General features: G+C 51.5%; 54 protein-coding genes and 1 rRNA gene (1 of these 55 running past the window's edge). 18 read left to right on the top strand and 37 right to left on the bottom strand.

Annotation, left to right across the window (positions count from 1 at the left end):
• Positions 1–2,176 carry the 3' portion of a bifunctional lysylphosphatidylglycerol flippase/synthetase MprF gene (gene mprF, locus EVJ20_RS09400; protein ID WP_236636360.1) on the top strand. 323 nt of this gene lie to the left of the window's left edge, so 2,176 of the gene's 2,499 nt are visible here — the last part of the coding sequence; the start codon falls outside the window, past its left edge; its stop codon occupies positions 2,174–2,176.
• A 47-nt stretch (positions 2,177–2,223) separates the two neighbouring features.
• Here mprF and EVJ20_RS09395 read toward each other — a convergent pair whose 3' ends face one another.
• The 4 genes from EVJ20_RS09395 to EVJ20_RS09380 form a co-directional block, all read right to left on the bottom strand.
• Positions 2,224–4,614 carry a carbohydrate binding domain-containing protein gene (locus EVJ20_RS09395; protein ID WP_201740021.1) on the bottom strand — a complete coding sequence of 797 codons (2,391 nt, stop codon included), beginning with the start codon at positions 4,612–4,614 and terminating at the stop codon, positions 2,224–2,226.
• A gap of 207 nt (positions 4,615–4,821) precedes the next feature.
• The gene (locus EVJ20_RS09390; protein WP_131466066.1) at positions 4,822–5,394 is read right to left on the bottom strand and encodes a DUF1349 domain-containing protein; all 573 of its coding nucleotides are present in this window, start codon (positions 5,392–5,394) and stop codon (positions 4,822–4,824) included.
• Complete coding sequence (locus tag EVJ20_RS09385) at positions 5,366–5,908, bottom strand: NUDIX hydrolase (RefSeq protein ID WP_131508010.1); 543 nt, start codon at positions 5,906–5,908, stop codon at positions 5,366–5,368. Before EVJ20_RS09385 ends, EVJ20_RS09390 begins: the two co-directional genes overlap by 29 nt.
• Positions 5,909–5,921: 13 nt before the next feature.
• Positions 5,922–6,413: an LURP-one-related/scramblase family protein gene (locus EVJ20_RS09380; protein ID WP_070327992.1), complete on the bottom strand. Its 492-nt coding sequence runs from the start codon at positions 6,411–6,413 to the stop codon at positions 5,922–5,924.
• Positions 6,414–6,542: 129 nt separating this feature from the next.
• Between EVJ20_RS09380 and mntA the strand changes: the two genes are divergently transcribed.
• The 3 genes from mntA (at position 6,543) to EVJ20_RS15295 (ending at position 7,799) form a co-directional block, all read left to right on the top strand.
• Positions 6,543–6,950: a type VII toxin-antitoxin system MntA family adenylyltransferase antitoxin gene (gene mntA, locus EVJ20_RS09375; RefSeq protein ID WP_070327991.1), complete on the top strand. Its 408-nt coding sequence runs from the start codon at positions 6,543–6,545 to the stop codon at positions 6,948–6,950.
• Positions 6,943–7,350 (top strand): type VII toxin-antitoxin system HepT family RNase toxin, encoded by a 408-nt coding sequence (hepT, locus tag EVJ20_RS09370; protein ID WP_070327990.1) that lies wholly within the window; start codon positions 6,943–6,945, stop codon positions 7,348–7,350. The genes mntA and hepT overlap by 8 nt, the downstream gene beginning before the upstream one ends.
• A 233-nt stretch (positions 7,351–7,583) precedes the next feature.
• Entirely contained in the window at positions 7,584–7,799 is a 216-nt protein-coding gene (locus tag EVJ20_RS15295) for a hypothetical protein (RefSeq protein WP_236633790.1), read from the top strand.
• A gap of 36 nt (positions 7,800–7,835) precedes the next feature.
• Here the strand turns inward: EVJ20_RS15295 and EVJ20_RS09360 are convergent, their stop codons facing one another.
• Complete coding sequence (locus EVJ20_RS09360) at positions 7,836–10,613, bottom strand: glycoside hydrolase family 3 C-terminal domain-containing protein (RefSeq protein ID WP_131508008.1); 2,778 nt, start codon at positions 10,611–10,613, stop codon at positions 7,836–7,838.
• Entirely contained in the window at positions 10,610–11,692 is a 1,083-nt protein-coding gene (locus EVJ20_RS09355) for an alpha/beta hydrolase (protein ID WP_201740020.1), read from the bottom strand. The genes EVJ20_RS09360 and EVJ20_RS09355 overlap by 4 nt, the downstream gene beginning before the upstream one ends.
• A gap of 290 nt (positions 11,693–11,982) precedes the next feature.
• On the opposite strand from EVJ20_RS09355, the gene EVJ20_RS09350 reads away from it, so the two are divergent.
• On the top strand, positions 11,983–13,428 hold the full coding sequence (locus tag EVJ20_RS09350) for a DEAD/DEAH box helicase (protein ID WP_131466058.1): 1,446 nt from the start codon (positions 11,983–11,985) through the stop codon (positions 13,426–13,428).
• A 408-nt stretch (positions 13,429–13,836) separates the two neighbouring features.
• Here EVJ20_RS09350 and EVJ20_RS09345 read toward each other — a convergent pair whose 3' ends face one another.
• Positions 13,837–15,030, bottom strand: a complete 1,194-nt coding sequence (locus tag EVJ20_RS09345) for a DUF4317 domain-containing protein (protein WP_131457794.1) — start codon at positions 15,028–15,030, stop codon at positions 13,837–13,839.
• Between the two features lie 255 nt (positions 15,031–15,285).
• On the opposite strand from EVJ20_RS09345, the gene EVJ20_RS09340 reads away from it, so the two are divergent.
• Complete coding sequence (locus EVJ20_RS09340) at positions 15,286–15,918, top strand: HNH endonuclease family protein (RefSeq protein WP_016509106.1); 633 nt, start codon at positions 15,286–15,288, stop codon at positions 15,916–15,918.
• An 18-nt stretch (positions 15,919–15,936) separates the two neighbouring features.
• Entirely contained in the window at positions 15,937–16,179 is a 243-nt protein-coding gene (locus EVJ20_RS09335) for a hypothetical protein (protein WP_131466052.1), read from the top strand.
• Positions 16,180–16,212: 33 nt separating this feature from the next.
• Here EVJ20_RS09335 and EVJ20_RS09330 read toward each other — a convergent pair whose 3' ends face one another.
• Positions 16,213–16,683 (bottom strand): peptide-methionine (S)-S-oxide reductase, encoded by a 471-nt coding sequence (locus tag EVJ20_RS09330; RefSeq protein WP_131466105.1) that lies wholly within the window; start codon positions 16,681–16,683, stop codon positions 16,213–16,215.
• Between the two features lie 50 nt (positions 16,684–16,733).
• Positions 16,734–17,678 carry an aldo/keto reductase gene (locus EVJ20_RS09325; protein WP_236636356.1) on the bottom strand — a complete coding sequence of 315 codons (945 nt, stop codon included), beginning with the start codon at positions 17,676–17,678 and terminating at the stop codon, positions 16,734–16,736.
• Positions 17,679–17,888: 210 nt separating this feature from the next.
• Here EVJ20_RS09325 and EVJ20_RS09320 point away from each other — a divergent pair, with 210 nt between their 5' ends.
• Positions 17,889–18,980 (top strand): RNA-guided endonuclease TnpB family protein, encoded by a 1,092-nt coding sequence (locus tag EVJ20_RS09320; RefSeq protein WP_131466050.1) that lies wholly within the window; start codon positions 17,889–17,891, stop codon positions 18,978–18,980.
• Positions 18,981–19,240: 260 nt separating this feature from the next.
• Here the strand turns inward: EVJ20_RS09320 and EVJ20_RS09315 are convergent, their stop codons facing one another.
• From EVJ20_RS09315 to EVJ20_RS09225, 19 genes are all read right to left on the bottom strand, one after another.
• Positions 19,241–20,098: a DMT family transporter gene (locus tag EVJ20_RS09315; RefSeq protein WP_131508006.1), complete on the bottom strand. Its 858-nt coding sequence runs from the start codon at positions 20,096–20,098 to the stop codon at positions 19,241–19,243.
• A 104-nt stretch (positions 20,099–20,202) separates the two neighbouring features.
• Positions 20,203–20,682 (bottom strand): 23S rRNA (pseudouridine(1915)-N(3))-methyltransferase RlmH, encoded by a 480-nt coding sequence (gene rlmH / locus EVJ20_RS09310; RefSeq protein ID WP_016509065.1) that lies wholly within the window; start codon positions 20,680–20,682, stop codon positions 20,203–20,205.
• Positions 20,683–20,765: 83 nt separating this feature from the next.
• Positions 20,766–20,927: a CxxH/CxxC protein gene (locus tag EVJ20_RS09305; RefSeq protein WP_070329353.1), complete on the bottom strand. Its 162-nt coding sequence runs from the start codon at positions 20,925–20,927 to the stop codon at positions 20,766–20,768.
• Positions 20,928–20,964: 37 nt separating this feature from the next.
• Positions 20,965–22,233, bottom strand: coding sequence for a S1C family serine protease (locus tag EVJ20_RS09300; protein WP_070329352.1), 1,269 nt, complete (start codon positions 22,231–22,233; stop codon positions 20,965–20,967).
• A 49-nt stretch (positions 22,234–22,282) separates the two neighbouring features.
• Positions 22,283–23,074 (bottom strand): MBL fold metallo-hydrolase, encoded by a 792-nt coding sequence (locus tag EVJ20_RS09295; RefSeq protein WP_070329351.1) that lies wholly within the window; start codon positions 23,072–23,074, stop codon positions 22,283–22,285.
• Positions 23,075–23,087: 13 nt separating this feature from the next.
• Positions 23,088–23,912 (bottom strand): two-component system regulatory protein YycI, encoded by an 825-nt coding sequence (locus EVJ20_RS09290; protein ID WP_070329350.1) that lies wholly within the window; start codon positions 23,910–23,912, stop codon positions 23,088–23,090.
• Positions 23,899–25,284 carry a two-component system activity regulator YycH gene (gene yycH, locus EVJ20_RS09285; RefSeq protein WP_131466048.1) on the bottom strand — a complete coding sequence of 462 codons (1,386 nt, stop codon included), beginning with the start codon at positions 25,282–25,284 and terminating at the stop codon, positions 23,899–23,901. Before yycH ends, EVJ20_RS09290 begins: the two co-directional genes overlap by 14 nt.
• The gene (gene walK, locus EVJ20_RS09280; protein WP_131508004.1) at positions 25,284–27,125 is read right to left on the bottom strand and encodes a cell wall metabolism sensor histidine kinase WalK; all 1,842 of its coding nucleotides are present in this window, start codon (positions 27,123–27,125) and stop codon (positions 25,284–25,286) included. Before walK ends, yycH begins: the two co-directional genes overlap by 1 nt.
• Positions 27,126–27,128: 3 nt before the next feature.
• Entirely contained in the window at positions 27,129–27,839 is a 711-nt protein-coding gene (gene yycF / locus EVJ20_RS09275) for a response regulator YycF (RefSeq protein ID WP_070329347.1), read from the bottom strand.
• A 118-nt stretch (positions 27,840–27,957) separates the two neighbouring features.
• On the bottom strand, positions 27,958–29,247 hold the full coding sequence (locus tag EVJ20_RS09270; RefSeq protein ID WP_070329346.1) for an adenylosuccinate synthase: 1,290 nt from the start codon (positions 29,245–29,247) through the stop codon (positions 27,958–27,960).
• A 173-nt stretch (positions 29,248–29,420) separates the two neighbouring features.
• Entirely contained in the window at positions 29,421–30,773 is a 1,353-nt protein-coding gene (gene dnaB / locus EVJ20_RS09265; protein ID WP_070329345.1) for a replicative DNA helicase, read from the bottom strand.
• A gap of 17 nt (positions 30,774–30,790) precedes the next feature.
• Entirely contained in the window at positions 30,791–31,234 is a 444-nt protein-coding gene (gene rplI, locus EVJ20_RS09260; RefSeq protein WP_070329344.1) for a 50S ribosomal protein L9, read from the bottom strand.
• Positions 31,231–33,222 (bottom strand): DHH family phosphoesterase, encoded by a 1,992-nt coding sequence (locus EVJ20_RS09255; protein ID WP_070329343.1) that lies wholly within the window; start codon positions 33,220–33,222, stop codon positions 31,231–31,233. The genes rplI and EVJ20_RS09255 overlap by 4 nt, the downstream gene beginning before the upstream one ends.
• A gap of 150 nt (positions 33,223–33,372) precedes the next feature.
• On the bottom strand, positions 33,373–33,603 hold the full coding sequence (gene rpsR / locus EVJ20_RS09250; RefSeq protein WP_015880232.1) for a 30S ribosomal protein S18: 231 nt from the start codon (positions 33,601–33,603) through the stop codon (positions 33,373–33,375).
• A gap of 41 nt (positions 33,604–33,644) precedes the next feature.
• Positions 33,645–34,172: a single-stranded DNA-binding protein gene (gene ssb / locus EVJ20_RS09245; RefSeq protein ID WP_070329342.1), complete on the bottom strand. Its 528-nt coding sequence runs from the start codon at positions 34,170–34,172 to the stop codon at positions 33,645–33,647.
• Between the two features lie 37 nt (positions 34,173–34,209).
• Positions 34,210–34,497: a 30S ribosomal protein S6 gene (gene rpsF, locus EVJ20_RS09240; protein ID WP_016509090.1), complete on the bottom strand. Its 288-nt coding sequence runs from the start codon at positions 34,495–34,497 to the stop codon at positions 34,210–34,212.
• Between the two features lie 130 nt (positions 34,498–34,627).
• Complete coding sequence (gene ychF / locus EVJ20_RS09235) at positions 34,628–35,728, bottom strand: redox-regulated ATPase YchF (protein WP_131466044.1); 1,101 nt, start codon at positions 35,726–35,728, stop codon at positions 34,628–34,630.
• A gap of 153 nt (positions 35,729–35,881) precedes the next feature.
• Positions 35,882–36,085, bottom strand: a complete 204-nt coding sequence (locus EVJ20_RS09230) for a DUF951 domain-containing protein (RefSeq protein WP_016509068.1) — start codon at positions 36,083–36,085, stop codon at positions 35,882–35,884.
• Complete coding sequence (locus EVJ20_RS09225) at positions 36,075–37,013, bottom strand: mechanosensitive ion channel family protein (RefSeq protein WP_131466042.1); 939 nt, start codon at positions 37,011–37,013, stop codon at positions 36,075–36,077. The genes EVJ20_RS09230 and EVJ20_RS09225 overlap by 11 nt, the downstream gene beginning before the upstream one ends.
• A gap of 170 nt (positions 37,014–37,183) precedes the next feature.
• On the opposite strand from EVJ20_RS09225, the gene yyaC reads away from it, so the two are divergent.
• The gene (gene yyaC, locus EVJ20_RS09220; protein ID WP_070329339.1) at positions 37,184–37,810 is read left to right on the top strand and encodes a spore protease YyaC; all 627 of its coding nucleotides are present in this window, start codon (positions 37,184–37,186) and stop codon (positions 37,808–37,810) included.
• On the opposite strand, the gene EVJ20_RS09215 is transcribed toward yyaC, so the two are convergent.
• The 5 genes from EVJ20_RS09215 to mnmE form a co-directional block, all read right to left on the bottom strand.
• Positions 37,783–38,565 carry a ParB/RepB/Spo0J family partition protein gene (locus tag EVJ20_RS09215; RefSeq protein WP_131490462.1) on the bottom strand — a complete coding sequence of 261 codons (783 nt, stop codon included), beginning with the start codon at positions 38,563–38,565 and terminating at the stop codon, positions 37,783–37,785. The two genes, yyaC and EVJ20_RS09215, sit on opposite strands and share 28 nt — an antisense overlap.
• 42 nt (positions 38,566–38,607) lie before the next feature.
• Entirely contained in the window at positions 38,608–39,486 is an 879-nt protein-coding gene (gene noc, locus EVJ20_RS09210) for a nucleoid occlusion protein (protein WP_070329337.1), read from the bottom strand.
• A gap of 79 nt (positions 39,487–39,565) precedes the next feature.
• Positions 39,566–40,282 carry a 16S rRNA (guanine(527)-N(7))-methyltransferase RsmG gene (gene rsmG, locus EVJ20_RS09205; protein ID WP_071398682.1) on the bottom strand — a complete coding sequence of 239 codons (717 nt, stop codon included), beginning with the start codon at positions 40,280–40,282 and terminating at the stop codon, positions 39,566–39,568.
• Between the two features lie 4 nt (positions 40,283–40,286).
• The gene (gene mnmG, locus EVJ20_RS09200; RefSeq protein WP_131508002.1) at positions 40,287–42,173 is read right to left on the bottom strand and encodes a tRNA uridine-5-carboxymethylaminomethyl(34) synthesis enzyme MnmG; all 1,887 of its coding nucleotides are present in this window, start codon (positions 42,171–42,173) and stop codon (positions 40,287–40,289) included.
• A 15-nt stretch (positions 42,174–42,188) separates the two neighbouring features.
• Positions 42,189–43,568: a tRNA uridine-5-carboxymethylaminomethyl(34) synthesis GTPase MnmE gene (gene mnmE, locus EVJ20_RS09195; RefSeq protein ID WP_070329335.1), complete on the bottom strand. Its 1,380-nt coding sequence runs from the start codon at positions 43,566–43,568 to the stop codon at positions 42,189–42,191.
• A gap of 170 nt (positions 43,569–43,738) precedes the next feature.
• Between mnmE and EVJ20_RS09190 the strand changes: the two genes are divergently transcribed.
• Positions 43,739–44,491, top strand: coding sequence for a nucleotidyltransferase domain-containing protein (locus EVJ20_RS09190; RefSeq protein ID WP_131508000.1), 753 nt, complete (start codon positions 43,739–43,741; stop codon positions 44,489–44,491).
• Positions 44,492–44,509: 18 nt separating this feature from the next.
• Here the strand turns inward: EVJ20_RS09190 and EVJ20_RS09185 are convergent, their stop codons facing one another.
• The 4 genes from EVJ20_RS09185 to rpmH form a co-directional block, all read right to left on the bottom strand.
• A complete protein-coding gene (locus EVJ20_RS09185) occupies positions 44,510–45,052 on the bottom strand; it encodes an HdeD family acid-resistance protein (RefSeq protein WP_131457820.1) in 543 nt (180 codons plus the stop codon).
• Between the two features lie 119 nt (positions 45,053–45,171).
• Positions 45,172–46,032, bottom strand: a complete 861-nt coding sequence (gene yidC, locus EVJ20_RS09180; RefSeq protein ID WP_070329332.1) for a membrane protein insertase YidC — start codon at positions 46,030–46,032, stop codon at positions 45,172–45,174.
• 103 nt (positions 46,033–46,135) lie between these two features.
• A complete protein-coding gene (rnpA, locus tag EVJ20_RS09175; protein ID WP_070329331.1) occupies positions 46,136–46,489 on the bottom strand; it encodes a ribonuclease P protein component in 354 nt (117 codons plus the stop codon).
• 157 nt (positions 46,490–46,646) lie between these two features.
• Complete coding sequence (gene rpmH / locus EVJ20_RS09170; protein WP_083274156.1) at positions 46,647–46,781, bottom strand: 50S ribosomal protein L34; 135 nt, start codon at positions 46,779–46,781, stop codon at positions 46,647–46,649.
• Between the two features lie 778 nt (positions 46,782–47,559).
• Here rpmH and dnaA point away from each other — a divergent pair.
• The 8 genes from dnaA to EVJ20_RS09130 form a co-directional block, all read left to right on the top strand.
• The gene (gene dnaA, locus EVJ20_RS09165; RefSeq protein WP_070329330.1) at positions 47,560–48,933 is read left to right on the top strand and encodes a chromosomal replication initiator protein DnaA; all 1,374 of its coding nucleotides are present in this window, start codon (positions 47,560–47,562) and stop codon (positions 48,931–48,933) included.
• A 197-nt stretch (positions 48,934–49,130) separates the two neighbouring features.
• A complete protein-coding gene (gene dnaN / locus EVJ20_RS09160) occupies positions 49,131–50,270 on the top strand; it encodes a DNA polymerase III subunit beta (RefSeq protein WP_070329329.1) in 1,140 nt (379 codons plus the stop codon).
• A gap of 134 nt (positions 50,271–50,404) precedes the next feature.
• Positions 50,405–50,620 carry a S4 domain-containing protein YaaA gene (yaaA, locus tag EVJ20_RS09155; RefSeq protein WP_070329328.1) on the top strand — a complete coding sequence of 72 codons (216 nt, stop codon included), beginning with the start codon at positions 50,405–50,407 and terminating at the stop codon, positions 50,618–50,620.
• A 1-nt stretch (position 50,621) separates the two neighbouring features.
• A complete protein-coding gene (recF, locus tag EVJ20_RS09150; RefSeq protein WP_070329327.1) occupies positions 50,622–51,740 on the top strand; it encodes a DNA replication/repair protein RecF in 1,119 nt (372 codons plus the stop codon).
• Between the two features lie 54 nt (positions 51,741–51,794).
• Positions 51,795–53,723 carry a DNA topoisomerase (ATP-hydrolyzing) subunit B gene (gyrB, locus tag EVJ20_RS09145; RefSeq protein WP_071398677.1) on the top strand — a complete coding sequence of 643 codons (1,929 nt, stop codon included), beginning with the start codon at positions 51,795–51,797 and terminating at the stop codon, positions 53,721–53,723.
• A gap of 22 nt (positions 53,724–53,745) precedes the next feature.
• Entirely contained in the window at positions 53,746–56,331 is a 2,586-nt protein-coding gene (gyrA, locus tag EVJ20_RS09140; RefSeq protein WP_131466036.1) for a DNA gyrase subunit A, read from the top strand.
• Positions 56,332–56,392: 61 nt separating this feature from the next.
• Positions 56,393–57,382 carry an HD-GYP domain-containing protein gene (locus tag EVJ20_RS09135; protein WP_131466034.1) on the top strand — a complete coding sequence of 330 codons (990 nt, stop codon included), beginning with the start codon at positions 56,393–56,395 and terminating at the stop codon, positions 57,380–57,382.
• Between the two features lie 225 nt (positions 57,383–57,607).
• Positions 57,608–57,671, top strand: a 16S ribosomal RNA gene (locus tag EVJ20_RS09130); the annotation flags it as partial.

The following is a 57,671-nucleotide window of genomic DNA, read 5'->3' as shown; positions in this document are numbered from 1 at the left end:
CAGGACCTCGCTGTATCGTCCGTACACGGATACATTGCGACTGCTCCGGGCTATCGGTTGGATGACACCGACGCTGATCAGCGGACTGTCTCTACTGTCGATCGGGGTCCTCTCCGGCCTATTTCCGGCCACAATGCTGATATCAACGAAGCAGTGGATTTGGCCCATATTGCTGGCAACGCTAGCCGTCTTGCCACTTTACATCTATATGACCCGCAAACGATCGAACTTGAGCTGGTCGACGTTACTCGGCTACATCGCCACATCATTCGCGGAATGGGTGACAGCAGGACTCGTCGCCTTGTACGCCTTGTATCTCCTCGGCGGGGACGCCCCGGTTGCTAGTATGCTGGGCGTATTCATCGTCGCCACAATCGTTGGGGTCGTTTCACTCGTCCCAGGCGGAGCCGGCTCATTTGATCTATTGTATTTGGTCGGGATGACGCAGCTCGGCATCAACCAAGAGATTGTGTTGTCGTCCTTGATCGTCTATCGGTTCGTCTACTTCATCGTCCCGTTCATGATTGGTTTGTTTTTAGCCGCGATCGCCTTCGGGGACCAGGTCGTCAAACAAATCGAATACAAACCGATCATCGGCTCATCGTATGAAATCGGGACGGTCGTCTGGCGCACCGTGTTGCGGACACTCGCCAAGACCGGTCGGATCGCCGGCAGTCTGATCGCTTTGATGACGAGTCTCGTCCTCTGGTTTCAAACGCTGCTCCCGAGTGTGGCCCCGCTTTATGTGACAGCCCCTTGGATGCAATGGGTCGGGACGCTTTGTCTGTTCGTTGCCGGACTCCTGACGTTAGTGAGCACCTACGGCATGTATATCCGCACGAAACGGGTGCTGTGGATCACGGCTGTGTCGTTCTTCTTCGCGACGCTTGGTATATTCGCACGCGGGTTCAATTTGTTTGAAGCGTTGGTCGTGGTCGGATTTGCCTTGTTCGTTTGGCTGACCCGAAACCAGCACACGCGGTATCGCTCGATCCTGACCATCAGCCGCTTCTTCCGAAACGTGTTGTATGTCAGTCTATATGTCGGGACACATGCGATTTTGCTCCAGTCATTCAGTCAAAGCGACACGATTTTCTTTGAACCGGATCAAGCCGCCCTGTTAAGCGTGAGCGCTGTCATGATATCAGGCCTGCTATTGAGTGTCCTGTTTGTCTTGTTTAACCGTCTGAAACGTCCCCGTCTTGGTGAGGCGTTCGAACCGGTGCGCTTTGAACGGTTCCAGACGACGCATGCGACATCACACACGTTTGATTTGGCTTACATGAATGACAAGCGCGTCTATTATGGCCCTGATGACAACGCCTGCCTGCTGTTCGCGTTATCTGGTAATCACGCAATCGTTTTAGGAGACATACAAGGTGAGACGAGTGCCGCCTCCGAGCTGTTGATTCAGTTCATTGAGGCGACCGACCATCTCGGCTATGTCCCGTTGTTCTATCAAGCCACACCGAACTGGATGCCGCGCCTGCATGACGCTGGCTTCACGTTTTTCAAGCTTGGCGAAGAGGCGACGATCAATGTCGATACGTTCTCACTGACAGGTAAAAAGCGCGCGAACATGCGCTCCCTAAACAACCAGTTCATAAAAAAAGGCTTTACCGTGGACGTGATCACGCGACCGAACGAGGCGATCATCACCTCGTTAAAAGATATTTCCGAAGAATGGATCGGTAATCGCAGTGAGAAAGGCTTCTCGCTCGGATTTTTCAACGAGCAGTCCCTATCACATTATCCGACGGCGCTGCTGAAGGACGTCGATGGGCAAATTGTCGCCTTCATCACGCTGCTGCGCGGGCATGGTACCGTATCGATTGACTTAATGCGCTCGTGTTGTGACGCCCCGCCCGGCTCAATCGAAGTACTGATTCTTCACGTAATCGAGTGGGCGCGGGAGAATGAATATGCCGATGTCGGGCTCGGAGTCGCCCCACTCGCATCGGTCGGTGAGCATACGTTCGCTTACTGGCCCGAGCGGATCGCGGCGGACATCTTCGAGAACATCAGCTACATTTATCCGTTCAGTGGGTTAAGGCAATTTAAGAACAAGTTCAAACCGACGTGGGAAGGCCGCTACTTGGCGTTCCGGCAACGACGGACGCTCCTGCCTTCCTTGTTGCGCACGGCCCGGCTGATCAGTCGAAAAAACGTTCAATGACACGCGAAAGGAGCGCCTCGAAAATGTCGAGACGCTCCTTGTTTACATTATTTCGTTGTCACACTGACATTATCAATCGTCACATCGTGCGCACCGAGCGGTGAACCGTCCGTGCGTCCGAGCAAGAATTTCAATCCTGTCATATCGGTTTGACCCATCGTGAGCTCAAACTCATACGTTTTCGTCTCAGGTCCGACTTGAACGATTTGGCTCAAGTAACGCGTATACGCCGCGTTCTCGACCGTCACTTCCATGTTGCGCGCGACTGTCGAAGAAGCATCGAAACGGACGACGTACGTCTGTCCCTGGTGCAGTTCAAGACCGCCTTGCTCAAGCAAGACGCTCCAAGGTTCCTGTCCTTCTTGCCCGATCGAGATTTGAGCGGCTTCGTTCACCGCTTCAACCGCGGCTTGCGCATCGAAGTGCACGTAAGAGCCCCAATGTGTCAACCCGTCCGTGAACGATCCGTTCTTCAGCGGAGACGGGTCGATCGCGATCGGTGTCACATCGAACAGTTTGACGTCGTCAAGCTCAATTGAGCCTTTCGCCGAACCGAGTACGAACTGGAGCTGGCTCAACAGGTCCGTCGCTTGTCCCATCGTGAACGGGATCTCGATCGTTTCAAACTCGCGCGTCAACGCGACGTCTTGAAGCGGGAGATACGCGTTGCCGTCCGCTCCATTCAAACCGACTTGAAGTGCTTTGATGCGTTCCGCTCTCGCTTTAAAGCGCAACACGTAGTCATGACCTTCCGTCAGTTGAATCCCGTTTTGGACGAGCGTTGCCGGTTCGCCCTTTTTCGGGTTCGTCACGAACTTGAAGTGACGCAACTTCTCGTCAACTGTAGCCGTCCCTTTCGTTGCGCCCGGGTCGAACTGCCAGTATGTCAAGCGGTCCATCGCGCCTTGGTCAAACGTTCCGTTGTAGACCAAGTTCCCGTCGCCGAGCGCTGGTTTCGTCGCGTTCGGGTCAAGTGCTGCACGTTCGGCTTGTTCGACACGGACGTTCCCGATTTGAACGCCTGACGTGCTAAGTCCCATGTTGAACTCGAGACGCGCCGCGAGATCCGTGTCTTCCGTCATATCAAACGTCATCGAATATGTCTGTACGTCTGTCGTCAAATCGAATGAACCTTCATCCGAGTATTTCGCGTAACCGCGGTCTGGTCCGCCGCCGATTTTCACGGCGATCGAGCGGGCCGAATCGGCGCTCGCATCGAACGTCACTTTATAGTGTCCGCCTTTACCGAGCGAGACGTTTTGAATCAATTGGTGCGAATACGGCTGACTGCCGGCTTGAGTGATTGATACATCAGCAAAGCGTGAGCCTGCTTGTTCGATGACATCAACCGTCCCGACGCCGCCAAAGTCTGGCAAGGCCACATAGTTCCAGTACGTCGGGTTGAGCGCTTGCGAACCGTTCGTCACGGTCGTGATCGGCTCCGTGTAATCTTGGTCGTAGACGAGGTTTCCGTCTTCAGACGGTTGTTTCGCTCCGTCCGGCAATACGATTTCTTCGTCCGTATAGACTGGTTCGACTGCTTCACGGTAATCGCGGTTTTTCAAATCGAAGACACGAACGTAATCGACTTCCATCTCGGCCGGGAACGGTGTCGTCGCATCGACATCCCCGTCAAACCAACCGCCGACGGCCAAGTTCATCACGAGGTAGAAGTTTTGGTCAAACGGCGCTGGGTAGCTGTACTTCGTCGCCTGGTTCAACCCTTTCGAGTACCAGTCGTTTTGCGTCTGATAGAGCTCTCCATCAACGTACCAGCGCAACTCGCCAGGCTCCCACTCGACGGCATATGTATGCCATTGATTGATGCCGTCACCTTCTTCAAAGTGATAATCTTTGCCTGTATATTTGTTGTTCGGCCAGTTCTCGCCATAGTGAATCGTCCCAGCGACTTTGTCAGGCTGGCTGCCCCATGATTCCATGATGTCGATTTCGCCAGACGATGCCCAGGCACCGTACCGGTCTTGTTCCGGCAACATCCAAAACGCCGGCCACAAGCCTTTCCCTGTCGGTAGTTTTGCCCGCATCTCATAGCGACCGTATGTTTTACTGAACTTGCCTTTCGTCGTCAGCTTCGCCGAAGTAAAGTCATACGTCCCGAGTTCATCCATCGTTTGTTCCCGTTTGGCGCGGATGACGAGCTTGCCGTCTTTTACGAAAGCGTTTTCGTTTTTGTCCGTATAAAATTGCTTCTCATTGTTTCCCCAACCCGGTGCGACCGGATTACCGTCGTTATCTTTCAACCAGTTCCCCGTATCGAAATTCCATTTTGCCTGGTCGATCTCTTTCTTGCTGAACTCATCCGCCCAGACGAGCTTCCATTTCGTATTGTCTTTTTTCTCTGGCTTTTCGGCAGATGCGCCTTGTGCGGCTGACAAGACAAGTCCGGTACCGAGAGCAAGTGCTACCCATTTCTTCATCAAAATCCCTCCTTTGACATAAATGAAGGCAGACACACGAAAACCGTCCCTGCCTCAACTCTAAAGCTACGCACCAAATTGAAAGCGTTTTCCGAAAGCGCTTTCGTTAGTTCTATTATATTTTTTTCGTCTACCTAGATTCAACCATTTTCTTGAAGTGAAATGAAAATGAAAATGAAATAAAGAAAAAAAGAATCAACCTATGAATTAGGTCAATTCTTCGATGACTGTCCAATCTGAAATCGTGACTTTGAATCCAAGCGCCTCCGTATCCGGACTACAGGCGTACGGTCCGACGCGTAACGTCGACACGTCATGGAGATGGGCGATTCTTAGTTGTTCACGCCTGCCGTCCCCATATTCGAAGAACACCTCGACATCACCGTCTGTGTAGACGAGCTCGAACGTCAATGGTCCGTTCACTTCTTCGTTCGAAAAGTCCCGCGTCGACCAATCCGAGTAACCAAAGGACGTGACGACGGCCCCAAGGTGTGACGGTCCATCCGGGATATACTCGACCGACGTCTTGAGCCAATGGTCGTCATTCGCATACAACAAAATGCCGGCCTGGTCGTATGTATGGCTCGGCTTCATCTCAATCGTTGCCTGGCACGTGAAGCGCTTGGCCGATATGTCCTTCACCAAGGCGTGCGCCGTCATCCGGTTGAACCCATAATGGGTGTTCCGCCAAAAGTCGGTGTCGGCTTCTGTTTGGAAGGTGAGTCTCTCCTGTACGTCTGTTGCTCTCGGCTCATTGATCCACGTGTACTGCTGCCACATGATTGATCCCTCCCCATTGGCCTCGCATCGCGAACAGAAGTGGAATCATCGGTTCGTGATACGGAATAAATTCTCCTGACCGAATCATGTCGAGGATGGTCGTCTCGTCCGCCCACTGCACCGCCTGGACTTCTGATTCCTGGAGCGTCAAGCTATCGAGATCGACTTCCGTTTCGACGAGATAGATATCATCAAATCCTTCGTCGAAGTTGACCGTCAAATGCGGACGCGTGTTTGATAAGTCGAGTTTCAATCCAATCTCTTCTTCGAGTTCGCGCATCGCCGCCTGTTGACTCGTATCGCCAACCGTGGCACTGCCGCCGACCGTGATGTCCCACATGTTCGACCAGCCGTCTTTGAACGGTTGGCGCTGTTGAATCAACATCTGTCCTTGCTTGTTAAAGATACAGACGTGGATGACAAGATGGTAATCGCCATTCTCGAGACGATTGCCCCGCTGCCACGTCCGCCCTGTCTTTTCTCGGTCAACGTTATAGACGTCCCAAAACTCCATCGTTCCATCCCCTTTATGTGGCCGCACTCGCTGCCGCTTGATCTGATTTCACACAATCGATGGCGACGACGATCGAGATGAGCATGTGCTCCATCGTCTCATCGATCACTTGAATCTCATACGTGTCGCCCCATGACAACCATTTTTTCTGGACGCTGCCGATGACTTGCCCGTTCTGTGTCACCTCGAAGTCCATATCCCACCAGTCGCCATCGATTTCAATCCCTGCTGCGTCAATCGTATAACGCGGTTTGAAGAAGGTGAACTCTTTTGAGATCGTCATCGTCTCCTCACCCTCGACGTCGACGTAAAACTTCGGTAAGAAGCTGAATGTCTTTTTCGTAATGGTCGTGATCTCCCGCCCATCCTTGTCCGAGATGGTGAACGACTTCGGCAGCTTCATAAAGCTCCCTTCGACGAAATACATATCGTTTTCATCCGCGTCCTTGATCGTGAACCGTCCGCGCAAGCTGAAGACTTTCTGTTTCATGTAAAGCGTGTTCATCGTCATCCCTCCAATTTATGTCTGTTGTCCTCTATACGAGTATATACCCGACTATGGTTCATTTTTTCTGATGGAATGAATGTTCAGGCCGACACAACAGGGCGTATAATGAGATGAGGAGGTGAGAGATTGATTTCTGAAAAAGTAAAACAAGCTGTCGCTGAAACGATTCAACGTGAGACCGACGCTGATTTCATCTTGTTATTCGGGTCATTCGCCAAAGGAACAGATCGTGAGGATAGTGATGTCGATTTAGCATACTTCGGTCAGAAGCGACTCTCACCATATAATCGCTTTGCCTTGGCGAGCGAATTAGCGCTTCTATGCGGGCGAGACGTCGACTTGATCGATATCCGTGAAGTCGACACCGTCTTTGCCATGCAAATTTTCTCAGAGGGCGTTCCATTATCGATTCAAGATCAGAACGAATTTACGCGACAACAGATGAAAGCCTTTCGGATGTATGCCGAATTGAACGAACAACGAGACATCGTCTTGAAAGAAATCAAAGCTAGAGGAAGTGTATTCGATGAATGATGTTGTGTTGAACAAAGTGACGACAATCGAGCGCTGTCTTCAGCGAATCCATGACGTGTATGACGATAATCCAGATCACCTAAACGATTTCACGAAGCAAGACAGTATCATTCTCAACATCCAACGCGCCTGTGAAGCGAGTATCGATATCGCGATGTACCTAGTCAGTCAAAAGAAGTTGGGCGTACCCAAAGCGAGCCGGGACGGGTTCATCATGCTCGAGGAAGCAGGTATCATTGATAGTGCCTTAGCGAAGACGCTCATGAACATGGTCGGATTCCGTAATATCGCCGTCCACGACTACCAAGCACTCCAACTCGAAATTCTTGAAGCGATTCTCGAAAAGCACATCGATGATTTTAAAACGTTCACAAAAATCATTCTCCAATTAGATCTGTGACAGTCATGGGCGAACAAATCTCAATCGAACTAAATGTCGACTCTTTAACTTATGAAACTCAAATCGTCGGTGATATCTCCTTCATTATTGACTCTTATATATATTTCCCTGGCCAAGGATGGTCCGATTTTGTCGTCATCGTCTTGAAATGGTGGATTGACAGTTGTCGTGCCCTTTTATCCGCGCCACTACACGAAAAGTATTCATTCTCCTTTATGGACGGACGAGACGATGTGATTGCGAGAAAAGTGAACGCGACAGAGGCCGAACTCCTATACGTAGGCAGTGATACACGTCACGTGCTCATGGGAACTGTATTGATCGAAGAGCTGAAACAGGCCCTCATCAAAACGACATACCAGCTTCTCAACGCGATCGACCGGAACGGATGGGAGAATGAAGAGGCCGAGACGTTACGTCACGCCGTAAAATCACTTGAACGCATATAAAGAACGCCGCCTCGTTTCCGAGACGGCGTTTTTCAATTATCCATTCTTCATGCTGAACGAGTCAGCGAGCGTGAACGTGATGTCTTTCACGTCAAGGCCACCGAGTGCGAAATAGAGTTGCAAGTAGTTGTGTTGGTTCAAGAAGAACAGTTGCTTCGTCTGCGTCACCCATTCCCCGCCCGTTCCGTTAAACGTGAACGTCGGACCCGGGATGTTGTTCGCAAATAGCGTCACCGGCATCTGGGCGAGCTCTCCTGCTTCCGAACGGGCCGTGATTGTCACGTCGTACGTGCCCGTCTCATCGACCGATACGGCGAAGACGTGCGTGTTTCCCGTCGATGTGTCCGCATCAAGTAAGCTGACGCTCTCACCGTTCGCGAGATGCTGATACGTCACATCGAAATCAATCGCTTGTCCTGCTTCTTCGTTGAGTCCGATCACTTCGACTGAACCGTCATGAAGCCCTAGCAGACGCTCCATCGCCGGAGACTTAAAGACAAAGCGGCAAATGTTCGCCGCACTCCGCAACAGTTCCGCCCGCGTCAACGTACCGGCAGCGAGTGCCGCTCCCGTATTGTCGTCGAACGAGTTCGTATCCGGACGGTCGACGACCATGTACAAGTCGTTCTGCGACTGGACCATCGCCGCCGTGTTCTGACGGTTCGCCGGCTCATCTTCATGGTGGTTCACTTTCGCCCACCAGTCGGTCATGACGATGCCTTCAAAGCCCCACTCGTCGCGAAGGACACGTGTGTTCTGATCATATAGCCCGGCCGTCCAGACGCCGTTGACGGCACCGTACGTCGTCATGATCGACGTCGCCTTACCTTCTTTGACCGCCATCTCGAACCCTTTCAAATAAATCTCGCGCAACGCCCGTTCCGAGACGACCGAGTCGATGTCGTGGCGGTGCGCTTCTTGGTTGTTGGCGCTGAAGTGTTTGAGCGTACCGGTCACGCCGACGCGGTGCATCCCGTTCAACTGGGCGATCGCCATCTTGCCCGTCACGTGCGGATCTTCCGAGAAGTACTCGAAGTTCCGTCCGTTGAGCGGATTACGATGGATGTTCATCCCTGGTCCGAGCAACGTGTCGACGCGGTTTTTCCGCATCTCGAGTCCCGTCATCTCGAACAGGTCTTCGATCAACGCCACGTTGAAGCTTGACGCCAACAGCGTCCCGTTCGGCAACGCAAACGCCTTCGTGCCGATGTCCATCCGGATACCAGACGGACCGTCCGCGCAACAAGCGGCCGGAATGTCGAGCTCGTTCAAACGGTCCGACACGCCGCCGAACGCGGCGGCCGTCCCTGGTGTCACGCGGGGTGAGTTCATACCTTGTCCGCGGACGATGCAGGCGAGGTCCTCATCCGTCAACTGGTCGAGGAACGTCTCAAGCTCGGCTTTCCCGTGATAGACGTCCGTCAGCTTCAAGCCGTTGTCGCTTGTCTGATGGCGCTGCATCGGACGTTCGGCGAGATAACGTGCCTCAACGTCAACCTGGCGCAGCGGTGTTGCTTCGTAGCTGACTTCATATCCTTGGCCGCTTGCGACCGGCTTGATGCGGTCAAACGGTGTGACCGGCGCCATGTTCTCGCTGAGCGTCTCGACGACTTGTAGTTCGGCGAGCTCATAGTCGAAGACCGCGACGGCTGAACGTACGTCCGTCCCAGCATGAATCCGGTACGTCCCGGCTTCTAAGACAAAGCTCGATGCGTGTCCGGTGACGCCACGATCGTCATAGCTCGCAAAGTCCGTGACCGGGACGGAGAATTCGAGCGTTTGCCGCTCTCCTGGTGCAAGCAGACCTGTCTTATCGAACGCGACGAGGGCGCGCGCCGGGTTACCGAGGACGCCTTGCGGCTTCTCGACATACAACTGGACGACCTCTTTCCCTTCAACTGCCCCGGTGTTCGTCACCGCGACGTTGATCGTAATCAAACCGTTCTGTTCGCTCGCTTCAACGACTTCCGTGCTGAAACTTGTGTACGACAACCCGAAACCGAATGGATAGAGCACCTCGTCTTTCGCGAACGTCTCGAAATAGCGATAGCCGACATAAATATCTTCTTGATAAATTCCTTTGTCGGCGTGACCAAAGTTTTTCGTCGACGGATAGTCGTCAATCGACCGGGCGATCGTGTCTGTCAACTTGCCGGACGGACTGACTTTGCCTGTGAGTACATCGACGAGCCCGGTCCCACCTTCTAATCCCCCTTGCCATGCGTAAAGAATCGCGCTCGGCTCATAGTCCGTCGCCCACTTCATATCGATGATGTTGCCGACGTTCAAGACGACGGCCGTCTTCGTAAACGCCTTCGACACTTTCTCGATCAACTCGTTCTCGATCTCGGTCAACAAGTAGCTGCCCGGGTCGGCCGTGTTGTCACGGTCCTCACCCGCCGTACGCCCGATCATGATGAGCGCCATATCCGACTTGGCTGCCGCTTCCGCGACGAGCGCGTCCGTGACGGCCATCTCCGGCTGTGACCACGGTTCGCCGGCCCAGCCGACACCTTTGTCGAACGGGTTTTCTTCGACCCACGCCTCATACGTCTGAAGGAGCGACTCGTTCAGCTGGATGCCTTCACTCGCTTGGAGCGCCTCGAGCGGACTCGTCACGTGGGAGACGTTGACCATCCCTCCTGAGCCGGTCCCGCTCTTATAGTAGTTGAATTGGCTGCGACCGAACACGGACACGGTCGTCCCCGCCTGGATCGGCAGCGTCTGTTCGTTCTTTAAGAGGACAGCCCCTTCGGCGACCGCCGTTCGCGCCAGTTGTTTATACGTATCCCAGTTCAATGTGTAATGTTTCATGTGGTCAGCTCCTTCATTTCGTTTGCGATTTCGTTCATGCAGTCTTCAGCTTGCGGATAGTCCCCGATTTTATCGATGAAGGCGTGGTCCATCCCTCGGTATTGGATCAGTCTCGTCTTCACGCCGTCGCGCGCGAGTTTCCGCGCATACGCCTCGCCTTCTAAGCGCAAATAATCGTACTCCGCCGTCATGATAAGCGTGGGCGGGAGGTTCTTCAAGTCGTCCGCCAACAAGGGCGATACGAGCGGATGCGTCACGTCGGTCGCACCTTGTAAATAAATGTTGTTGAACATCGAATCCGCGTCGCTGAGCGCTAGCACCATCCCGCGAATCAAGTCGTGATGATGTCGGATATCGTATTGTGCGATGTCCCATGCGTAATCATCTGTCGGGACCGAACCTAAATTGACGACCGGATAGATGAGTGCCTGGAAGCTGATCATGCTCGTCTGTTGCGCACGATCGAGTAAACAGCAGCCGGTCGCCAAATTTCCCCCGGCACTGTCGCCCGCGACGGCGATATTGTCTCGCAACACCCCGAGCTCATCGGCCTGGTCGTATACCCATTTGATCGCTTGAAAGCAATCATGTAAGCCAGCCGGGAACGGATGCTCCGGCGCGAGCCGATAGTCGACCGAGACGACGACCGCGTTCGCTTTCTCAGCGAGCGCTTTGCACGGGTTCTCGACCGTATCGAGTGTCCCGCCAAAGAAGCCGCCGCCATGGAAGAACAGGACGGCCGGTAACGGCTCGTCTGACTCGGGCCGATAGAGTCGGGCCGGGATGTCGCCTTCAAGACTTGGAATCGAGATTGATTCCGTCGTGATCGGACGTGTCGTCACGTCACGGTTCGGCCAGCCCATACTTGCGCGGACGGCCTCAAGGTCAAACGGTGCCGGTGTCTCATCGCCCGTTACGTGTTGATTTTTGTTCGCCAACACACGCGGGTCGAGGTCGCCTTGTTTGTTTAAGTCCGGGATCGGTTTGATTGTCGTCTCGACGCCATCAATCGTCTCACGAATATGTACTGCACTTAACTCGTCAACTAACCGTTCGTATGAGTTACTTTGAGTCGACATGAACTGAATGCTCCTTTCTCAATCACCGCTACCTTGCTGATGACAACTTTACCTGTTGACTTAAATCTTACTTTTTCAGACACGGCTTCAAATTCGACAGTATCATCGGTGAAGTGTTGACGTAACTAGCGTTAGACGGTAAAAGTCAGTTCGACCTCTCCCCCTTCGCTCTCGCTCGATTTCACGGATGAACGACGAACCGCTCCCTTTCGTGTATAATGAGACGTAAACTAAATTGCTAATGAAAATTTCTACAACAGAAGTTTCTTACACGAAAACGAGGTAAACATATGAATCAACCAAACTTTGCGGACTACCGCTTAAGTGAAGACATCCAACGCGCACTCGGTATCATGAAGTACGTGGCACCGACAGAAGTGCAACAGAAAGTCATCCCGCTCGCACTTGAGCACCAAGATTTAGTCGTCAAAGCACAGACCGGAAGCGGCAAGACGGCCGCATTCGGCATTCCTATCACTGAAATGATCGCGTGGGAAGAAAACAAACCACAAGTGTTAATTCTCACACCGACACGCGAGCTCGCCGTCCAAGTCCGGGAAGACATGACGAACATCGGCCGCTTCAAACGAATCAAGGCGACTGCCGTTTACGGGAAAGAACCGTTCTCAAAACAACGTGAAGACTTGAAACAGAAGACGCATATCGTCGTCGGGACACCGGGACGCGTCATGGACCATATCGAACGCGAAACGCTCGTCTTGGACCAGATCAAGTACTTGATCATCGATGAGGCGGACGAGATGTTGAACCGCGGCTTCCTCGCCGACGTCGAAGCCATCATTCAAAAGCTACCGACCGACCGCGTGACGATGGTGTTCTCGGCCACGTTCCCGAACGATATCGAGCGTCTGTGTAAACAACACATGAACGAGCCGACCCGCATCTCGATCGAGTCTGCTGGCGTCACGGCCTCGACGATCGAGCACGGCTTGATCGAAGTCCGCAATGAAGACAAGTTGTCGGTGTTACAAGACATCACTGTCGTCGAAAATCCTGACAGCTGTCTCATCTTCTGCCGGACGAAAGAACATGTCGACACCGTGTACAGCGAGCTCGATAAGGCCGGCTATTCTTGTGAACGGCTCCACGGTGGACTCGAGCAAGAAGACCGGTTCGCCGTCATGGAAGGGTTCAAGACGGGCAACTTCCGTTACCTCGTCGCGACAGACGTCGCAGCACGCGGCATCGATATCGATAACGTCAATCTCGTCATCAACTACGACGTCCCGATGGAAAAAGAGAGCTACGTGCACCGGACCGGACGGACAGGCCGCGCCGGTAACAAAGGGAAAGCCCTTACGCTCGCGACTCCTTATGAAGGTAAATTCGTTCGCGCCATCGAAGCGTTCATCAAGTTCGAGATCCCGACGATGGACGCCCCGACCGAAGCACAAGTCGCTCGCGGCAAAGCGGCGTTCGAAGAGAAGTTGAGCGGTCGACGCGTCGTCCGTAACAACAAGACGGCCCGCATCAACCAAGACATCCTGAAGCTTCACTTCAGCGGCGGGAAGAAGAAAAAACTTCGTGCCATCGACTTCGTCGGTACGATCGCCAAAATCCCAGGTGTGACAGTCGAAGACATCGGCATCATCACGATCACCGATCAGATGACGTACGTCGACATCTTGAACGGGAAAGGCTCACTCGTCCTTCAGGCGATGGAGTCGACACCGATCAAAGGCAAAAAGCTAAAAGTAAGTAAAGCACATAAATAACCAATCCAGGTCTCGGAGAGTTTGATCTCTCCGAGCCTTTTTTGTGTTTTGACCACGTTATCGAAAGCGCTTTCGAAAAACCGTAAAAAAATAATGTTTTCGAGAGAACGCTTTCAACAGAATCATACCGATAACACGTCTTGAATTCAACCTTCCTCACCTGATTGTCAAAAAAAGGCTCAGGCAATGTCGCCTGAGCCTTCATCTCTCACTCTAAAAATTTCAACTCTGTATTGTTTCGCGCACGATATCCGGTCACTTCTACCTTGCATACAGAGCACAGCCAGCGTGCGAATCACCGTTCACCATTTCCCGTGAAATACATAACATCGTAAAGAGAACAATCGCTGCGAGCACATGCTCAATCAGCTCTGTCGGGTGCAACGGATTTCGTCCAGCCGAGATGAATTAGTCGAACAGTTCTTCCGAGATCAACTTGAATCCTTCGATTTCCGTATCCTCTTCCAATTCGATTAACAGACATCGTTTGCCTTTCACGTTCACTTGCTTCACGTATTTCAAATCTTGCGGGCTGATCGTGATATTCGCGACTTTCGTGTTGATTTTAATCGACTTCGACGTATACTTCGGGACGACGCTGCTCGCCTTCATCTCGTATTGCGTATCATCGACGACTTGTTTGAACGCCTGCTCGACTTTCTCCGTCGTCACGTCCTCGACGCCACTCGCTTTCAACACGACCTCGACCGCTCGTGCGTCAAGCATCGGGACCGTCTCGTCCTCGTCCTCACGCTCTTCTTCCGCGACGATCAAATAATTGATCTCTTCATAGACGGTGGCGAGCGTCGCCAAGTTGACTTCTTCCCCGATGACGGCTTTGACGACTTCTTCGAACATCGCTTTCTCTTCAACCGCCGTCACGATTTCTGTGCCATTCAACACGTGCTCGATAAAACCGAAGTCCGGTTGATGCGCCTTCTGGGCCGCATACAGGACATGGTTGACGTCGGCCGCGTTGTCCGTGAAACACGGGAACAAGAAGCCGCCGACGGGTGCGTCGAGTTTGATGACAGGATTGATGAAGACGTTCGATTTGTACTCACGCTCGATAAAGTCGAACACGAGCGACTGTTTCGGCAGTTCGGTCTGGTTGATGCTGCCGAGGATGAACCGTGACGTGTACACCTCGTCGCGCATATCGATTTCCGTCTCTTCAGAATGACGCCGCGTCGGTTTATTGTATTGGAAACGAATGAACGTGACGACGACATCTTTCTCGAACGGGGCGTCTTGAACCATCTTCAACGCGATTTTCTGCATCGAGGCGGCCCAGTCCTCTAAGTCTTCTGTCTGCAGTCCTTTGTACAATAGCGTCTGCGTATGGTCGGTCTGACCCGCTTCCGGGTGCTCGAACTTCACTTCAAACAGCTTCTCGTCGAGCTTGCCGCCGAGTACTTTCTTAAAACTCGTCAAAAATAGCTCTTGGTGCTCTTGCTCCAAAAACGGGAACGACCGCATCTCTTCGTGGAAGATCTCGTTGCTGTCTTGCCGGATGTAAATATTATAAATTTCAGCGATTTTGACCGCTTCCGCATTCAACTTGAAATGCTTGCGGATTGCCGCGATGTCTTTTTGATTCATCTGTTCCAACTCCTTCGTTCTTGACTACAAACCGACTTCATTATACCAATAGTTGTTGCTCACGCGTATGTCAGTAGTTCTAAAGCCGGGACGTCTGATGTCATGTCTCATGTCCCTGACCTCAACTTCTCTAATCTTTTGATTCATTTTCGTAAATTTCAATCTTTCAGCTGACTCTGCCGTGTATATTCGATGTGCATCCAGAAATTATAGATGCGAGTCGTACAGTCGTCATACATAATAGGAGGCACAAACATGTTGAAAAAATGCATCAGTTCTTTGTTCGCCATCGTTTTAATCGTCACGTCGCTCCACTTAACCACACCTACCGCTTCGGCGCTCCCACCTGGTATCCCGTCGAAATCGAGCGCCCTCACAAAGCTGAACGCGTTGACGGTCAAGACTGAAGGTGCGATGACCGGTTATAGCCGTGACTTGTTCCCGCATTGGAGCGGTCAAGGCAACGGTTGTGACACCCGTCAAATCGTCTTGAAACGCGACGCGGACTCATACGTCGGCGACTGCCCGGTCACGTCAGGGTCATGGTACAGTTACTACGATGGTGTCACATTCACGTCGCCATCTAGCCTCGACGTCGACCACGTCGTACCTTTGGCTGAAGCATGGCGTTCAGGCGCGAACAGTTGGACGACGACGAAACGCCAAAGTTTCGCCAACGATTTAACTGGCCCGCAACTGATTGCCGTCTCAGCCAGCTCGAACCGCTCAAAAGGTGACCAAGACCCGTCAACATGGCAGCCGACACGGACCGGGGCTCGTTGTGCTTATGCGAAGATGTGGGTCGAGACGAAGAGCCGTTGGGGACTGAGCCTCCAGTCATCAGAGAAAGCGGCCCTTCAAACCGCCATCAACGCTTGCATTTACTGATTCAGAAAGGAGTCTGCTATGCATCAACATTCCTCTACATTCAAAGCCTCACATGGCGTTATGACTGAAGAAGTCGGCGTCATTAGCGGAGAGCTCGAACTGAAGACGACGTGTCAAGAAGACGGCACGCTCGAACTCACCATCACTTACGTCGGGGCGGCTGAGTGGTATACACTGCCCGGACACGACTACAAGCTACATGATGTGCGCGACCATGACGTCGTGCATCAGTTACTCGTCAACGTACTCACACGTGATTAACGAAACAGAGCCGACACAACGCTGTGTCGGCTCTTATTTGTATTTGTGGAGCAACGTTTGCGGGATATGGCAATAATCGTCCGGACAGCGTTCTAACCGGTCTTGATGCTCGTCCGCACTCCGTACGTAGTTCGTGAGCGGCAACACCTCGAGCGCAATTCGATCGACATCACGCCGTCTGTGGATAAACGCACGGGCCGCATCCACATGCCGAAGATCCTCGCTATAGACACCGGTCCGATACTTCTCCCCGACGTCCTCGCCTTGACGATTGACGCTATACGGGTCGATGATCTCAAACAAGTAATCCATCAATTCATCCATCGTAACGACTTCTGGGTCAAACGTTGTTTTAACGCATTCGGCGTAGCCATCATAGTCCCCATCAAGCGTGTTCGTCGTCCCGTTCGCACGTCCAGCTTCCGTTTCAATGACACCAGGTAGCGTCTTGATGAACGCCTGGACGCCCCATAGGCAACCTCCGGCTAAATAGATGGTCTCGATTAGAATCACTCCTTTTTCAAAAGCAGTATCATAAAAAATGCTGAGGTATGTTACCAAGGTAGCTTTAAATCCTTTACTTCTTCTTCCCATAGACTGTGGAGCTCATGTAGGACGTCCCTCGATAATTCACCTTCTGATGCAGAAATATTGTGTTGCAGTTGTGCAATATTTCTCGCCCCAGGAATGGTGGTAGACACTTCTTCGAAAGAGAGAACATATTGGAGTGCCGCTTGTACCATCGAGCGTTCTTCTCCAAGAATGAGACGAACTTTTTCTACCAATCGAGCTCTTCTCTGAATTTCTTCTTCACTCCATCTGTCCCGAATCCCGCTAAATTTACTATGACGATCATACTTTCCAGTTAGCCAACCTGAATCGAGTGGAATCTTGGCAATGATTCCGACGCCTTGTTGGTATGCCAGCTTGATTGACTCGGCTGGTTCCTGATGAAACATATTGAACATGACCTCAATCACCTGACTGTCGGTATGCTTGATTAATTCGGTCATTTCTTTTCCCGTATCAACCGAAGCCCCATACGCTTTAATTTTCCCTTCAGCTTTTAGCTGTTCTAGTAACTCAAACTGCGGAGATTCACTAGTTAGCGCTGAGAACGGAGGATTATGTAATAAGAGGCAGTCTAAATAATCGGTCTGTAATCTGCGTAAACTACTTTCGACAGATAACCGTAACTGCTCTGGTTCAAAGTTCAGCTCTCCATTTGAATGATGGCCGCCCTTACTACTAATGACGACTTGATCTCGTTTTCCTCTAACGGCTTTTCCGATCAACTCTTCACTTTTCCCGGCTCCATAGTTTGGTGCCGTATCAAAAAACGTGCAATCTTCATCCATTGCTTGTTCCACTAAATGGATCGCTTCTTCATCCGTCATCTTGCCCCAGTCTTTTTCATTACCTAACTGCCATGCTCCAAAGCCGATCTCCGATACTTCAATCCCTGAATGTCCCAATGGTCGTTTTTTCATTTTTAACATAATTAAGCGAGAATTCTCCCACCTCTAAGCGTCTGGGGCGAAGCCCAGCGTAGGTGGGAGATGAATCGCCCGTACATAAACCTTTTGGCCACCCCTGTGACAGATATGACGAACGGAAGTTCGTGATTCCGTCAGATTCCCCATCCCCCGTCGCGGGTATCGGAATGAGAAGAGAATCATCCTACTATCTGGTGGAAGGGAGGGGCAGACATGCTGAAGGGCTACAAATACAGGCTCCACCCGACGGCGGCACAGGCCGAGTTCCTCGTCAGGACGATCGGCTGCGCCCGCTTCGTCTACAACAAGCTGCTCGAGGACCGCATCACCATCCACGAGGAGGCGAAGGCTGGGACCGGCCCGAAGCGAAAACTGCCGACACCCGCCTCGTACAAGCCCCTGTTCCCGTTCCTCGCCGAGGCGGACAGCCTCGCGCTCGCGAACGCGAAGCTTCACCTCGACGCGGCGTTCGCGAAGTTCTTCGCCGGGACGGCCGGCTTCCCGGTGTTCAAGTCGAGACGGAAATCGCGCGCCTCCTACACGACGAACAACCAGCACGGCACGATCCGCATCGAGGGGGACCGGGTCCGGCTCCCGAAGGTCGGGTTCATCCGGTTCACACAGCACCGAATTTTCGACGGCGAGATCCGGTCGGCGACCGTGTCGATGACGAAGACGGGCAAGTTCTTCGTGTCGCTCCTCGTCGAGCAGCCCGACGAGCCCTGGGTCCCGGCCGAGCACAAAATCGGGATCGACCTCGGCCTCGGGCACTTCGCCGTCATGACGAACGACGCGCTCGTGACGGAGAAGGTCCCGAACCCGCGCAACCTGCGCGAGGCCGAGGAACGGCTGAGACGGGCGCAGCGCTCGCTCTCCCGCAAGAAGCCCGGCAGCCGGAACCGCGAGAAGGCGCGGCTCCTATTGGCCAAAAAGCATGAAAAGGTACGGAACCGCCGACATGACTTCCTCCACAAGCTGTCACGACGCATCGTCGACGAGAACCAAGTCGTCGTCGTCGAGACGCTGAAACCGAGGGAGATGATGCAGGACCGCCGCCTGGCGAGGTCGATCGGGGACGCCGGATGGGGCGAGTTCGTCCGCCAGCTCGCCTACAAATGCAGGTTCCACGGCCGCACACTGATCCAGGCCGACCCGTGGTTCGCCTCGACCCAGGTTTGTTCGGCCTGTGGCGAGAACGGCGGCAAGAAGGACCTGCACGTCCGCGAGTGGACATGCGCCGTATGCGGCACGCACCATGACCGCGACGTCAACGCGAGCCTCAACCTGTTGCGCCTCGCCGACTGAAACACTCCAGGGTAGGGACTGCCCGACGAGCTTGGTCCACAACCGTGGCTGGTCAAAGCACGGTCTTCCCAAGAAGCTCCCACTTCAAGTTGCGAAGCAAATAAGTGGTGAGTAGTTCACCCTTCCAACCTTTCTGTCTAGAAAGAGTTATCATCAAATGAGGGTTTTCAATTTATTATAGTGACTGATCCTTGGTGTTTCAATACACATAATTACTTCAGATAACTCCCAGTGATGGATACGATGTCTATGAATTCACTTTAGCTTTTTTTCACGCTTAAGACGGTCACAGTTATCAATATGATCGCCATTCCACATAGTTGAACAACGTTGAGTGTTTCACTGAGGAGAAAAAATCCAAAAGAGGACGCAGTGACTGGCTCGACCATAGCAATAACAGAAGCTGAAGTTGGCGACGTTTCCTCCAAACCCACTACGTATAAAAAGAAGGATAAACCCGCACCAAAGATCCCTAATAGAATCATCCAGAACCAGTCTGGTGAGTAAATGACGGATACTGCTTCATTCAAATCTGTGAAGAACAACATGATGAACGTAAACGTAAGAAAAGCGATTGCCAAAATCCCTTGTGGTTCTCCATGCTTTGAAGCATATTTAAAACCAAAAATAAACAACGCATATGATAGTCCAGCGCCTAGGCCCGCTAGAAGTCCAATCGTTGTAACCTGATCAGAGCCGACATTGTAAACTTCCGTCAGCAAGACGACACCAACCATCACGAAAGCGATTGCTATGAATTTGAAGAGAGACGGTTTTTCCAGATGAAATATAAACGAGATAAGGAGAACAAAGATAGGTGCCGTGTACATCAAGGCCGCCGCTACGGCGACGCTTGATTCTGAGATGCTAACAAAGTAAAAAACAAAGTTTCCTACTATCCCAATGCCTGCTACGACGGCCCAAAGGCATAAACGCTTGTTTAACCGGACTGGTCGAAATGCAAACCAAATTAGAAGACATATTAACCCTACAGTTCCTCTGTAAAAAGAAACGACCAAAGGGTCCCAACCTTTCTCCATTAAAAAACTGCCAAGTCCACCGGAGATACCCCATAAAATTGCCGATAAAGCCACTAACAACAGGCCCTTATTAAGCATATTATTACCTCCACATTCCTCATTTAATCTATGTGGAGGTAACTATACCTTTTAATCAAAAATTTATAACTTGATTTTGGTGCAGTTCTCGACTAAATTCTCATTTATTTATGGTACGGTTCATTCCGATTGATCCGATACGCCCGATAAATCTGCTCACATAACACGAGCTTCATCAATTGATGCGGGAACGTCATCTTCGAGAACGAGATCGTATCGTCCGACCGTTTCATGACGTCATCGGATAAGCCAAGCGACCCACCGATAACGAAGGCGATTTTGCTCTTGCCGTACGTTGCCAACTTGTCGAGCTCACGGGCGAATTCTTCACTCGTCCGCTGCTTGGCATCGATGGCGAGAGCGATGACGTGCGTGTCCGGACTGATTTTCGCCAAAATCCGCTCGCCTTCTTTTTGTTTTACTAGAAACATGTCGGCTTCACTCAAATGTTCGGGCGCTTTCTCGTCCGCAACCTCGATTTCATGCACTTTCGCGTATGCCGACAGACGCTTCGTGTACTCCGCAATTCCTAGTTTCAAATATTTTTCTTTTAATTTGCCGACCGTGATAATTGAAATATTCATCCAATTCTTCCTTTTTCCACAGTTTTTTCGGAGTTATCCATAGGGTTATCCACAGAGTTATCCACAAATCCACATGTTGACAATCATTTTTTGCTTGACACAACATATGTTGCGTCGGCTTCGCAGAACTCACATTTGACTTGTCCACTTGTGGATAGTTCTTCGAGTAACGGGTACTCCCCCGTCTCATCGACAATGATGTCTAAAGCGATTTCAACATGTTCCTTGCATACTTTTTTTTCCACAAATTTTCCTCCTTAAAAAAGAAGCGTCGCCGCTCCTTTACGTTGCTTCTGTTAATGTGGCCTCGGTCGTTTCTGCCTTGCCTCGCCGTGTATATTCGATGACGATGTTATCCCCGACCGCGGCGTCTCGGTACAAAGCGTCACGTAAATCGACGTAACGTTTAATCTCACGGTCGCCGATCTTCGTGATGACGTCCCCGACGCGAAGCCCCGCTTGTTCGGCCGGACTACCGGGTGTGATCGCTTCGACGAACACCCCGTCCTCTTTGTCAAAACTGATGCCGTATTCTTCCCGGACATTGCCCGGGACGGCGATGACTTCTTGGATCGTGACACCGAGCTGAGCCCGTGTCACCCGTCCGTCACGCTCGAGCATGTCGATGACCGGTAGCGCCACGTTGACCGGGATCGAGAAGCCGACCCCTTCGACGCTCGCTTCGGCGATCTTCATCGAGTTGATGCCGACGAGCTCACCGCGGATGTTGATGAGTGCCCCGCCCGAGTTGCCGGGATTGATGGCGGCGTCGGTCTGGATGACTTCGGCGTTATAGTCCATGAGACCGTCCGCGTTCGTATCGACCGGCACGGTCCGTTCGACACCACTGACGATACCACGCGTGACCGAGTTTGAAAAGACGCCGAGCGGGTTGCCGATCGCCATCACGGTCTCGCCGGCCTGTAGCACCGTCGAATCGCCGAGCACGATCGGATTGACGTCGATATTCTCCGGAAGTTTCACGGAGGCGACCGCCAAGTCGTTGAGCGGGTCTTCTCCTAAAATCGTGGCCGGGGCGACTTGCCCGTCGGCGAACGCGACGTTGATCTCGTCCGCTTCCTCGATGACGTGGAAGTTCGTGACGATGTACGCCGTGTCCCCGTCGACTTTATAAACGACACCAGAGCCCGCACCGGCCTCCCATTGCGAGTCCGAGGTGAAGGCGCGCTGGATGTTCGTGATGCTGACGACGGACGTCTTCGCGCCCGTGACGGCGGCCGTGATGTCCGACTCCGTGACGGTGACGGCTTGCTCGGTACGGACCAGCTCGTTTGTAACGAAACGAGAGGTCGGCGAATCCCAGAGCATCATCGCGAAAAAGAATAACGCCGCTCCTAAGAATCCGCCAACCCCTCCGAGTAATAACGGTTTTACATTCAGCCGTGGCTTATGGCGCACGTGTTCCTCTTGCTTCGGACGCCACTCGCTTCGGGATGGATAAGTCGATGGTGAATCGTTCATTGATGCTGCTTCGTGCTCTAAAGGTTCGACGTCTTGAGGTTCATACTCATGGTGTCTCTCTTCGTTCACGACGCGCCCCCCCTTCAGGACAGTGTTACCTGTCTTTTCCCAAGTTCGCTTATAAAGAAACGAGCGGACATGGGATTAATGGGTCGGTGTCATGCAATTTGATGCGTCCAAGATCGACGTCACGCATGCCGAGCGTCTGTGCGACGCTCATCTGCGCGAGTTCTTTCATATTGTTGTCTTTACTGAGGTGGGCCAAAAAGATCCGTTTCGTCCGCTCACCGATGACCTCGCTCATCGCGATGGCGGCGTCTTCGTTCGAGACGTGACCATAGTCCCCGAGGATGCGCCGTTTGACGCTCCACGGGTACCGTCCCATCTGTAGCATCGAGACATCATGGTTCGACTCAAAGATGAAGTCGTCCGCGCCGCGGATGAGCCCTTTCATCCGGTCCGAGACGTACCCGGTGTCGGTGATGTGGGCCAGCCGCTTGCCGTCATGGGCGAACTGATAAAACATCGGGTCGGCCGCATCGTGGCTGACGTTGAACGACTCGATCTCGATGTCCCCGAACTGTTTGACGTCACCGACCTCGAAATGAAACTTCAAGGCCGGGTCGATCTTCCCGATTTTGTCTTCCATCGCTGCCCACGTCTTCGTGTTCGCGTAGATCGGCAAGTTGTACTTTCGGGCGAGGATCCCGACTCCTTTAATATGGTCGGAGTGCTCATGTGTGACGAGCAGTGCGTCGATACCCTCGAACGACTGGCCGATGTCTGTGATGCGTTGCTGCATCGCCTTGCCGGTCAATCCGGCGTCGACGAGCAATTTCGCCCGGTCCGTCTCAATATAGAGCGCGTTACCGGTCGAACCGCTCGCGAGCACACTGTAGCGTAAAGTCACTCGATCACTCCTTTCAGTCTTCTAAATTAAATTCAACCCGTTCGACCGTCCCATCGATGGCGTTGACGAAATACACGTTGTCGTCGATGGCGATCGACCAGAGCGGCGGCATGATGATCAAACTGCCGGAACTGTCGAGCGGTAAGCTATAAAACCCGGTGTTGATGGCGCGCATCTCTTGGTTCGGCTGGAAGTACTTCCGGGCCGCGAGTTGCGAGATCGCCTCGCTCGCCGTCAAGACGAGGTCGTCTTGCGATTTCGACGACAAGTTCGTCAAATGGCGCTGCTTGTAGTCCGTCACTTCGTAGTTTTCATTCAATTGAAGCAATAACAGGGACGGACCGATATATGTCTCCGTGTCCGCCTCGATTTCCGGGTTCGAGAAAATCTTATTGTTTTCATACGTCTGAACGAACGCGAGTTGGCGCGTCTCTTGGTCAAACCGCCAGTAGGCGTACTCTGACCCGAACGGCACGTAATCGGTGACGAATGTCGACGCCGTCGTCCGCAAGTCGTTCTCGTCGAGTGGGACGGCTTGTTTGAGCTCGACTTCAAGCTGCATGTTGTCGAGCGTCGTCGCTAATTGTACTTCACGATTTTTCGTGATCATCGACGCCGACATCTGCTCAGACGAGCCGGTCAAATAACCAATATCCCGTCCCATCCGTGGCAATTTCGATGCGTCGACGTCACGTTGGTCCAAGATTTGGGCGATTGACGTGTTATCGCTCGTCACAACCTCGGTCGCCCACGTTTCCGTCAAGAGCTGGAACAACAAGTAGATGTTCAGCGCGAGGAAGGCGAAGATTAAAATCGTTTTCGCTTTACTCCAATCCACGGTACATCATCCTCTCTGTCCAATCTTCCGGCTTGTCGTAAGGGATCCATCTCCCGGCTTCACGGACGAACCAGTTCGGGGAGAACGTGACGTAACGACTCGCGTCTTCATTGTATTCGATCTCATAACCGAGACGAATCTCGGTCACGTTTTCGAACCGATCTGCGTTGACGAGCGTATCGATGACGTCTTGCCCGTCCGCAAGCTGTGTCGTCCCGACCGAGATCAACCGGTCGATTTCGAGATGGTGACGCGTGATGGACCGGACTTGTGCCCCGTCGTTTTCAACGCGCAGTGTAGATAAGTCGATCGCATCGTTGTTGATAAACGCATCACGCTGGCTAAAGACAGGGTGCCCTTTCACGTGAAACCGAAACACGGTCGTCTCAAAGCCTTTGTTCGCTGGTGTGATCGCATCGAAACGAAGGGACAGACCTTGACTCTCTGACGTCTCATCGACCCAGCCACCATGAAAGTTGACGAAGTCGACAATCGTATCAAGCCCGATCGCCGACTCGCGCTCGGTGCTATTACGTGACAAGTTGCGATAGCGGCTCGCGTTCAACGTCGCGTCATACTCGGCGACGCTGATCCCGTTCGTGAGTGCGCCGATCGAACTCGCTGGATCGACTTCTTGAACGTTCGGGTCACCAGGGAAGAACGTATCGCGCATCCAATCAAGGCGTGCCGAGATTTGGATTTGTGAGACGTCATACGCGAACAGCTCGTTCATCTCAGGCCCGACGACCGGGATATAGTTGACCCGCTCGTCCGTGTACGTGACCCGTTGCATCGCGCGGTTCGAATCTTTTAAGAACAAACTATTGACGTCCCCTTGTCCGGCTTTAGAGAGCCGACCTTCCCACAGCGACTGATCGCTCATGATCGCCCGGACTTTCCAGACGTTGTCGTCCATGAAGATGAGCGCCCGTTGCGGTACTTTCCCTGACAGGCTGTAAGACCCGGGCAGAATGTAACTGAGCGTGTCCGCATAGTATGGTTCCGGTAAAATCAGTTCAACTGCCTCGTTGACACCGGCATACAAGCTCGGTACGTTTTTGGCGGCGAGCGGTTTAAACTCGTTCGCCTCGAACGCATCGCGAATGACCCGAGCGATTTGCTTCGGCGTGTTCTTCGTCGCAAAGACAGCGTTGTTCTCGTGGACGACCGTCTGGGTTGGCACGATAATTTGCCTCGCCTGACGTTGCAGCGACTCGTCCACCGTCGCCACTTGGGTCTCGGATTGGACCGATTGATACTTCGGATGGTAATCCCAAAGGATGACCGTTTGGACGATGGACGTGACGATCAAGGTAAGCAAGACGAGCGATTTCACCAGCTCTGGCTTCGCCCAGAAACGTTTTCGTCCCATCAGTCATTCACCTCCACGATCGTATCGAACGGGATGGTGAAGTAAATCGTCGTCCCACGTCCAAACTCGCTCTCCGCCCAAATGTCGCCACCGTGGGCTGAAACGACTTCCTTGGCAATCGACAGACCGAGTCCGGTCCCGCCGATATTTCGCGCTCGGGCCTTGTCGACCCGATAGAACCGTTCAAAGATTTTCTTCAAGTTCGACTTCGGAATCCCGACACCTTCATCTTTGATGCCGATGACGAGACGTTTCGCCCGTAGCATCGTCCGGAACGTGATCGTCCCGCCTTCTGGCGAGAACTTGACCGCGTTCGTGATGATGTTGTCGATCACTTGCGTCATCTTATCTTGATCGGCGTGCACGTAGACGCGACGCTTCATGAGCTTCCGGCGGAACTGGATCGTTTCGCCTTTCGTCATCTCATGGCGCTCGATGATATCGTTGAAAAATTGGATGAAGTCAAACTTCACTTTTTGCATCGTATACTCTTTACTGTCCATCTTCGAGAGCTGGAGTAAATCGTTGACGAGACGAATCATCCGTTCGGTCTCGTTTTGAGTCGTCTCAAGGAACCGCGGTGCGAGCTCATCATCTTTGTACGCGCCCTCGGCGAGCACTTCGAGATAGCTCCGCATCGTCGTGAGCGGCGTCCGCAGCTCGTGGCTGACGTTGGCGACGAACTCACGGCGGTCTTGTTCGACTTGCTCTTGCTCGGTCACGTCGTGCAAGACGACGATGAGACCAGTGATCGGACCGCTATGTTTTTGAATTGGTGAGAAGTAGGCGCGGACGAGGAACAGTTCTTCGTCCGTACTGAGATCGATCAATTTCGCCGGCATCGTCCCGTCTTCCGGGATGACGATCTCATCGTCAAACTCGAGCAGGCTCTGCAGGTTCGACCCCATCGCATCTTCTTCGGCGACACCAATCATATCGCGGGCCTGGTCGTTCATGAGGATGACCCGGAGCGAACGGTCGGTCGCGACGACACCGTCCGACATGTTCTCTAATACACTTGTCAACCGGCGTCGTTCCGCCTCGGTCGTCGCGTTCGCTTCCATCAGTTCATCGGTCAGTTCGTTAAAGGCGTAAGCGAGTTGCCCGACCTCATCGTCGGAATAGACTTTAACTTTCCGCGAGAAGTTTCCTTTTCGCATCTCGACGGCTTGACGACGCATGTCCGCAATCGGCCGCGTGATCGTCCGTGACAGCAAAATTCCGAGGATGGACGTGATGATCAAGGCGATGAGCGTACCGGTCGCAAGGATCCTCGTCACTTGCTCCATCTGGTTGTAAATCGATTGCATCGACGCCTCGATATAGATCATCCCGGTCGTCGTCCCATCGACCTCGGATTTGATCGGGACGGCGACGACGCGCATCCGCTCGTTCGAGTCTTCATAGACGAGCGTCTCTTGCGCACCGCTTGTCGCGAACGATTTTTGAATGAATGAACTCGCCGTCCGTTGTCCGACGAGGCTTTGGTTATTTTGGTTCGAAGTCGCCCGGACGACACTGTTCGTGTCGATAATTTGGACTTCGCGAATATCGTCAGCTAACGTCGTGCTCTCCGTAAACTCAGACAGCAGTTGATCCAGTACCTGGTTCAACTGCTGATCAGTAGTCGAGTCACCGCCGTTCGATGCGATCCCTTCACTGACGTTGTAGCTCAGAAGGTTGGCCCGATCGACGAGCGACTGCGAGAAGTTGTTGATGTATTGTCGTTCGAGGGAGCGTACGAAGTACACTCCGATGACTTGCATCGCAACAAGGATGAGCAGCGCATAGATGACGACGAGCTTCCACTGGATAGATTTAAAGAAGTTCGTCCGTTTCATCGTTTAGTCTTCTTCTCCCGCTTTTAAATAGTACCCGACACCGCGGCGCGTAATAATATACGTCGGCGTGCTCGGGCTGTCCTCGACCTTCTCCCGCAAACGGCGGACCGTCACGTCGACCGTACGCACGTCTCCGAAGTAGTCGTAACCCCACACCGTCTGAAGCAAATGCTCGCGCGTCATCACTTGGCCGATGTTTTGGGCCAGGTAATGGATGAGCTCGAATTCACGGTGCGTCAGTTCAATCTTCTCTTCGCGTTTCGTGACCATGTATGAATCCGGATGAATCGTCAAGTCACCGATCACGATATCGTTCGCGTTGGCGCCTTTCGCTTCGACAGCCGGTGCCGTCGCGTGACGACGCATGTTCGCTTTGACGCGGGCTAAGAGCTCGCGTGAGCTGAACGGCTTCGTGACGTAGTCGTCGGCGCCGAGTTCGAGGCCGAGTACTTTGTCGATCTCTGAGTCTTTCGCCGTCAACATGATGATCGGCATATCATACTTCTTACGCACTTCACGACACACTTCCATGCCGTCTTTGAGCGGGAGCATGATGTCGAGCAAGATCAAATCAGGTTTGACCTCCTCGACTTTCACGAGTGCCTCTTCCCCGTCATAAGCGACGTGGACGACATAGCCCTCTTTTTCAAGTTTAAACTTCAATATATCAGCGATTGGTTGTTCGTCATCTACCACTAAAATCGTACGATCCATTCAGTGAGTCCTCCTCTATCGTTAAACGTACACGTCCTATTGTAACTCTTTTTCAATGGGTTAGAAAGCGTGGTCCATTTCCACGGAAATGAAAAAAGAGCCGCGAGGGCTCTTAGTCTTATGCTTCGTAGATGTCACGCAAGATGACTGTCTGTTCACGCGCCGGTCCGACCGAGAACGTCAACAGTTCGATGCCCGTCAACGCTTCGATGCGCTTGACATAGCGCTGTGCGTTCACCGGCAAGTCTTCGAACTTGCGGACCCCTGTGATGTCTTCCGTCCAGCCCGGGAGCTCTTCAAACACCGGCTCACACTTCTCGAGGACGCGGAAGTTAGGCGGGTACTCATCGAGGAGCTTGCCTTCGTACTCGTACGCCGTACAAATTTTAAGCGTCTCAAGACCTGTCAACACGTCGATCGAGTTGAGGCATAGGTCAGTGATGCCGCTGACACGACGCGAGTGGCGGACGACGACCGAGTCGAACCAACCGACACGGCGCGGACGTCCTGTCGTCGTACCGTACTCCTTACCGACTTCACGGATCATGTGACCGATCTCGTCATCGAGCTGGGTCGGGAACGGGCCGTCTCCGACGCGCGACGTGTACGCTTTACAGACGCCGACGACGTGGTCGATCTTCGAAGGTCCGATTCCGGCACCGCTCGATACCCCGCCTGACGCCGCGTTCGACGATGTGACGAACGGGTACGTCCCGTGATCGATGTCTAACAGCACACCTTGTGCGCCTTCGAATAGGATTTTCTGTTCTTCGTCGAGCGCATCGTTCAACACGACCGATGTATCACACACGTACTTGGCAAACTGTTGGCCGTACGCATAGTATTCTTCAAAGATATCATCGAACTCGACCGCGTCGACTTCATACATCTTGACGAACATCCGGTTTTTAATTGCGAGGACCGTCTTCAGTTTCTCGGCGAACACTTCCTTGTCGAGCAGGTCAGCGATCCGGATCCCGATCCGTGCCGCTTTGTCCATGTAACAAGGGCCGATCCCTTTGAGTGTCGTCCCGACTTTCGCGTCACCTTTCGCATCTTCTTCAAGCTTGTCTTGAAGCTGGTGATACGGCAAGATGACGTGGGCCCGGTTTGAGATGCGGAGGTTGTCCGTGCTCACGCCGCGCTCATGTAAGTATGCAAGCTCTGTAATGAGTGACTTCGGGTTGACGACCATTCCGTTCCCGATGACACATGTCTTGTCCGAATAGAAGATCCCCGATGGAATCAAGTGAAGTTTATACTTCGTATCATTGAAGACGATCGTATGACCAGCGTTGTCTCCCCCTTGATAACGCGCGACGACGTCGGCTTGTTTAGACAAGAAATCGGTGATCTTCCCTTTTCCTTCATCGCCCCACTGCGTTCCCACTACGACTACTGATGACATAATGAATCCTCCTTGTAGATAAACGTTCTGTTCAAACCATTGGTAAGTGTACACTTGCCACTTCAGAAAGTCAACCTAATACCGAACGATAATTTTATGTATTACCCTTTCGTTCGTTATTGACTCGCATTCAATTACTATTTCCCCGATTCTACAAAAAAACACCACCGATCTCACATCGGTGGTGCGAAAGCTTGCGTCTCCATGTTGACGAACTTGTTGTACTCTTTCCGGAACGAGAGTTTGACCGTCCCGGTCGGACCGTTACGCTGTTTGGCGATGATGATCTCGATCGTGTTGGCATCTTCACTCTCTTTATCGTAATAGTCGTCCCGGTACAAGAAGGCGACGATATCGGCATCTTGCTCGATCGCTCCGGATTCCCGGATATCCGACATCATCGGCCGTTTGTCTTGACGGCTCTCTACGCCACGCGAGAGCTGCGACAAGGCGATGACCGGTACTTGGAGTTCCCGGGCGATCGCTTTGAGCGTACGCGAGATCTCAGAGACTTCTTGTTGCCGGTTCTCGCCCGGTTTGCCGGTCCCGACAATGAGCTGCAAGTAGTCGATCATGATCATGCCGAGACCGTACTCTTGCTTCAAGCGGCGGCATTTGGCCCGAATCTCGTTGACGCGAAGACCTGGTGTATCGTCGATAAAGATACCGGCCTGTGATAACGACGACATCGCGAGCGATAGCCGTCCCCAGTCCTCAGACTCGAGTCGACCGGTCCGCAGACGCTGCGCGTCGATATTGCCTTCCGCACAGAGCATCCGCATGACGAGTTGTTCAGCACCCATCTCAAGACTAAAGATGGCGACGTTCTCGCCCGTACGAACCGCGACGTTTTGCGAGATGTTGAGGGCGAAGGCCGTCTTCCCGACAGAAGGACGGGCAGCCACGATGATGAGGTCGTTACGCTGGAACCCGGCCGTCATCTTGTCGAGGTCACTAAAGCCGGTCGCGATCCCCGTGATCTCACCGCTCGATTGATGCAGCTTCTCAATCGTCGAATAGGCATCCGACAAAACCGAACCGATCGAATGGAAACTCGATTGGCCTTTCCGTTGCGAAACTTTTAAAATGTTTCGCTCGGCATCAGATAGGACCGCATCGACTTCGTCTTGACGCTCGTATCCGTCCGAGACGATATTCGTCGCCGTCCGGATGAGACGCCGGAGCGCCGCCTTTTGATCGACGACGTTCAAATAGTACCCGATGTTCCCGATGGCAGGAACCGCCTCGGCGATTTCGGCCAAGTAGTTCAATCCACCGATCTCATCGAGGATTCCTTGTGATTGGAGCTCCGAACTGAGCGTGACCAAGTCGACGAGTTCCCCGCGGTCGTTGATCTTCAGCATCGCTTCGAAGATCCGTTGATGGCTGACACGATAAAAGTCGTCCGGGTCGACTCGTTCCGAGGCCGTGATCAGCCGGTCAGAATCGAGAATAACTGCCCCAAGGACGGCTTGTTCCGCCTCAACGCTATGTGGCGGAGTATTGACTTGAATCGCATCACTCATTCGTTTCTACCTCGCCTTCAAGCTTCTTGAACATGTACGTTTAACAGTGCCGTGACGTCATGGTGCAACTTCACGGGCACTTTTGTGAAACCGAGCGCTTTGATCGGATGTTCAAGTTCGATTTTACGCTTATCGATCTTGTAGCCCATCCCTTTGAGCGCTTCACCGATCTGTTTGCTCGTTACCGAGCCGAAGACACGGCCGCCTTCGCCTGATTTCGTCTTGACGACGATCGTCTCTTTTTCAAGCTTGTCTTTCAACTGTTGCGCGGCTTTCAGCTCTTCTTCGGCTGCTTCCTCGGCACGGCGTTCTTTCGCTTGAAACGCCTTCAAGTTGCCTGGTGTCGCTTCGACTGCCAAGTTTTGCTTGAAGAGTACGTTTTTTGCGTAAGCATCGGCGACGTTTTTCACGTCCCCTGCCTGTCCTTGACCTTTAACATCTACTTTTAAAATGACTTTCATTCCGATTCCTCTCCCTCGTTTTCATCTGTCGTGTAATGATCGATCGCTTCTTTTAAAAGCTGCTTCGCCTCGTCGCGACCCACGTTCAACTGCGTGGCCGCGTTCGTCAAGTGGCCGCCTCCGTCGAGCATCTCCATGATGACTTGAACGTTGACGTCACCGAGCGAACGGGCACTGATTCCGGTCCGACCGTCTGGCAAGATGGCGATGACGAACGACGCCTTGACGCCTTCCATGTTCAGGAGTTGGTCCGCCGATTGGGCGATCAACACTTGATGATGGGCCTCGTCGTCTGAAGCGACCGCGATTGCCATACCGCCTGCATAAATGTCGGTATTCTCTAGAATATGCGACTGTTCGATATAAGAATCGAGGTCTTGCCGCATGAAATGTTGGACGAGCACGGTGTCCGCTCCTTGAATCCGGAGGAATGAAGCGGCATCAAACGTCCGCGACCCGGTCCGGAGCGTGAACCCTTTCGTATCGACCATGATTCCGGCAAGGAGCGACGTCGCCTCTAAAATCGACAGTTTGCGGGTACCCGCTTGATATTCAATCAACTCTGTCACGAGTTCACACGTCGACGACGCGTAAGGTTCCATGTAGACGAGCACCGGGTCCTCGATAAACTCTTCGCCGCGACGATGATGGTCGATGACGACGACTCGTTCGGCCCGGTCTAAAAGATCCCGTGAGATGACGAGTGAGGGACGATGCGTGTCAACGATGACGAGAAGTGTTTGGTCATCGATGAGCGGTTGCGCCTCAAACTCCGTCAAAAAGCGGCTGTACAAGTCTTCATCATTCTCGACTTCATGGACGAGCCGTTGAATCCCGACACTCGTCTCGCCGGCCGGGATGACGACGTACGCCTCACGACCGACAAACTCAGCGAGCTTCATGATTCCAATCGATGCGCCGAGCGAATCCATGTCCGGGTTTTTATGTCCCATGATGAGGACACGGCTCGACTCTCGAATCAAATCACGCATCGAGTTCGAGATGACGCGGGCACGTACCCGCGTCCGTTTCTCGGTCGGATTCGTCTTGCCGCCGAAGAAGCGGACTTTTCCGTTATGACGTTTGACGACGACTTGGTCACCGCCGCGTCCGAGCCCTAAATCGAGGCTCGATTGGGACAAGTTGCCGAGTTCGGTCAGCGTCGTCTCGCCGCAGCCGATACCGATTGAGAGCGTGAGCGGAATTTTATGTTCCTTCGTCGCTTCCCGTACCTCATCAAGAATCGAGAAGCGATTGTTCTCGAGTTCCGAGAGCGTTCGTTCGTTCATGACGAGGAAAAACCGGTCGGCAGCCGTCCGCCGCATATAAATGTGATATTTTTGCGCCCACTGGTTCAAGAGAACGGTCACACGGCGGTTGATTTCGCTGCGGACCTGTTCATCGACGGCAGTCGACATCTCATCGTAGTTGTCTAAGTAGAGGACGCCGATCACTGTCTGCGTTTCAGAGTACTTCTGTTCAATCTCCGCCTCGTCCGTCATATCGAACAAGTACAGCGTTTGATATTCCTTATTGTACAGGACACGGTATACACGGTCCCCGACTTCAATCGTCGCCTCGTCCTCTTCCTCCTCGATCAACTCCGTAAAGGCCGAATGAATCGAGTCGATCGAGATGCCCAGTTCCATCTCAAGTTCAAAGATGAGTCGGGACTGTTCATTGAACCAACTGATGCGCCGGGTCTCATCGAATATGAGAATCCCGATCGGCATACTCGTGAGCGCTTCTTTGCCGACATCCTCAATCCGATGTGAGAGCGAGTGGACATAACGTTCCCACGCTTTGCGTTCTCGCCGGATCGTCACTTGCTGATACGTGAAGAAGATCAGCGTGCCCACGAACAGGGTGATTGCCGCCACAATGCTGTAGAACGCCAATCCTAACGAAACGAGCATTCCAATCACATACGGAATCGCGTAACGTGCGTATTGGTTCTTCACTGATGTTATTGCTTCACCACTGTGCATGTGTGCCTCCTAAAATGAGTGCCTAGCACTCATGATGTCTAAATGGTTTCTGCTCTATCATACCATATCTGCCGGTTTCACTTACACTCCTACGTGGAGACAGAAAACAAAAAAACGACTTACCCCAAAGGATAAGCCGTGTGTCAAATATTACTCTGCAACGTATGGAAGCAAAGCCATTTGACGTGAACGCTTGATAGCGACAGTAAGTGGACGTTGGTATTTCGCTGAAGTACCAGTCACACGACGTGGAAGAATTTTCCCACGCTCTGAAACGAAGCGCTTGAGCAATTCTACGTCTTTATAATCGATATGAGTGATGTTGTTCGACGTAAAGAAACATACTTTACGACGACGACGACCTCCTGGACGACGTGCCATGTGAAGACCTCCTTTATTAGTTTAGTTTCGAATCGACGCGATCAAAATGGTAGATCGTCATCCGATAAGTCGATTTTGCCGCCACCCGAGAACGGATCTGCTTCAAAACCTTTGTTTGAAGATTGGTTTGAAGATTGGTTTGAGGACTGAGATGAAGTCGAAGAAGCGGCTGCGCCCCATCCTGATCCACTTGACTCACCACCACCGAAAACATCTCCCGCTGGTGCTGTATCACGTTGCGCTGAGGCACCGCGTGGTTCAAGGAAGCGTACGCTATCTGCTACGACTTCTGCCCGGTAACGACGTTGGCCATCTTGACCCTCGTAACTACTGATTTGAAGGCGACCGTCTACGCCGGCCATGCTGCCTTTTTTCAAATATTGCGCCACGTTCTCTGCTTGTTTGCGCCAAACGACACAATCAATAAAGTCCGCCTCACGCTTCCCATCTTGTCCAGTAAATGGACGATCGCAAGCGAGAGTGAAGCGAGTTACGGCGATTCCGCTCTGCGTATAACGCATTTCTGGATCGCGTGTCAATCGACCAACTAACACAACTCGGTTAATCATCTCAAAGCTCCCCTTTCACAATATGAAGCGTCAAGAATCAACGCTCATCTTTAGTTGTCATTTGACGGACAACGTCATCAGAGATCTTCATGAGACGCTCTGTTTCTTGGATCGCTTTAGGTTCAGCAGTGATGCTAAGAAGAACATAGTATCCTTCGCGCATTTTGTTGATCTCGTAAGCGAAACGACGTTTACCCATATCTGTTGTTTTTTCAACAGTACCTCCGTTTTCAGTGATGACGTTGTTAAAACGTTCAACCAACGCTTTTTTAGCTTCCTCATCAACTGATGGACGGATAATGTAAAGTAGTTCATATTTACGCATTATCTTTCACCTCCTCTTGGACTAGCGGCTCCTACCGGTTGCAGGAGCAAGGAGCAAACAATTGTTTTACTCACGTCATAATATACTATCAAACTTATTCACATTTTACAATACGTTTCAAGGAAATGTCTTAAACATTGAAGCGGAACGTGACTACGTCGCCATCTTCGAACACATATTCTTTACCTTCTGAACGCAACTTGCCTTGCTCTTTGACGAGTGCCATGTTGCCGGCAGCCGACAAGTCTTCGTACGAGACGACTTCTGCCCGGATGAATCCGCGCTCAAAATCCGAATGGATGACGCCGGCACACTGAGGAGCCTTCATCCCTTGTTTGAACGTCCAAGCACGGACTTCTTTCTCACCTGCCGTGAAGTATGTGGCGAGACCTAGCGTCGAGTACGCGGCATGGATCAGCTGATCGAGGCCAGACTCTTCAATCCCGAGGTCTTGTAAGAACTCAAGGCGCTCTTCTGGCTCAAGCTCAGAAATTTCTTCCTCGATGCGCGCGCAGATGACGATCACTTTCGCATCTTCCGTCGCGGCGTGTTCACGTACGGCTTGCACGTACTTGTTGTTGTCCGAGTCTGCGACTTCGTCTTCGCTCACGTTCGCGACGTAAAGCATCGGTTTCATCGTCAACAGTTGGAAGTGTTTGACGATCGCGAGTTGGTCTTCCGTCAATTCGGCTACACGGGCCGGGCGCTCTGATTCGAGGACCGCTTGGACAATCTCGAGTGCTTCAAGTTCTTGGGCGGCCCCTTTATCTTTTGACTTCACCATTTTTTGAACGCGCGTGATGCGCTTGTCGACAAGTTCGAGGTCCGCCAAGATGAGCTCGAGGTTGATTGTCGTGATGTCATCGATCGGCGATACTTTACCGGCGACGTGGGTGATGTTGTCATCTTCAAAACAACGGACGACTTGGCAAATCGCGTCCACTTCACGGATGTTGGCTAGGAACTTGTTCCCGAGCCCTTCTCCTTTTGATGCTCCTTTGACGATTCCAGCGATATCTGTAAATTCGAACGCTGTCGGTACCGTCTTCTTCGGTTTGACGAGTTCCGTCAACCGGTCCAGACGTGTGTCCGGTACTTCGACGACTCCGACGTTCGGGTCGATTGTAGCAAACGGATAGTTGGCCGCTTCTACACCTGCTTGCGTGATAGCGTTAAATAATGTCGATTTCCCGACGTTCGGTAACCCGACGATTCCTGCTGTTAATCCCACTTATATTTCCTCCTCATCCGGCGTTTCCCGGGAAATGTTGATCCGTCTGTGGAGTGGGTACGTTCAGTACACCACACCGTCACATCCTTCACAATTATAGATAGTCCTCGATTAAACCGCAACTCACGGTTGCAACATAGAGAAGAACGCCACTTATTCAGCGGCGTTCTCTTGTTTAAGCACTTTTTTCAAACGTTTGTCAAAGTCACGTCGCGGCATTAAGACGCTCGCTCCGCAGCCTTGACATTTGATTCTGATGTCCATCCCGACCCGTGTGACTTGCCAACGGTTCGTCTGACAAGCGTGTGGTTTCTTCATCTCTACAAAATCGTTTAACTCATACGATTTAGCCTGCATTTTCGGGCGCTCCTTTAGTCGAAGTGGTTGGAGGCATCATGACCGTGCGTGGATATGGAATTTCAATCCCGCGCTCATCAAGTCCGGCCTTCAACTCTTTATGCAAAATCCGGCCTGCCGCGAAATGTTGCGTCGGCGGCACTTCGGCCATGAGACGGTACACGACTTCCGACGGTCCGAGCGACTGCACGCCTGCGAGTGTGATCGGTTCGATGAACAGATCGTAATACTTTTCCTCGACCGCTTTCGCGATTTCTTTCAGCGCTTTTTCGACCCCTTCTACCTCTTCCTCATAAGCGACCCCGATATCGACGACAGCGACGCTGTTCTCAAGCGAGTAGTTCGTCACTTGCATGATTTGACCGTTCGGAATGATCGTCACTTGTCCGTTCAATCCTCTAAGTTTCGTCGTCCGGATGCCGACTTCAATGACGGTCCCGTCGACTTGTTGGTTCAAGTTCACATAGTCCCCGTTCTTGTACTGGTTCTCAAAAATAATGAACGCGCCTGTGATGACGTCTTTGACCAAGTTTTGGGCACCGAACGAGATGGCGAGACCCGCGACCCCGGCCGATGCGATCAAACCAGCGATATTGACCCCGAATTGACCGAGTACGGTCAAAATCATAATGAGCCCGATCACATAACGGATCGTGTTTTGCGCCAGTTTCAAAAGCGTTTCATTTTGTCGTTGCGCCACGATGTTATCTTCATGGATTTTACGTAACGTGAAAACGCGCTGGACCATCGACGTCAATATTCTTGTCGCCGCATACAACGCCACGATGATGAGCACGACCCCGGTCAGCTTAATCCCAAGGGCGATCCACATCTCTGTATCTTGAAAATACGCGACGAAGCGGTTGACGTTATTAATCGTCTCGTCGGCCACCGTACTTAAATCTGTTTCTGTATTCTGTGAAGCCATGTTGTCACCTCTAAAGTCATATATTCTAACCCATCAAACCACAATTGATGACTTTTCTCAAACCCTACATCCGGACGTTATAAGTTTCCTTGTTCCGGGAATGGGTTAATACGATATCCTTCCGCAAATGCAACTAGATCACAAACAGCTTAGAAGAGAGGATGAGATTCATGCCGTTTCGCCTAAAACCTCATAAACCATACTCTTTCTTCATCGAACATACTGAACGGAGTGGATCCAAACTTTTTGCTGACCAGCTTCACGAACAGTTGGCGAGCGAGACACACCGTCCGATCGTTCTCGTCTGCATCGGATCCGACCGTTCGACCGGAGATTCGCTCGGTCCCCTCGTCGGTACGTTTCTCGAGGAAAAAATGGTTCGGAACTTGCACGTCTACGGGACACTCACGAAACCGGTCCACGCATTAAACCTAGTAGAAACACTCCATGAGATTCAGACACGCTTTCACCGTCCGCTCATCATCGCCATCGATGCCTGCCTCGGCCGCTTATCGAGCGTAGGTTACGTCTTCTTCTCGGAAGGCCCGCTCGCACCGGGCGCTGGCGTTCAAAAAGAACTCCCCTCGGTCGGCGAATACAACATCAAGGCGGTCGTCAACGTGAGCGGCTTCATGGAGATGATGATTCTACAAAACACGCGTCTCCACCTCGTTTACGAACTGGCGCGCTTCGTCACCGCCGGATTCGTCGAATTCGATTCGCGAATCGGAAACATCCACCATGAAGAGGCTGCGTTCACAAGACTTCGTCAATCACGTGACGAATCAAAATCTTGAGGTGACAACAGCGTCAACAAATGTTCCAAGTCTTCCTGCGAAAAATATTTCAACTCGAGGACGCCGCCTTTTCGACGTGACCGAATCGAGACATCCATTTGAAGACGTTCCGCAAGCACGGCCTCGACGGCTTCGACGTCTGAGTCTGAGCGTTTGAGCGTCTTTTTTTCTGTGCGCTCTTTTTGCAAATGGCGCTCGAGCCGGCGGACCGTCCACTGCTCAGCAATGACACGTCGCGCGATTTGTTCCATCGCCGCCTCCGACTTCATGCCGGTGATGGCACGGGCATGACCCATCGTCAGTTCTCCGACCATGACCGCGTGTTGGACCGCGCTCGGCAGTCTCAGGAGCCGGAGGCTGTTCGTCACATGGCTCCGGCTCTTCCCGACACGTGCGGCGAGCTGTTGTTGCGTCAGCCCTAATGTCTGCATGAGTTGCTCATAGGCGAGCGCTTCTTCGATCGCGTTCAAATCAGCCCGTTGGATGTTCTCGATTAGCGCGAGCTCCATGACCCGATCCGAGTCGGCCGTAACGACGAGCGCCGGAATGTCTTCCTTCCCGGCAAGCCGCGCCGCCTGATAGCGCCGCTCCCCAGCGATGATCTCATAATAGCCGCTCGCCTTACGGACGACGATGGGCTGTAAGACACCGTACCGTTCAATCGATTGTCGCAACTCTTCTAGCTTCTCGGCTTCGAATTGCTTCCTTGGTTGGTTCGGGTTGGGACGGATAAATTTGAGCGCTAACTTTTCCATCGTGACGCCTCCTTGTTCATGATTTATAAAAAAAGCACGAGCTCACTTTTGTGGCCGCGCTTTTGGGATTCGGATTCGAATTTCAACAAACTCTTCTTCATCGACTTCTTCGGTTTGAACTTCGATACCGGTTTTCCCGATCAAATCAATCGAGTCACGGATCGTGTTGATCGCGATTCGAGTGTCTCGGGCAAAACTTTTCGTCCGCCGGCGTTGCTTCTTCGGTTTCCGTTTTTCTTCTTCGATCGGTGTCGTCAAGAACGCGACACGCTGTTCCGTCTCTTTGACGTTATAGTCTTCTTCAAGGATCTCCGTGAGTACTTGAATTTGCAGCAACTCTTCTTTGAGCGGCAAGAGCGCCCGGGCATGTCGTTCGTTGATTTGACGGTCACGTAAACATTGTTTGACGTCGTTCGGCAGCTTCAAGAGGCGTAACTTGTTCGCGATTGTCGACTGGCTCTTACCAAGGCTCTTCGCGAGCGCGTCTTGCGTCAACTGTTTCATCGACAACAACCGGTCATACGCTTCCGCTTCTTCAATCGGGCTAAGCTGTTCGCGTTGTAAGTTTTCGATGAGCGCCAAGGCGGCCGTTGTATCGTCATCCATGTCACGGACGATAGCCGGAATGACGGACCATCCTAACGATTTGACCGCACGAAAACGACGCTCCCCAGCGATGATCTCATAGCGGTCCCCTTCCGCCTTACGAACAACGATCGGCTGAAGCAATCCGTGCTCTTCGATCGTGACGGCCAACTCTTCAATCTTAGCCGGTTCAAATACTTTACGCGGTTGATAACGGTTTGGAAGAAGTAATGCTAAAGCGATTTCTTGGACCGTGTCGTTCGGTTTAACTTGCGTCATTTCCGTGACGGCCACTTCTTGACGACTTCCGAACAGTTTAGCAAATGTTTTCTTCAACGTCGGCACCCCTTTATGTAAAAAATAAGCAGATTCCACCACTGGAATCTGCTTTTAGTTTCACGTGAAACAAGAATACTCAGATTAGCGGCTCTTTCGCCGGCGTTCCCGCTTTACGCGGATATTTCCCGGGCGTTTTACGTAATTTATCTACAATTACGATATTACGCTCACTCATCTCTCCTGGCAATAGGAACTGGTGTGTCGCTTTTACTTTCCCACCGAGCACCGCCAAGGCATTCTTCGCGTCCACAAGTTCGTCGGAAACTTTCGCGGCCTTGAGCGCCACGAACGTTCCGCCGACTTTTGCGAGCGGTAGACAGTACTCGGCGAGCACCGTCATCCGCGCGACGGCACGGGCCGTCACGACATCAAATTGCTCACGGAATTTTTTATTTTTCCCGAACTCTTCGGCGCGTCCGTGGTGGAACGCGACGCCATCTAGCTCGAGAGCGAGGGCGAGTTCGTTCAAGAACGTGATGCGCTTGTTGAGCGAATCGACAATCGTCACATGTAAGTGCGGGAACAAGATTTTGAGCGGTAAGCTCGGGAATCCTGCCCCGGCGCCGACGTCACATACCGTCTCGACGGTCGTGAAGTCGAAATGAAACGCAGCGCTCAGCGAATCGTAGAAATGCTTCAAATATACTTCTTCTTTATCCGTGATTGCCGTCAAATTCATCTTCTCGTTCCATTCGACGAGCATCTCGAAATACCGTTCGAACTGGGCGAGTTGTTTCTCGCTCAGTTCGAACCCTTCTGCCTGTAAGGCTTCAATAAATTGGGATTGATTCATCGTTTCACTCCACCGTTGCGTATTGTCCCTGCTCGATATAGACAAGAAGAATCGATACGTCGGCCGGGTTCACCCCAGAAATACGTGACGCTTGTCCAATCGAGAGCGGACGAACTTGTTTCAATTTTTGTTGCGCTTCCGTCGCAAGACCACTGATCGCGTCATAGTCGAGCTTCTCAGGGATGCGCTTCTCTTCCATACGACGCATTTTTTCGACTTGCTCGAGCTGTTTCAAGATGTAGCCTTCATATTTCACTTGAATCTCGACTTGTTCAGCTACTTCGAACGGCACTTCGACCGGAGCCGGTGCAAACCGCGTCAGCGTCGCGTACGTCACTTCGGGCCGCTTCAACAAGATGTTGGCATGTGCTGCTTCTTTGAGCGGGTTCGCCCCGACTTCTTCCAAAATCGCATTCACTTCAGCAGACGGTTTGATCACGAGCGACTGGAGCCGCTTCACTTCCGCAGCGATGGCTGTACGTTTGTCTTCAAGATGTGCATGGCGCTCAGCCGACAACAAACCGACTTCGTGTCCGATGTCGCTGAGGCGAAGATCGGCGTTATCGTGGCGAAGGAGCAAGCGATATTCGGCACGTGACGTCAGCAGACGGTACGGCTCGTTCGTCCCTTTCGTCACGAGGTCGTCGATCAAGACACCGATATACGCTTGCGACCGGTCCAAGATGACCGGGTCTTTCCCGAGCACTTTGCAGGCGGCGTTCATACCGGCCATGATACCTTGCCCGGCTGCCTCCTCGTATCCGCTCGTCCCGTTGATCTGCCCAGCCGTGAACAGACCGCTGACCGTCTTCGTCTCGAGTGTCGGCCAAAGTTGCGTCGGTACGACCGCGTCGTATTCGATCGCGTAACCGGGGCGCATCATCTCTGAGTTCTCAAGACCCGGGATTGTCCGGAGCATCTGGTGCTGAACGTCTTCCGGCATGCTCGTCGAGAAGCCTTGGACGTAGATTTCTTCCGTGTCGCGGCCTTCTGGCTCGAGGAAGATTTGATGACGCGGCTTGTCGTTGAAACGAACGACTTTATCTTCAATCGACGGACAGTAGCGTGGCCCTGTCCCTTTGATCGCGCCCGAATACATCGGCGAACGATGCAAGTTCTCGTCGATCAACTGGTGCGTCCGCTCGCTCGTATACGTGAGCCAGCATGGGATCTGTTCGATCGGATTGAGATCGGTCGACGTGTAAGAGAAGAGCGACGGGTTCTCGTCCCCCGGCTGAATCTCCGTTTTTGAATAATCGATCGTCTTCCCGTCGATTCGCGGCGGCGTACCCGTCTTGAAACGAACAAGTTCAAGCCCGAGTTCTTCGAGATGCTTCGACAACTCGACAGAAGGCATTTGGTTGTTCGGACCGCTCTCATAAGACAGTTCTCCGATGATGATCTGTCCGCGCATGAACGTACCGGTCGTGACGATGACCGCGTTCGCCCGATACTCCGAGCCTGTGTTCGTGATGACGCCGCGCACTTGCCCGTCTTCGACGATGAGTCGCTCGACGAGTGCTTGACGAAGCAACAGGTTCGGCTCGTCTTCAAGTACTTTCTTCATGTGATTTTGATATTGGAATTTGTCCGCTTGCGCCCGTAACGCACGCACCGCTGGACCTTTTGATGTGTTGAGCATTTTCATTTGAATATATGTCGCGTCAATCGCTTTCGCCATCTCGCCTCCGAGGGCATCGATTTCACGAACGACGATCCCTTTAGCGGGACCTCCGATCGACGGATTGCAATACATAAACCCGACCATGTCCGGGTTCATCGTGAGCATCGCTGTCTTCGCGCCCATGCGCGCCGACGCAAGTGCCGCTTCGATCCCCGCGTGACCGGCTCCGATGACGATGACGTCAAACTCGCCTGCCGTGTAAGCCATAGTGTTTCCTCCTTCTTATTTCCCAAGACAAAACTGTGAAAACAGTTGATCGATCAAACTTTCCTGGACCGTGTCCCCATTGATTTCCCCGAGCGTATCCCACGCCCGACGTAAATCAATTTGGACCATGTCAATCGGCATGTTCATGCCGGCGCTACCGAGCGCCTCATCGATTTGCTCGATCGTCCGTTTAATGAGTTGAATGTGTCGTGCGTTCGAGATATATGTCATATCTTGCGACTCGACGCCTTTGGCGAAGAACAAGTTCGAAATCGCCTTTTCAAGCGCATCGATCCCTTCTTCCAATAATAGCGATGTAGCCACAATCGGGCGCCCTGCCGCTAATTTCTCTAGCTTAGAAGAATCCATGTTTTGTGGCAAGTCCGTCTTGTTGATGATGATGATTGCGTTCATGCCGGCAATCGCCTCGAATAGCGCCTCATCTTCGACCGTCAAGCCCTCATGACCGTTCAAGACGAGCAAGATGAGATCGGCGCCCGCAAGCGCCTTCCGCGATTTTTCAACACCGATCCGTTCGACGATGTCTTCCGTCTCGCGAATCCCGGCCGTATCGATCAGCTTGAGCGGAACGCCTTTGACGTTCACGTACTCTTCGATCGTGTCGCGCGTCGTTCCCGCGATTTCCGTGACGATCGCCTTCGTTTCCTGGACGAGCGTGTTCAACAGCGAGGACTTGCCGACGTTCGGCCGTCCGATGATCGCTGTCGCGAGACCTTCGCGCAAAATCTTTCCTTGGCGAGCCGTTTCGAGCAGTTGTTCGAGCACACGTTTCACTTCGCCCGCCTTCTCTTCAACGATCGCTTGCGTCATCTCTTCAGCATCGTACTCTGGGTAATCGATATTGACCTCGACGGCTGCGATCGTTTCAAGCAACAGTTGACGCAAATCGCGGACGAGCCGCGACAAACGACCTTCCATCTGTGACATCGCCACGGTCATGGCGCGGTCGGTCTTCGCCCGAATCAAATCCATGACCGCTTCCGCTTGTGACAAGTCGATGCGGCCATTCAAAAAGGCGCGCTTCGTGAACTCGCCTGGTTCTGCCAATCGAATGTTCGGTTGTTCGAGGATCAGCTCGAGGACACGATTGACCGCGACGATTCCTCCGTGACAGTTGATTTCGACGACGTCTTCTCGCGTGAACGTCTTCGGCGCTCGCATGACGCTGACCATCACTTCATCGATGACCTCGTCTGTGCCAGGCCGTTTCAGTTTTCCGTAATGAATCGTGTGCGAGTCCACTTCCGTCAAGTCTTTGCCCGCGAACACGTTCGCCGTCGTCTCGACAGCCTTGTCACCGGACAAACGGACGATCCCGATTGCCCCTTCACCCATCGGCGTCGAAATGGCTGTAATCGTGTCAAACTCTAGCATAATCTTCCCCTCCCATACTTCAAACATCTTTATCTATCATATGCATAACGCACCTACTATACACGATATTTAGCTCGAACGAAAGGGTCCGACCTTTCCATCACGAGTTGCTTTTTCAGCTTTTACTTTTGTACAATAGCGGAATATATTTCCAAAGGAGGCACGACGGAATGAGACAACGTGAGGCCATTTCTAAACTGACGGACGTGTTACAGCAAGACGAAGCCGTTCAAGCGATTTTTCTTAAAGGATCGTTTGGACGCGGGGAAGGCGATGAACATTCGGACGTCGACCTTTATGTCATGGTCGCCCCGGAGAAGGTCGCTGACTTTTTAAGCCGACGGCGCCAGCACTTGTCGGCGTACCGTCCAATCTTGCTCGAAGACGATATCTTCATCGTCGCCCCGCAACTGATTGTCGTCTACGATGACTTCTTACACGTCGACTTGTTCACCGTCACGTCGGAGACGTTGAACGGACACGACGAAATTATGGTGCTGTTCGACCCCGGCAACCGGCTTGAACATCATCCCCGTTCGCTCACCTTGGCTACAGATGACTTATACGGGCACGCCTTCGATACGATTTGGTTTTTCTTTCAATATACGAAAGCACGCGACCGCGGAAACGACATTTGGGCCGTCGAGATGTTGCGCCAAGGGATGAACCATTTCGCCTACGTCCTTGCAGCCCATTACGAGCCGCATCGTAGCGTCCTCGGGTTGAAAGACGTGGCTGCACGTGCCCACATTGATTTGCGTTCGTGGTATGAGACGATGACCCCGACAAAACATGCCACGGCAGCGCGACTGTATGTCGCTCGCCTAGAGGAGGAGCGTCGATTTTTGGAGACGATCGAAGGGTTCGCAACAATCCGACCGTTTCTCATAAATTTGCTGCAACGCGAAAAGAGCCGCCTGTGAAATCAGGCGGCTCTTCGTTCATCCATGCTGGCGTCTTGCAGACCGAAGCGTGAAATAGAGTACTAATTCGATGAGACCGACGGCAATTAAAAAGCCACCGAACAATTGAAACAAGACGAGTAAGCTGTCGAACGGGTTCGCCAGCATGAGTAGCCCGATCCCGATCCACAACAAGCTGCTCAATAGAAAGAACATCCACCGACTCGCAATCGTCTTGCGAAAACCAACGGCTTGAATGAGCCGGATGAGTCCGCCAAACAAGAACAAGAAACCGATGAAGAGCGGCAAGAGGCTGGCTAACGTTTCAGCGAAGAAAAAGACGATCAAGGCAATCAAGATATAGACGATCCCCATAAAGAAGGATGGCGGCAACCCATCTTTTCGTTGGCGAAGACCTTGGAACAACACCCAAAGACCGAGTACAGCAAAATAACCGGCGACGAGATAAACGATGACGTCAAAGAAAAAGCGCGGATTGAATAAAATCAGTAACCCGATCACCAAATAAATACCGGCTTGGACTAATGTCGAACGTTCAAGCCGTTTGATCAGCGTCTCCATACGGAAAGCTCCCTTCTTGATTCAGATGATTGGTCCTTAATCCTATTCCCGCATTTTATCCACAATACTTCTCTTGTCATAAAAAAAGACTGTGGATTATTTATCCACAGCCTCAACGTTTATTTACGTTTTTTCTTTTTGTTCTGTTTTTCTTCTTCTGCGAGTACCGCGCGCTCTGCTTCTTTCGCAGCGATTTTCGCTTCAGCTTGAACTTTCATCTTCTCACGCATCGGCAACATGATCGCCATCGTCACGATGATTGAGATGATGTAACCGACGACCCAGTACATCGAGAGGGCTGCCGGGAGGGTGATCGACATGACGAAGATCATGACCGGGAAGATATAAAGCATCATCTTCAACTGCGGGTTTTGTTCTTGCCCCGCCATTGAGATTTTTTGTTGGGCGTACGTCAAGATCGCAGCAAGGATCGGCAAGATGAACGTCGGATCCGGCGCACCAAGGTCGAACCAAAGGAAACTTGCTTCAAAGATTTCAGGTGTCCGACGAATCGCATCATAGAATGCGAATAAGATCGGCATTTGAATCAAGATTGGCAAACACCCTGCGAGCGGGTTGATTTGGTAGTCTTGATACATCTTCATCATTTCTTCTTGCAGTTTACGCTGTGTCTCTTGGTCTTTCGAGCTATACTTCTCACGAAGCTTGAGCATTTCCGGTTGCAACACTTGCATCGCACCCATACTCTTCGTCTGCTTGATCATGAGCGGTAAGATCAAGAGTCGGACGATGATCGTCGCAACGATGATCGAATACCCGTACTGCCAAGTGCCGCCGATTAAATAAGCCGCTTCTTTTAACAACCATGCTAGTGGCCATACAAAGTATTGAGACCAGAAGCCTTCCGTTTCAGCCGTGATCGGCTCTCCTTGGATTGTCGATGGATCGACACATCCGGCCATCAACAAGATGACACCAGTCATGACGGCCAATAATCCTAATTTCAGGTTTTTGCTCATAATTCCTCCTACGCTTTCTGTATCGATTCTTTTAGTTGCGTCACACGTCTATCGGTCAATCCTAATTAGTTCGCGTTATATATGAAAGAACGAGCTCGGATTATTATGATCGATCGACTTGTCTCTGTTGCCAAACTTTAGCTCGTTTGAACACATGTTTCAAACTCTCCGTCACTTCATCTTGCGAGAGCGACGTCGCTGGTTTACGAGCGATGATGACATAATTATGCGGAGCCACGTTCGGTTCGAGCAAGCGGAGCGATTCACGCATCAATCGTTTCATTCGGTTTCGTTCCACTGCGTTCCCTAACTTTTTGCTGACAGAAAGTCCAACCCGGAAATGCGCTTGATCCGCCTTCTGCGTGTAGACGACAAACTGACGATTAGCCACGGAGCGTCCTTCGCGAAACACCGCTTGGAACTCTTCATTCTTTTGGAGGCGGTATTCTTTTTTCAAAATTCTCACTCCATCCTTCGCTTCAAAAATCGTCACCTAACATCATATCATATCCCATTCATTTCAACGAGTGAGAATCGATTTTTTCCGTTCGATTCTGTGACGATAAAAAAAGATTGCCCGAGGATCAGTTCCCCGGGCAATCTTTTGATCTTTATTAGACAGTCAAGGCTTTGCGGCCTTTACGACGACGAGCTGCAAGAATGTTGCGGCCGTTTTTAGTCGCCATACGCGAACGGAATCCGTGAACTTTTTTACGCTTACGGTTGTTAGGATTAAAAGTTGGTTTCATGGTTAAAGCACCTCCTCAAGGTTAACGCTCTATTAGCAAGTTATAGTTTCATTTAAGGCAGTCTTTAAGATTATATAAACTGTTCTACCGATTGTCAATGGCATTTCAAGAGGTTTTCGAATCGGGCACGAATAGTTGGCAGCGATGGACTTGATCTTCCCAGCTAGACGGATCAGGCTAGACATCGATAAAATAGGGGACTAAACGAGACGCAACCTTTACATTTGAGCCGTCATTCTTTTACAAATAGCTTAATAAAGCCGTTTTATCCACATATCCACCTAGTTATCCACACTTATATGTGTATAACTCCATCTTTTTCAACAATTGTAACGTGCGGTTTCTTAAAATTCCACTTTCTTCTCTTACAAAAACAATACGATATTTTCCTTCTCCCTCTTTTGTGCATAACTTTTTCATGACGGCTCGTTCACTTTAAGTTTATCCACAACATATCCACAGCTTATCCACACTGTCCACAGCATGTGGATAAGTGCCTGTGGATTGTTTTTTAAATCTGTGGATAAATGTCAAAAACCGTTGCCACGTCTATTTTATTTTGCTAAACTAAATGTGCACAACTCGTGGATGATATTTCATCAATTCCGAGATATACACAGCCTGTGGATAACTGTTATCCCCATAGTTAACACCTTGTGGATAACGTTATCCACAGTTTTTGTTTCCTGGGGATAAGCCTAGTTTCTACTATAAGAATAGTGAATGTGTATATCATGTGAATAAGTTTCGCCAATATGTGAGTAAAGGAGGTCTTTCATTGAAAAATGCTCGCGAGATTTGGAGAAATGTTTTATCTCTAATCGACGAAGAAGAACGAACACCAAAAGCTAGCTTTGACATGTGGTTGAAGTCAACGGAAGGAATTTCATTGATGGGAACGACACTCGTCGTATCCGCCCCCGCTAGTTTCATTGTCACTTGGCTCGAACGTCAGTACTTGTCATTACTGCAAGATACGGTTGAGGAAGTGACGAACAATCGACTTGAGATTCATTTTATCGAGGAGTCGCAAGCGCACAAGTATGCTCCTGCAGAGGGATCAAAAGAAGCGATTGCCGCTACAGAAACGAGAGAGCAGCCGGTTCCAGTACGATCAAAAGAGGAAGGGAACCTCGGTCAATTAAACGATAAGTATATCTTTGAAACGTTCGTCATCGGTTCGGGCAACCGGTTTGCCCACGCTGCCTCACTGGCTGTGGCCGAAGCGCCTGCGAGAGCTTACAACCCGCTCTTCATCTATGGGGGAGTCGGACTTGGAAAGACACACTTGATGCATGCGATCGGTCATTACGTGAAAGGGCAGAAGCCAGGCGCACGAATCGCCTACGTTTCGTCGGAAAAGTTTACAAACGAGTTCATTAACTCAATCCGCGACAATAAGACAGAGGAGTTCCGTAACCGTTACCGGAACATCGATGTTCTATTAATAGATGACATTCAGTTCTTGGCCGGGAAAGAACAGACGCAAGAAGAGTTCTTTCACACGTTCAATGCGCTCCATAACGATCAAAAACAAATCGTCATCTCGAGCGATCGGCCGCCTAAAGAGATTCCGACGTTAGAAGATCGTCTCCGGTCTCGGTTCGAATGGGGACTGATCACGGATATCACGCCGCCTGACCTCGAGACGCGGATCGCGATTTTACGGAAGAAAGCGACAGCTGAAGGGCTTGATATCGCCAATGATGTCATGCTCTACATCGCGAATCAAATCGACACGAACATTCGTGAGCTTGAAGGCGCACTTACCCGCGTCGTCGCCTATGCGAAGCTCGTCGCCCGGCCGATTGACCCTGATGTCGCTGCCGAAGCGCTCCACAACATCATGCCGGTGCAAGAGGCGAAGAAGATTGTCATCCGTGACATCCAAGAGATCGTCGGTCATCACTTTAATATCGAGGTCGATGAGCTCAAAGCGAAAAAACGGACGAAGACGCTCGCTTTCCCGAGACAGATCGCGATGTATTTATCACGCGAGATGACCGAGAGCTCACTCCCTAAAATCGGAGAAGAGTTCGGTGGGCGGGATCACACGACAGTTATCCACGCGCATGAGAAGATTAGCACGTTACTCAAGCATGATCCGGAGATGCAAGAGACGATTAAAACATTGAAGAAGGCGTTGTCGTAACCGTCTCATTCCTCCTGTGGATATCCTGTGGATAAACAAGCCGAGTTATCCACATGTTATTCACAGGCAGATTGGCTCAACACCAGTTGTTCAAGTGAGTTATCCCCACTATCCACAGCCCTTATTACTATTATGACTTAAATAATACTATTATTATTAAACTATATGACTCATTTCACTTAGGAGGAATTATCCACATGCACTTAACGATTCAGCGCGATGTATTCATGCAAGCCGTACAAGATGTATCAAAAGCTGTTGCTTCTAGAACGACGATCCCAATTTTGACAGGATTAAAACTTGAAGCCCATGCAGATGGATTGACGCTCACAGGAAGTGATACGGAAATTTCGATCGAACGATTGATCCCGGTCGAAGAGGGTGGAATCGAACTCATCCAAATCCAACGTGCCGGTAGCGTCGTCTTGAACGCCCGTTTCCTTGGTGAAATCGTCAAGAAGCTCCCGACGAACGAAGTCACACTAGAAGTCTCACCAAACTTCATGACGCGTATCGAATCAGGTCAAGCGGAGTTCCATCTGAACGGACTCGACCCAGACGAGTATCCACGTCTCCCTGAACTAGCGAGCGACCGCCGATTCTATCTTCCGGCCGATTTGTTGAAGACGATCATTCGCCAAACAAGCTTTGCCGTCTCGTCGCAAGAGACACGTCCAGTCCTGACAGGTGTGAATTTCTCAGCTGAAAAAGGATTTTTGACATGCGTCGCGACGGATAGCCATCGGTTGGCACTGCGCCGGGCCCGTTTTGAAACAGATGACGATTTGACGTTCCAAAACGTCGTCGTGCCGGGTCGTTCGCTCAATGAGCTCGCAAAATTACTTGACCGTGAAGAGTTGCCGATTGAAATCGTCTTGACGGACCAACAGATTCTATTCCGTCTGAAAAACATTTCGTTCTTTTCACGTCTTCTTGATGGAGCGTACCCAGATACGTCTCGCTTGATCCCAGAAGAATATCGGACTGCAGTTCGTTTGAATGCGAAAGATTTCTTACAGGCGATTGATCGTGCATCGCTGTTGGCACGTTCGGATCGCAACAATGTCATCAAGTTCGTGGCTGAAGAAGCGAACACGGTCGAAGTCTCTTCACACTCGCCTGAAGTCGGGAAAGTGTCCGAGCGGGTCAGCATCTTATCGCTCGAAGGTGAAGAACTCAAAATTTCGTTCAACTCGAAATTTGTCATGGATGCGCTTCGTGCGCTCGATGCGACGGAAATCGAGGTTCAATTCACAGGTTCGATGCGCCCGTTCATTTTGCGTCCGGTCGAACAAGATAGTGTCCTTCAGTTGATTTTGCCAGTCCGCACATCGTAATCAAGATGGAGCGAATCGGGGATGATGAGGTGTTTCACCTTATCATCCCTATTTTTGCCTTATTCGACGTTTTTCGATAAACTAATATGTATGGCGATTTTTTGTGAAAAGTATGAAGGAAAGGAAGTGACGACATGGAAAAAGTGTCGATTACGACCGAGTATGTAACACTCGGACAATTTTTAAAATTAGCTGATATTATTTCAAGCGGAGGCCAAGCGAAATTCTTTTTGGAAGACGTTGAGATCAAAGTGAACGGCGAGGTCGATCAACGCCGCGGCCGTAAACTCCGCGACGGAGACAAGATTGAAGTCGAGGGCTACGGGGACTTCCAAATCGAGGGGAACTAACGTGCACTTATTGTCGATTCGACTGCAAAACTACCGCAACTACGAAGCCCTTGAGCTAAATTTTTCAGAACAGACGAATGTTCTCATCGGTGAGAACGCCCAAGGCAAAACGAATCTGCTCGAATCGATTTACGTACTTGCGCTCGCAAAGTCGCATCGGACGACGCAAGACCGTGAACTGATCGGATGGGAAGCGGAAACGGCCATCGTCGAGGGTCGGATCCATAAACGTACCGGTGAAACGGTACAGTCGCTGAGCTTTTCTCCGAAAGGGAAAAAAGCGAAACTGAACCACCTCGAGCAACGACGGCTCAGTGACTACGTCGGAGCGTTCAACGTCGTCTTGTTCGCGCCAGAAGATCTTGCGATCGTCAAAGGCAGCCCTCAAGGACGAAGACGTTTTTTAGATATGGAAATCGGACAAGTCAGTCCGATTTACTTACATGACTTGAATCAGTATTTGAAAACACTGAAGCAACGGAATGCATTTTTAAAACAACTGTCGATCAAAGGTGGGGACGAGACATTGCTCGAAGTGCTCACCGACCAACTGATTGAGCTTGCCGTCAAAATCGTTTCCAGGCGCCACCATTTTATCGATCAACTCGAGAAATGGGCCGGACCGATCCATGCAGGAATCACTCGGAACTTAGAAACGTTGACGATTCAATACGTCTCGGACACGTTTCAAAAAGAACGTCACACGAAAGAACAGATGTTTGAAACGTATCGGCAAAAGTTTGATAAAATAAGAGAGAACGAACGAAGAAGAGGTGTGACCTTGTTCGGTCCCCATCGCGACGACTTCGAATTGTACGTTAATGATCGGAACGTCCAAACGTTCGGTTCACAGGGCCAGCAACGCACGGCGGCCTTGTCGTTAAAACTAGCGGAGATTGAACTGATCCACGAAGAGGTCGGGGAGTATCCGCTGCTGTTGTTAGACGACGTCTTATCTGAATTAGATGATCATCGCCAAACCCATCTGCTTGATACGATGGGGCAGAAAGTCCAAACGATTATTACGACGACCAATATCGATGGAATTGCTCACGAAACGATTCAACAAGCCAAGTTGTTTCACGTGAAACAAGGTAAAGTTGAGACGGAATCTGTCTAACGTACGACCAATCCTTATGAACACCAATTCATGTATAGTAGGTGAATGAAACCGATGAGTAACGAAAACGAAAAACAAATGCAAGATTACGGTGCCGATCAGATTCAAGTGCTTGAAGGGTTAGAAGCCGTTCGTAAACGCCCAGGGATGTATATCGGTTCGACGAGTTCACGCGGGCTCCACCACTTAGTGTGGGAAGTCGTCGACAACTCGATTGATGAAGCGCTAGCCGGTCATTGTGAAACGATTACCGTGACGGTCGAACCAGGCAACTCTGTCGTTGTCGAAGATGATGGCCGGGGGATTCCGGTCGACATTCAGAAAAAGACAGGACGTCCTGCCGTCGAAGTCATCTTCACCGTTCTCCACGCCGGAGGTAAATTTGGCGGCGGTGGATATAAAGTGTCGGGTGGTTTGCACGGAGTCGGGGCGTCCGTCGTTAACGCCTTGTCGAAGAAACTCGAAGTGTTCGTACGCCGAAACGGTAACGTTTACTATCAATCGTTCAAACGCGGCGCACCTCAAGGTGAGCTCGAGATTGTCGGCACGACAGACACGACCGGTACGACGGTTCGTTTCTTCCCAGATGGAGACATCTTCGACGAAACACTCGAATACGATTTTGATCTTCTCGCAACGCGCTTGCGTGAACTTGCTTTCTTGAACAAAGGACTCCGTATCATCGCAAAAGACGAGCGGGGCGACGAAACGATTGAGCGAAACTATTATTACGAAGGCGGGATCAAGTCTTACGTCGAGCATTTGAACCGTTCGAAGTCTTCGATCCACGAGGAACCGGTTTATGTACACGGCACGAAAGACGGGATCGAAGTAGAGATCGCGCTGCAGTACAACGAAGGGTTCTCTAGCAATATTTACTCGTTCACAAACAACATTCCGACACACGAAGGCGGAACGCACGAGACCGGGTTCAAAACGGCACTGACACGGGCGATCAACGATTACGCCAAACGCTTTGGATTGATGAAAGAGGCTGATGGTAGTCTTTCTGGCGACGACGTGCGTGAAGGGATGACCGCGATCGTCTCGGTCAAACACCCGTCACCGCAGTTCGAGGGACAGACGAAGACGAAGCTCGGTAACGCTGACGCCCGTACGGTGACAGATTCACTCTTTAGCGAGACGTTCGAACAGTTCTTGCTTGAGAACCCGTCGGTTGGCCGACTCATCGTTGATAAAGGGCTCATGGCAGCCCGTGCCCGCCTCGCGGCCAAACGCGCCCGTGAAATGACACGCCGTAAAGGCATCCTTGAAGTCAGCTCGTTGCCAGGTAAGCTGGCCGACTGTTCATCGAAGGACGCATCGAAATCTGAACTGTACATCGTCGAGGGTGACTCGGCCGGTGGATCAGCCAAGTCAGGACGCGACCGTCATTTCCAAGCGATTTTGCCAATCCGAGGTAAGATCATCAACGTCGAGAAAGCAAGACTCGATAAAATCTTAGCCAACCAAGAAGTCCGGACAATCATCACGGCACTTGGGACCGGGATCGCCGACGAATTCGATCTCGGCAAGGCGCGTTACCATAAGTTGATCATCATGACCGATGCCGACGTCGATGGTGCCCACATCCGGACACTGTTGCTGACGTTCTTCTATCGTTACATGCGGCCACTTATTGAGAGCGGCTATGTCTACATCGCCCAGCCGCCACTCTACGGTGTAAAACATGGTAAAGAGATTGTTTACGTCCAAAACGACCGCGAACTCCAAGAAGCAATCAAACGACTTCCTGAGAACGCGCGCTATAGTGTACAGCGCTACAAGGGTCTCGGTGAGATGGACCCGGAACAACTCTGGAGCACGACGATGAATCCAGAGTCTCGCTCGATGCTTCGTGTCGACCTTCAAGACGCCATCGAGGCAGATGAGGTCTTTGAGACGCTCATGGGCGACAATGTCGAGCCGCGCCGTGACTTTATCCAGTCACACGCACACTACGTGAAAAACCTCGATATTTAAAAAGAAGGGTAGGCAATAACGAATGGCAGAACAAGAAAATATCAAGGATATAAATATTAGCCAAGAGATGCGGACGTCGTTCATGGACTATGCGATGAGCGTCATCGTGTCGCGTGCCCTCCCGGACGTGCGAGACGGTCTCAAGCCGGTTCACCGCCGTATCCTTTATGCGATGAACGAGCTCGGGATTCGTGCCGACAAGCCCCATAAGAAGTCTGCCCGTGTCGTCGGGGACGTCATCGGTAAATATCACCCACACGGTGATTCAGCCGTTTACGAGACGATGGTCCGGATGGCCCAAGATTTTAGTTATCGCTACGAACTCGTCGATGGCCACGGAAACTTCGGGTCCGTCGATGGAGACTCGGCAGCGGCAATGCGTTACACGGAAGCCCGGATGTCGAAAATCGCGATGGAACTCGTGCGCGATATCGGTAAAAACACGATTGACTATCAAGCAAACTTTGATGGTGAAGAGAAAGAACCAGTCGTTATGCCGGCCCGTTTCCCGAACTTCCTCGTCAATGGTACGAGCGGGATCGCGGTCGGGATGGCGACGAACGTACCACCACATAACTTGAACGAAGTAATCGATGGCGTACTTGCGCTCACGCACAATCCGGACATCACGATTTCAGAGCTCATGCAGTACATTCCGGGTCCGGACTTTCCGACGTCTGGTGAGATTTTAGGACGCAGCGGTATTCGCCGGGCATACGAGACCGGTCGTGGATCGATCACGATGCGCGCGAAAGCCGAGATCCAAGTGTTGAAGAACGGCCGTGAACGCATCCTCATCCATGAAATTCCGTATCAAGTGAACAAGGCACGTCTCGTTGAAAAGATTGCTGACCTAGTTCGCGATAAGAAAATCGAGGGCATCACAGACCTTCGCGACGAGTCGGACCGAAACGGAATGCGCGTCGTCATCGAGGTACGCCGCGATGCGAACGCAAGCGTCATTTTGAACAACTTGTATAAACAGACGCCGATGCAAACGACGTTCGGGGTGAACATGCTCGCGCTCGTCGGAGGACGTCCGAAAACGCTCAACTTGAAACAAGCGATCTATTATTACATCGAGCACCAAAAAGAAGTCGTTCGTCGTCGGACGCAGTTCGACCTCGATAAGGCAGAAGCGCGTGCGCATATTCTCGAAGGTCTCCGTGTCGCACTCGACCACCTCGATGAAGTCATCGCCATCATCCGCAGCACGCGGACCGGTGACGAGGCCCGTGAAAAGTTGATTACCCGCTTCGGGCTATCAACAGAGCAGACACAAGCCATTCTCGATATGCGTCTCCAACGGTTGACCGGTCTTGAACGCGAGAAAATCGAAGGCGAGTATCGCGAGATCCGTACGTTGATCGAAGAATTGCGTGCGATTTTGGGGGACGAGGAACTCCTTCTCGAAATCATTCGCAATGAGTTGACTGAAATCAAAGAGCGTTACGGCGATGCACGTCGTACCGTGATTCGTACCGACATCATCGAGCTTGAGGATGAGGATTTGATCCCAGTTCGGGACATGATGATCGCACTGACGAGCGAAGGCTACATCAAATCGATTCCGAGTGACTCGTATCGCACACAACGTCGCGGCGGTCGAGGGAAACAAGGAATGGGTACGAATGACGAAGACTTCGTATTGCGCCTCTTATCTGCTTCAACGCACGATACGATCTTGTTCTTCACGAACTTCGGTCGCGTGTTCCGCTTGAAAGGATATGAGATTCCTGAGATGAGCCGAACCGCGAAAGGGATGCCGATTATCAACTTGCTCCAAGTCGATAAGGGTGAGAAGGTCGAAACGATGATCCCGGTCGACTTTAATAGCTATTTGGCGGACAAAGCCATCGTTGAGGACGTTGGTGAAGGTTCAGAAGAAGAAGAAGTGGCTGATGAGCAATTGTCACTCGTGTTTATCACGAAGCACGGACTTGTCAAACGGTCACCGCTTTCTGCCTATGCTCGCATCAACAAAAACGGGTTGCGTGCCATCAGCTTAAATGATAGCGATGAGCTCGTTACCGTACGTCTCGCGAAGAGCGATGACGAGATGTTGATCGTGACACACGCAGGGATGTCGATTCGCTTCCCGCTCGAAGGTGAGGTCCGTTCGATGGGCCGTACCGCTCGCGGTGTACGTGCGATTCGACTGAAGAAAGATGATGATCGAGTCGTTTCGATGGAAATCGTACGCCCGACGCAAGACGTGCTCATCATCACGGAAAAAGGATATGGCAAACGCACGGCGATGGAACAATTCCGTACGCAAGGTCGAGGCGGTTCTGGAATTATCGGAATCAAGACAGACCGCGGAACTGTCGTCGGGATGCGCGTAGTCGATGAAGATGATGACATCATGCTCATGACCGAGCTCGGTGTCGCGATTCGAATCGATGCCCAAACAATTTCGCAAATGGGTCGTAGCACGCGCGGTGTCAAAGTCATGAATATCGAAGATGGCGACCGCTTGGCGACAATTGCTAAACTGAAAAAAGATGAATTAGAAGATGAATTAGAAGAGGAATCGACAGTTGATGTGGAGAATGGGTTTGTTGATGAAGCACCCGAAGTTGGCCCATCGTCTGAAGAGACTGAGTAAGGCGAAAAGGTTGAACGGTGCTTCCGTTCGACCTTTTTTCATACAATCAGGAGGGATGAGCATGCGACTTGCCATTTCAAACGTTCACGTTGGGATGACGCTTTTGACGTCAGTTTCTTCGTTAGAGGCAGGAACGAAACTGACAAACGAACATTTACGCTTGCTCCGTTTTTTAAAGGTGGGAGCGATTGATGTCGCTCCGGTCGAATGTCGCCATCTTACCCGCGACGAGGAAATCGAACTATGTGCAAAAGTGCTCCAATATGAACGGCATTACAATCAATGGGAAGAACGGATTGCCCCCAACCCTTACGAAGCGCTTGAATTCGTCCATCAACTGTTTAAACGTGAATATCCGCTATCGGCCATCGTCACGTTCTTTACGAATCAACCACTTCGAAAAAATCATGTGATTCATCATGCGATTTATCGAGCCTTAGTAGCCAAGACGCTATCGAAATACCGAGGAGATGAACACCGCATTCAATTCGATTATGGCGTGGCTTCTTATTTCGCAGATGCGAGCTACGCTAAAATACGAAAATGGTCCCACATGCGCTATTTCACAAAAATGGAACGAGAGCTGTTGTATCAGCACCCGGTCGTCTCGTTTGCGATGTTACCGCAAGATCAGACACTTAGAGCCAGGGTCGGTAAATTGATTGCCGAACATCATGAACGCTTAGACGGGTCAGGTTTTCCGAATCGGCTAGAAGAACGAGCCCTCCATCCTGCATCACCGTTGTTTATCGTCGCTGATCGGTTCTGCCAATTGACAGCCCCACGTACGTTCAGGTCAGCGTTGACAGCAGAAGAGGCTTATTTTTATATGTGGCAAAATGAGGCATACGATGGGGAAGCGTTGACGCTTTTAGCTACACTGCTCGGTTTTTACGATGTAGGACGGACTGTCTTACTGAGCAGCGGTGTGCGAGGAACGATTCAAGGTTACACGCCGAGCGTGGAACAACCGGTCGTGATCGCTGAACCAACGCAAGAAACGTACGATTTGTCTCAACTTGATGAGGTTCGAATCGTCGCTTTTCAATGACCGTCTAGCGTGTTCCTTCTATATAGTGCCGTTGAAAGAATACGCTAGATATTATTCTTTTAAAATATTTTATTTTTATAGTTGACGAATATAATTACAGATGATATTATTAATGAGTCGTTAAGAGCGACAGACGAACTTTGAAAACTGAACGATGAGGCAAAAAAAGTTTTACAAGTTTTGATTGAAGCGCAAGCTTCGTCATTTTCAAGAGCTATATCAAATTCTTTGGAGAGTTTGATCCTGGCTCAGGACGAACGCTGGCGGCGTGCCTAATACATGCAAGTCG

Source organism: Exiguobacterium sp. SH0S1 (assembly GCF_004337165.1).
Classification (GTDB): domain Bacteria; phylum Bacillota; class Bacilli; order Exiguobacteriales; family Exiguobacteriaceae; genus Exiguobacterium; species Exiguobacterium aurantiacum_A.
This window is presented reverse-complemented; position numbering and strand designations above follow the sequence as displayed.

Coding starts and splice junctions, on each gene's coding strand:
- EVJ20_RS09230 (WP_016509068.1), bottom strand. CDS start 36,085: ATGCAGGCTAAATCGTATGAGTTAAACGATTTTGTAGAGATGAAGAAA.
- rplI (WP_070329344.1), bottom strand. CDS start 31,234: ATGAAAGTCATTTTAAAAGTAGATGTTAAAGGTCAAGGACAGGCAGGG.
- EVJ20_RS09335 (WP_131466052.1), top strand. CDS start 15,937: ATGCATCAACATTCCTCTACATTCAAAGCCTCACATGGCGTTATGACT.
- rpsF (WP_016509090.1), bottom strand. CDS start 34,497: ATGCGTAAATATGAACTACTTTACATTATCCGTCCATCAGTTGATGAG.
- EVJ20_RS09390 (WP_131466066.1), bottom strand. CDS start 5,394: ATGTGGCAGCAGTACACGTGGATCAATGAGCCGAGAGCAACAGACGTA.
- mnmG (WP_131508002.1), bottom strand. CDS start 42,173: ATGGCTTACACGGCAGGCGAGTTTGACGTCATCGTCATCGGAGCCGGT.
- EVJ20_RS09350 (WP_131466058.1), top strand. CDS start 11,983: ATGAATCAACCAAACTTTGCGGACTACCGCTTAAGTGAAGACATCCAA.
- EVJ20_RS09190 (WP_131508000.1), top strand. CDS start 43,739: ATGAGACAACGTGAGGCCATTTCTAAACTGACGGACGTGTTACAGCAA.
- hepT (WP_070327990.1), top strand. CDS start 6,943: ATGAATGATGTTGTGTTGAACAAAGTGACGACAATCGAGCGCTGTCTT.
- EVJ20_RS09270 (WP_070329346.1), bottom strand. CDS start 29,247: ATGTCATCAGTAGTCGTAGTGGGAACGCAGTGGGGCGATGAAGGAAAA.
- gyrB (WP_071398677.1), top strand. CDS start 51,795: ATGAGTAACGAAAACGAAAAACAAATGCAAGATTACGGTGCCGATCAG.
- EVJ20_RS09215 (WP_131490462.1), bottom strand. CDS start 38,565: ATGGAAAAGTTAGCGCTCAAATTTATCCGTCCCAACCCGAACCAACCA.
- rpsR (WP_015880232.1), bottom strand. CDS start 33,603: ATGGCACGTCGTCCAGGAGGTCGTCGTCGTCGTAAAGTATGTTTCTTT.
- EVJ20_RS09320 (WP_131466050.1), top strand. CDS start 17,889: ATGCTGAAGGGCTACAAATACAGGCTCCACCCGACGGCGGCACAGGCC.
- EVJ20_RS09345 (WP_131457794.1), bottom strand. CDS start 15,030: ATGAATCAAAAAGACATCGCGGCAATCCGCAAGCATTTCAAGTTGAAT.
- yaaA (WP_070329328.1), top strand. CDS start 50,405: ATGGAAAAAGTGTCGATTACGACCGAGTATGTAACACTCGGACAATTT.
- EVJ20_RS09315 (WP_131508006.1), bottom strand. CDS start 20,098: ATGCTTAATAAGGGCCTGTTGTTAGTGGCTTTATCGGCAATTTTATGG.
- gyrA (WP_131466036.1), top strand. CDS start 53,746: ATGGCAGAACAAGAAAATATCAAGGATATAAATATTAGCCAAGAGATG.
- dnaB (WP_070329345.1), bottom strand. CDS start 30,773: ATGAGTGATGCGATTCAAGTCAATACTCCGCCACATAGCGTTGAGGCG.
- EVJ20_RS09395 (WP_201740021.1), bottom strand. CDS start 4,614: ATGAAGAAATGGGTAGCACTTGCTCTCGGTACCGGACTTGTCTTGTCA.
- EVJ20_RS09325 (WP_236636356.1), bottom strand. CDS start 17,678: ATGTTAAAAATGAAAAAACGACCATTGGGACATTCAGGGATTGAAGTA.
- EVJ20_RS09225 (WP_131466042.1), bottom strand. CDS start 37,013: ATGGCTTCACAGAATACAGAAACAGATTTAAGTACGGTGGCCGACGAG.
- yyaC (WP_070329339.1), top strand. CDS start 37,184: ATGCCGTTTCGCCTAAAACCTCATAAACCATACTCTTTCTTCATCGAA.
- EVJ20_RS09255 (WP_070329343.1), bottom strand. CDS start 33,222: ATGCACAGTGGTGAAGCAATAACATCAGTGAAGAACCAATACGCACGT.
- rpmH (WP_083274156.1), bottom strand. CDS start 46,781: ATGAAACCAACTTTTAATCCTAACAACCGTAAGCGTAAAAAAGTTCAC.
- rsmG (WP_071398682.1), bottom strand. CDS start 40,282: ATGAATCAATCCCAATTTATTGAAGCCTTACAGGCAGAAGGGTTCGAA.
- dnaN (WP_070329329.1), top strand. CDS start 49,131: ATGCACTTAACGATTCAGCGCGATGTATTCATGCAAGCCGTACAAGAT.
- EVJ20_RS09385 (WP_131508010.1), bottom strand. CDS start 5,908: ATGGAGTTTTGGGACGTCTATAACGTTGACCGAGAAAAGACAGGGCGG.
- EVJ20_RS09355 (WP_201740020.1), bottom strand. CDS start 11,692: ATGTCGACTCAAAGTAACTCATACGAACGGTTAGTTGACGAGTTAAGT.
- ssb (WP_070329342.1), bottom strand. CDS start 34,172: ATGATTAACCGAGTTGTGTTAGTTGGTCGATTGACACGCGATCCAGAA.
- walK (WP_131508004.1), bottom strand. CDS start 27,125: ATGAAACGGACGAACTTCTTTAAATCTATCCAGTGGAAGCTCGTCGTC.
- mnmE (WP_070329335.1), bottom strand. CDS start 43,568: ATGCTAGAGTTTGACACGATTACAGCCATTTCGACGCCGATGGGTGAA.
- EVJ20_RS09380 (WP_070327992.1), bottom strand. CDS start 6,413: ATGAACACGCTTTACATGAAACAGAAAGTCTTCAGCTTGCGCGGACGG.
- rlmH (WP_016509065.1), bottom strand. CDS start 20,682: ATGAATATTTCAATTATCACGGTCGGCAAATTAAAAGAAAAATATTTG.
- yycF (WP_070329347.1), bottom strand. CDS start 27,839: ATGGATCGTACGATTTTAGTGGTAGATGACGAACAACCAATCGCTGAT.
- EVJ20_RS09135 (WP_131466034.1), top strand. CDS start 56,393: ATGCGACTTGCCATTTCAAACGTTCACGTTGGGATGACGCTTTTGACG.
- EVJ20_RS09185 (WP_131457820.1), bottom strand. CDS start 45,052: ATGGAGACGCTGATCAAACGGCTTGAACGTTCGACATTAGTCCAAGCC.
- yidC (WP_070329332.1), bottom strand. CDS start 46,032: ATGAGCAAAAACCTGAAATTAGGATTATTGGCCGTCATGACTGGTGTC.
- yycH (WP_131466048.1), bottom strand. CDS start 25,284: ATGGGACGAAAACGTTTCTGGGCGAAGCCAGAGCTGGTGAAATCGCTC.
- EVJ20_RS09360 (WP_131508008.1), bottom strand. CDS start 10,613: ATGAAACATTACACATTGAACTGGGATACGTATAAACAACTGGCGCGA.
- EVJ20_RS09340 (WP_016509106.1), top strand. CDS start 15,286: ATGTTGAAAAAATGCATCAGTTCTTTGTTCGCCATCGTTTTAATCGTC.